At 68.8% G+C, this 49,658-nt stretch carries 38 protein-coding genes and 2 rRNA genes (2 of these 40 running past the window's edge); 15 read left to right on the forward strand and 25 right to left on the reverse strand.

Annotated elements, in window-relative coordinates; genetic code table 11:
- Nucleotides 1–813, reverse strand: the 5' portion of a protein-coding gene (locus OV208_RS08150; RefSeq protein ID WP_267573266.1) for a malectin domain-containing carbohydrate-binding protein. 954 nt of this gene lie to the left of the window's left edge; 813 of the gene's 1,767 nt are visible here — the first part of the coding sequence; the start codon lies at nucleotides 811–813; the stop codon falls past the left edge of the window.
- A gap of 98 nt (nucleotides 814–911) precedes the next feature.
- Between OV208_RS08150 and OV208_RS08155 the strand changes: the two genes are divergently transcribed.
- Entirely contained in the window at nucleotides 912–1,790 is an 879-nt protein-coding gene (locus OV208_RS08155; protein ID WP_267573436.1) for a LysR family transcriptional regulator, read from the forward strand.
- A gap of 139 nt (nucleotides 1,791–1,929) precedes the next feature.
- On the opposite strand, the gene OV208_RS08160 is transcribed toward OV208_RS08155, so the two are convergent.
- Complete coding sequence (locus OV208_RS08160; RefSeq protein WP_267573267.1) at nucleotides 1,930–3,345, reverse strand: cytochrome P450; 1,416 nt, start codon at nucleotides 3,343–3,345, stop codon at nucleotides 1,930–1,932.
- Nucleotides 3,346–3,365: 20 nt separating this feature from the next.
- Nucleotides 3,366–5,396 carry a lipoxygenase family protein gene (locus tag OV208_RS08165; protein ID WP_267573268.1) on the reverse strand — a complete coding sequence of 677 codons (2,031 nt, stop codon included), beginning with the start codon at nucleotides 5,394–5,396 and terminating at the stop codon, nucleotides 3,366–3,368.
- 165 nt (nucleotides 5,397–5,561) lie between these two features.
- Between OV208_RS08165 and OV208_RS08170 the strand changes: the two genes are divergently transcribed.
- A complete protein-coding gene (locus OV208_RS08170) occupies nucleotides 5,562–7,625 on the forward strand; it encodes a lipoxygenase family protein (RefSeq protein ID WP_267573269.1) in 2,064 nt (687 codons plus the stop codon).
- A gap of 88 nt (nucleotides 7,626–7,713) precedes the next feature.
- Here the strand turns inward: OV208_RS08170 and OV208_RS08175 are convergent, their stop codons facing one another.
- Entirely contained in the window at nucleotides 7,714–8,607 is an 894-nt protein-coding gene (locus OV208_RS08175) for a 1,4-dihydroxy-2-naphthoyl-CoA synthase (protein WP_267573270.1), read from the reverse strand.
- A gap of 88 nt (nucleotides 8,608–8,695) precedes the next feature.
- Here OV208_RS08175 and OV208_RS08180 point away from each other — a divergent pair, with 88 nt between their 5' ends.
- The 3 genes from OV208_RS08180 to nth are packed head-to-tail and all read left to right on the forward strand — an operon-like array spanning nucleotide 8,696 to nucleotide 10,833.
- Complete coding sequence (locus OV208_RS08180) at nucleotides 8,696–9,013, forward strand: putative quinol monooxygenase (protein WP_267573437.1); 318 nt, start codon at nucleotides 8,696–8,698, stop codon at nucleotides 9,011–9,013.
- A gap of 1 nt (nucleotide 9,014) precedes the next feature.
- The gene (locus OV208_RS08185; RefSeq protein WP_267573271.1) at nucleotides 9,015–10,181 is read left to right on the forward strand and encodes an iron-containing alcohol dehydrogenase; all 1,167 of its coding nucleotides are present in this window, start codon (nucleotides 9,015–9,017) and stop codon (nucleotides 10,179–10,181) included.
- Between the two features lie 10 nt (nucleotides 10,182–10,191).
- Complete coding sequence (nth, locus tag OV208_RS08190; RefSeq protein ID WP_267573272.1) at nucleotides 10,192–10,833, forward strand: endonuclease III; 642 nt, start codon at nucleotides 10,192–10,194, stop codon at nucleotides 10,831–10,833.
- A gap of 8 nt (nucleotides 10,834–10,841) precedes the next feature.
- On the opposite strand, the gene OV208_RS08195 is transcribed toward nth, so the two are convergent.
- The 4 genes from OV208_RS08195 to OV208_RS08210 all read right to left on the reverse strand — a co-directional run bounded on the left by OV208_RS08195 (nucleotide 10,842) and on the right by OV208_RS08210 (nucleotide 14,423).
- A complete protein-coding gene (locus OV208_RS08195) occupies nucleotides 10,842–11,621 on the reverse strand; it encodes a tetratricopeptide repeat protein (RefSeq protein WP_267573273.1) in 780 nt (259 codons plus the stop codon).
- A gap of 124 nt (nucleotides 11,622–11,745) precedes the next feature.
- The gene (locus OV208_RS08200) at nucleotides 11,746–12,096 is read right to left on the reverse strand and encodes a hypothetical protein (protein ID WP_267573274.1); all 351 of its coding nucleotides are present in this window, start codon (nucleotides 12,094–12,096) and stop codon (nucleotides 11,746–11,748) included.
- A 127-nt stretch (nucleotides 12,097–12,223) separates the two neighbouring features.
- Nucleotides 12,224–13,249, reverse strand: a complete 1,026-nt coding sequence (locus tag OV208_RS08205) for an AraC family transcriptional regulator (RefSeq protein ID WP_267573275.1) — start codon at nucleotides 13,247–13,249, stop codon at nucleotides 12,224–12,226.
- A 103-nt stretch (nucleotides 13,250–13,352) separates the two neighbouring features.
- Nucleotides 13,353–14,423, reverse strand: coding sequence for a hypothetical protein (locus OV208_RS08210; RefSeq protein ID WP_267573276.1), 1,071 nt, complete (start codon nucleotides 14,421–14,423; stop codon nucleotides 13,353–13,355).
- Between the two features lie 167 nt (nucleotides 14,424–14,590).
- On the opposite strand from OV208_RS08210, the gene OV208_RS08215 reads away from it, so the two are divergent.
- Both OV208_RS08215 and OV208_RS08220 read left to right on the forward strand, forming a co-directional pair.
- Nucleotides 14,591–16,255, forward strand: a complete 1,665-nt coding sequence (locus tag OV208_RS08215) for a M14 family metallopeptidase (protein WP_267573277.1) — start codon at nucleotides 14,591–14,593, stop codon at nucleotides 16,253–16,255.
- Nucleotides 16,256–16,439: 184 nt separating this feature from the next.
- Nucleotides 16,440–19,166, forward strand: a complete 2,727-nt coding sequence (locus tag OV208_RS08220) for a CHAT domain-containing protein (RefSeq protein ID WP_267573278.1) — start codon at nucleotides 16,440–16,442, stop codon at nucleotides 19,164–19,166.
- Nucleotides 19,167–19,200: 34 nt separating this feature from the next.
- Here OV208_RS08220 and OV208_RS08225 read toward each other — a convergent pair whose 3' ends face one another.
- The 5 genes from OV208_RS08225 to aspS all read right to left on the reverse strand — a co-directional run bounded on the left by OV208_RS08225 (nucleotide 19,201) and on the right by aspS (nucleotide 25,803).
- Complete coding sequence (locus tag OV208_RS08225; protein WP_267573279.1) at nucleotides 19,201–20,103, reverse strand: hypothetical protein; 903 nt, start codon at nucleotides 20,101–20,103, stop codon at nucleotides 19,201–19,203.
- Nucleotides 20,100–20,939: a cupin-like domain-containing protein gene (locus OV208_RS08230; protein ID WP_267573280.1), complete on the reverse strand. Its 840-nt coding sequence runs from the start codon at nucleotides 20,937–20,939 to the stop codon at nucleotides 20,100–20,102. The genes OV208_RS08225 and OV208_RS08230 overlap by 4 nt, the downstream gene beginning before the upstream one ends.
- A 471-nt stretch (nucleotides 20,940–21,410) precedes the next feature.
- Nucleotides 21,411–22,400 (reverse strand): cupin-like domain-containing protein, encoded by a 990-nt coding sequence (locus OV208_RS08235; protein ID WP_267573281.1) that lies wholly within the window; start codon nucleotides 22,398–22,400, stop codon nucleotides 21,411–21,413.
- Nucleotides 22,401–22,477: 77 nt separating this feature from the next.
- Nucleotides 22,478–23,731, reverse strand: a complete 1,254-nt coding sequence (locus tag OV208_RS08240) for a carbohydrate porin (protein WP_267573282.1) — start codon at nucleotides 23,729–23,731, stop codon at nucleotides 22,478–22,480.
- Nucleotides 23,732–23,985: 254 nt separating this feature from the next.
- A complete protein-coding gene (gene aspS / locus OV208_RS08245) occupies nucleotides 23,986–25,803 on the reverse strand; it encodes an aspartate--tRNA ligase (RefSeq protein WP_267573283.1) in 1,818 nt (605 codons plus the stop codon).
- A gap of 178 nt (nucleotides 25,804–25,981) precedes the next feature.
- Between aspS and OV208_RS08250 the strand changes: the two genes are divergently transcribed.
- The 4 genes from OV208_RS08250 to OV208_RS08265 all read left to right on the forward strand — a co-directional run bounded on the left by OV208_RS08250 (nucleotide 25,982) and on the right by OV208_RS08265 (nucleotide 29,643).
- Complete coding sequence (locus OV208_RS08250; RefSeq protein WP_267573284.1) at nucleotides 25,982–27,103, forward strand: hypothetical protein; 1,122 nt, start codon at nucleotides 25,982–25,984, stop codon at nucleotides 27,101–27,103.
- Between the two features lie 23 nt (nucleotides 27,104–27,126).
- Nucleotides 27,127–28,428 (forward strand): hypothetical protein, encoded by a 1,302-nt coding sequence (locus OV208_RS08255; protein ID WP_267573285.1) that lies wholly within the window; start codon nucleotides 27,127–27,129, stop codon nucleotides 28,426–28,428.
- An 11-nt stretch (nucleotides 28,429–28,439) separates the two neighbouring features.
- Nucleotides 28,440–29,207: a hypothetical protein gene (locus tag OV208_RS08260; RefSeq protein WP_267573286.1), complete on the forward strand. Its 768-nt coding sequence runs from the start codon at nucleotides 28,440–28,442 to the stop codon at nucleotides 29,205–29,207.
- A 190-nt stretch (nucleotides 29,208–29,397) separates the two neighbouring features.
- Nucleotides 29,398–29,643 carry a YHS domain-containing protein gene (locus tag OV208_RS08265; RefSeq protein ID WP_267573287.1) on the forward strand — a complete coding sequence of 82 codons (246 nt, stop codon included), beginning with the start codon at nucleotides 29,398–29,400 and terminating at the stop codon, nucleotides 29,641–29,643.
- 13 nt (nucleotides 29,644–29,656) lie between these two features.
- Here OV208_RS08265 and recJ read toward each other — a convergent pair whose 3' ends face one another.
- Nucleotides 29,657–31,372: a single-stranded-DNA-specific exonuclease RecJ gene (gene recJ, locus OV208_RS08270; RefSeq protein ID WP_267573288.1), complete on the reverse strand. Its 1,716-nt coding sequence runs from the start codon at nucleotides 31,370–31,372 to the stop codon at nucleotides 29,657–29,659.
- A 172-nt stretch (nucleotides 31,373–31,544) separates the two neighbouring features.
- Between recJ and OV208_RS08275 the strand changes: the two genes are divergently transcribed.
- A complete protein-coding gene (locus tag OV208_RS08275) occupies nucleotides 31,545–32,126 on the forward strand; it encodes an outer membrane beta-barrel protein (protein WP_267573289.1) in 582 nt (193 codons plus the stop codon).
- Nucleotides 32,127–32,200: 74 nt separating this feature from the next.
- Here the strand turns inward: OV208_RS08275 and secF are convergent, their stop codons facing one another.
- The 6 genes from secF to OV208_RS08305 all read right to left on the reverse strand — a co-directional run bounded on the left by secF (nucleotide 32,201) and on the right by OV208_RS08305 (nucleotide 39,116).
- On the reverse strand, nucleotides 32,201–33,364 hold the full coding sequence (gene secF, locus OV208_RS08280; protein WP_267573290.1) for a protein translocase subunit SecF: 1,164 nt from the start codon (nucleotides 33,362–33,364) through the stop codon (nucleotides 32,201–32,203).
- Nucleotides 33,365–33,391: 27 nt separating this feature from the next.
- Entirely contained in the window at nucleotides 33,392–35,164 is a 1,773-nt protein-coding gene (gene secD, locus OV208_RS08285; protein WP_267573291.1) for a protein translocase subunit SecD, read from the reverse strand.
- A complete protein-coding gene (gene yajC / locus OV208_RS08290; RefSeq protein WP_120543272.1) occupies nucleotides 35,165–35,515 on the reverse strand; it encodes a preprotein translocase subunit YajC in 351 nt (116 codons plus the stop codon). It lies immediately after the preceding gene.
- A 160-nt stretch (nucleotides 35,516–35,675) separates the two neighbouring features.
- The gene (gene tgt / locus OV208_RS08295) at nucleotides 35,676–36,809 is read right to left on the reverse strand and encodes a tRNA guanosine(34) transglycosylase Tgt (protein ID WP_420714998.1); all 1,134 of its coding nucleotides are present in this window, start codon (nucleotides 36,807–36,809) and stop codon (nucleotides 35,676–35,678) included.
- 56 nt (nucleotides 36,810–36,865) lie between these two features.
- Nucleotides 36,866–37,954, reverse strand: a complete 1,089-nt coding sequence (gene queA, locus OV208_RS08300; RefSeq protein ID WP_120543270.1) for a tRNA preQ1(34) S-adenosylmethionine ribosyltransferase-isomerase QueA — start codon at nucleotides 37,952–37,954, stop codon at nucleotides 36,866–36,868.
- A 55-nt stretch (nucleotides 37,955–38,009) separates the two neighbouring features.
- Nucleotides 38,010–39,116, reverse strand: a complete 1,107-nt coding sequence (locus OV208_RS08305; protein ID WP_267573293.1) for a SpoIID/LytB domain-containing protein — start codon at nucleotides 39,114–39,116, stop codon at nucleotides 38,010–38,012.
- Nucleotides 39,117–39,565: 449 nt separating this feature from the next.
- Between OV208_RS08305 and OV208_RS08310 the strand changes: the two genes are divergently transcribed.
- From OV208_RS08310 to OV208_RS08320, 3 genes are all read left to right on the forward strand, one after another.
- On the forward strand, nucleotides 39,566–40,114 hold the full coding sequence (locus tag OV208_RS08310) for a hypothetical protein (RefSeq protein ID WP_267573294.1): 549 nt from the start codon (nucleotides 39,566–39,568) through the stop codon (nucleotides 40,112–40,114).
- 577 nt (nucleotides 40,115–40,691) lie between these two features.
- Complete coding sequence (locus tag OV208_RS08315; protein WP_267573295.1) at nucleotides 40,692–41,027, forward strand: hypothetical protein; 336 nt, start codon at nucleotides 40,692–40,694, stop codon at nucleotides 41,025–41,027.
- Between the two features lie 96 nt (nucleotides 41,028–41,123).
- On the forward strand, nucleotides 41,124–41,708 hold the full coding sequence (locus tag OV208_RS08320) for a hypothetical protein (RefSeq protein WP_267573296.1): 585 nt from the start codon (nucleotides 41,124–41,126) through the stop codon (nucleotides 41,706–41,708).
- Between the two features lie 80 nt (nucleotides 41,709–41,788).
- Here OV208_RS08320 and OV208_RS08325 read toward each other — a convergent pair whose 3' ends face one another.
- The 5 genes from OV208_RS08325 to OV208_RS08345 all read right to left on the reverse strand — a co-directional run.
- Nucleotides 41,789–43,012, reverse strand: a complete 1,224-nt coding sequence (locus OV208_RS08325) for a KamA family radical SAM protein (protein ID WP_267573297.1) — start codon at nucleotides 43,010–43,012, stop codon at nucleotides 41,789–41,791.
- Nucleotides 43,012–44,382: a KamA family radical SAM protein gene (locus OV208_RS08330; RefSeq protein ID WP_267573298.1), complete on the reverse strand. Its 1,371-nt coding sequence runs from the start codon at nucleotides 44,380–44,382 to the stop codon at nucleotides 43,012–43,014. Before OV208_RS08330 ends, OV208_RS08325 begins: the two co-directional genes overlap by 1 nt.
- A 115-nt stretch (nucleotides 44,383–44,497) precedes the next feature.
- Entirely contained in the window at nucleotides 44,498–47,269 is a 2,772-nt protein-coding gene (locus OV208_RS08335; RefSeq protein ID WP_267573299.1) for a protein kinase domain-containing protein, read from the reverse strand.
- 559 nt (nucleotides 47,270–47,828) lie between these two features.
- Nucleotides 47,829–47,945, reverse strand: a 5S ribosomal RNA gene (gene rrf / locus OV208_RS08340).
- 178 nt (nucleotides 47,946–48,123) lie between these two features.
- A 23S ribosomal RNA gene (locus tag OV208_RS08345) occupies nucleotides 48,124–49,658 on the reverse strand; it runs 1,433 nt beyond the window's last position.

Below are 49,658 nucleotides of genomic sequence, written 5' to 3' on the forward strand. Positions count from 1 at the left end.
GCCCGGCACGTCCAACGCCGTCCAACTTCCAGTCCACGGAGACGTGGACAGGTCTCCGTCCCAGCGCTCCACCCGGAGGATGTTCTCGTTGCTGTAGAAGCCCGTCCGCTCCAGGTGGGCAGCATAGGGCCGCATCGTCGTGTCCATGGCCACCTGCGGCAGCGTCACGTCACCGCGGATGTAGAGGTCTCCCCGAGGATCGCCCAGAGGCTGCCAGGACACGGAGCTCACCTCGAAGGCGGACACGAGCGTCAGGCCCTGCAGCGGCAGGAACTCCATGGTGAGATTCCCCGAAGGCACTGGCACGTCGAAGACGGCCTGGTAGGCGGTCCGCGTGCCCACCTCCTTCGCGATGTCCACCTGGGGCAGGTAGACGTGCCCGTCCACCTTCACCTGGAAGACGCGCGCACCCGGGGACTCGGTGGGTTCGACCAGGAGCAGCTTCACCCGGTACACGCCCCGGTTGCCCCCCAGCCACACACTGTAGCGGGCCATGCCCTCCCGGGCGCTGTTGTAGAGCACATCCTCCGTCGTACCCTTCACGTCGCCGGTGAACTGGAGCGTGCGCCCCCCGACGAAGCCCAGGTCCGCGCTCCACGTGCGGCCCTGCGCGTCGGTCACCTCGGGGCCTCCGACGTTGACGCGAGCGAGCGACACCTCCGCCAGGGCCTCCTTCTGTTCGGCCAGCGCGGGCACGGCGGGGGATGGCGCGCCCCCCGGCGCGTCGGGAGGGGCACAGCCCGACGTCAGCGCAGTGACGCCCGCGAGCGTCGCGACGAGGGTACGGATGGCGAAGGGGAATGGGAACGGCATGGGTGCGTGCTCCGGTGGTGGGGTACGCGAACCAGCCTGCCCGCCCTGCCCTCCGGACCGCATGTCACAAATCGCGGGTCCATCTATAACGGTGGGTGATGATTCAAATCCAGCGGCTCGAGGGCTTCTATTGGGTGGCGCGCATGGGCGGCTACACGCGGGCGGTGCGCGCGTTCCCCTACCCCATCACCCAACCGGGCATCTATCAGCAGGTGAAGCGGCTCACGGAGGAGGTGGGCGTCGAGCTCTTCACCCGCGTGGGCAAGGACCGGATGGCGCTGACGCCCGCGGGGCGGGAGCTGTATGCCTTCGTGGCCCCGTTCCTGGAAGGGTTGCCCCAGGTGGCGCGCTCCCTGAAGACAGGCGAGCGCGGCGGGACGCTGCGCATCCATGCCTCCAACCTGGTGCTGCGGCATCTGCTGCCACCGTGGCTGGGCCGGCTGCGCGGCGAGCGTCCCGACATCCAGGTGCGGCTGTTCGAATCCGCGGCGCCCGAGCTGGCACGACTGCGATTGGGAGAGACGGACCTGCTGGTGGACCACCTGCCGGAGCTGCCGCACGACGTGGAATCGCGCGAGGTGGGCCGGGTGAAGGGCTTCATCGTGCTGCCTCGCGCCCACGCGCGGGCGCGCTCCAGGACCGTGCAGCTCAAGCAGTTGGAGGCGGAGCCCTTCATTGGCTACGGCTCCGACCATCACCTGCTGGACCTCCAACTGCGGGCCCTGGCCCTGCACGACGTCCATCCCCGGCAGGTGCATTCAGCGGACTCCGCGGAGAGCATCCTCGCCTTCGTGGCCGCGGGGCTGGGTTTCTCCCTGGTGCCGTCGTTCCAGCCCGAAGGGCCGCGCGCGGCCGGCGTGGTGGCCTGGCCACTGACGCGTCCGCGCGCGGAGTTTCCCATTCATGCCGTCTGGCTCAAGTCGCGCCAGCCCGCGCCCCTGGTGGCGGCGGCGATGGCGCTGGCCCCCGTGTCCTGACGAAGAAATCCGCCCGGGAGCCCCGGATGGAAGTGAAAGGTGTCGCAGATCGCGTCCGACACCTTCATGGACACCGGTCGCATCCCGTAGCGCTCACGGATGTCTGGCTTTCCGCTCGCCGGTCAGGGTCAGGGCGCCATCAAGCGGAGATGGCACCTACCGTCGGAGCGGCCCTTGCCTGGCGCGCGACGAGCTTCCCGGTGACGCCCTTGGGGAGCACCACGCCGAAGAAGAAGCCCTCCTCGAAGGGCTCCGTCGAATCGACCTGGGCCTTCGCGCGGGCGGCGATGGTCGCAATCGCCGTACGCAGGAACACCATCGCGAAGTCTCCGCCCACACACGCGCGCGGGCCCCGTCCGAACGGGAAGAAGTGGCCGCTGCCCAGCGGGTCGCGGGCCGCGCCACCGTCCAGCCAGCGCGCGGGGTTGTACGTGTCCGGCTCCGTCCAGTGGGCCGGGTCCCGGTGCAGGTGCTGGTTGGAGATCATGATCATCGCGCCCGCCGGCAGCGTGACGCCCGCGAGCTGCGCGTCCTTCGAAGGCGTGCGGGTGAAGACCCGGACCGCTGGCAGGAGGCGCAGGGATTCGAAGGCGCAGGCCTCCGCCCAGGGCGCCCGGCCCAGCTTCTCGAACGTCAGCGGCCCGTCCCCCAGCGAAGCGGCCTCCTCCGCGAGCCGCGCCTCGGCCTGGGGGTACTTCTGGAGCTGGTGGAACGCGCCCACCAACGTGACGCTGGCGGAGAAGGCGCCTCCGTAGAAGACGCCTCCCAGCAGGTGCGCCAACACCTGGTCATCAATCCCAGGCGTCTCGCGCAGCGTCCACGACATCACGTCCACGGCCTGGGGGTTCGGGTTCTTGCGCGCGGCGCGCACCCGGTCCGCGAACTGGCCATAGAAGCGCGCCTTCGCCTCTTCGAAGCCCTTGGGCGGAGAGACGAACTTCAACGGCATTTTCGCCTGGATCCGGGCATCCGCGCCCTTCGCCATCAGCATGAAGTCGTCGAACACGGAGGTCGGAAGCTTCTCCCCCACCGCCGCGACCGCGAAGGCGTCGAAGGTCAGCTTCCGCATCGCGGTGGTGTAGTCGATGGAGGGCTCCTTCAGCAGGGCCTCCACGGATTCGACGACGGACCGGTGCATCGGCTCCACCTGCGCGGCCAGCCACTTCGGAGACCACGGCTGCTCCATGGGCTCCAGCTTGCGCTTCTGGGCCCAGTCCCCGCTCAGCTTCGCGATGAAGACCGTGTCGTCCGTCACCGTGGGCCGGACCTGCTCGCTGATGTTTCCCTTCTCGAACTCCATCCGGCGGGGGGACTCCAGCACCTCCGCGATGACCGCGGGGTCGTTGAGCACCACGCCGGGGCTGGGCCCCATCCAGATGAGCGTGACACCGCCGTACTCGCGGCCATACCGCGCGCAGACATCCCAGGGCTGGGGCCCCAGGAAGTCGCCCGCGGTGCCGAGCACGCCGGGCTGCGGCCCGGGGAGTGAAGCGAAGGGCTTGCGCCTGGAACCGAAGAACAGGTTGAACAGGCCACGAGAAAGCAGGTTGGGCATGGGCATCTTCTCCAGACGTCTCAGACGGTGATGCCGCAGGGGATCCGGTCGGACTGCAGGACCGTGTAGGGCACTTCGCACTTCTCGTTGCGAGCCTTCACCGCGTCGCGCTGGGCGCGCAGTCGGGCGTGGAAGCGATCACGGAGGGCGAGCACCTCCGGCTCCTGGAAGTACTCCTCGTACCAGCCGCCCTCGTGGAGCAGGTACTCCTCGTCGTCACCGAAGCTGGAGAGCGCGCGACCGATGGAGACCTGCCAGAGCATCTGCGACTTGGAGGGAATCATCTCCACGATGTCATCCGGCCCGATGAGGCCCTTCTTCGTCGGGGGCGCCTTGCGCATGCACAGGGGCGCGTTCGGCACGAAGGCGTAGTGTTCGTACTGGAGGTAGTTCACCGCCGCGTGCTGGACGCTGACCGTGAAGAGGACGGTGGTGAGGATGTCCACCAGGTCCGCGACGCGCTTCAGCTCCGTGCAGGGCAGCTTCTCCACGGGCATGCCGTGCGAGATGAGGTCGGCCCACCAGCGCTGCATCTCGACGTCATTCACGAGGTCCGCGTCGGACTTGTAGAAGTGCCCGAGCACCCCGCCGATGTATTCCTCGAACGCGTCCCACAAGGGCAGCGCGTCGTCCCGGTAGGGGTAGTGCGGAAGCACCGCCGCGTCCAGCACCCCGCGGCGCTCGATGTCCTGGCGCGGCCTGTTGTCCGTCAGCTTCCAGCGCTGGTAGCCCTTCTTGCCCAGGAACACGTGGCCTTTGTCGGGGCCGCCGGTGGCGATGATGTCGTCGAACACGCCGCCCTCGGCGAGCAGGCCCTTCCGGGCGCCCTCGTTGATGGCGAGCGTGTAGCGGAAGTGGCGGCGCAGCAGCTTGTAGACGGGGTGCGGATCCGGGAGGTTGCGCATCGTCGCCATGACGAACGGCTCCGCGATGAAGTGCGTCCGCAGCGCGTGCCCCACCATCTGGTGCGTGTTGCCCTCGCTGCACCGGACGTAGATCTTCGCGGCCAGCCAGTCGTACTGACTGTCATTGGGTGTGAACACCGGATCCTTCTCCGGGTCGCGTCCCAGCTGGATGGCGATGGGACGCAGGTGCCGGGTGTCATCCAGGAACAGCAGGCAGCGGGACGCGGGCGACCAGCGCCGCTCCTCGACGCCCTTCTCGTCCACCTTCTTGAACATGGGCACGTCGTCCAGGATCTCGAAGTCGAGCAGGAACACGCGCTTCGCCGCCAGGGCCTGGGCCAGCGAGAGGCCCGGTGACAGCAGACCGTTGAGGTCGCCGTCCGCGAGCGGGAGGCCCTCGGGCAGCGCGGTGATGGACTGGATGTGGACGGGGGTGATGCCCTGGACCGCCTGCCGGGCGAACTCGTAGTCGTCCTTCCAGCGGTTGGCGAGCTGGGGAAGTTCGATGCCCTTGAAGAAGTCGAAGATGTCCACCAGGCCGTTCCAGGCCTTGTTCAGCAGGGGCATGTGCAGCTTGATGGCCGCCAGCGTCTTCGCGATGACGACCTCGTAGCTGCCATCCACGAGGCCCCGGTAGAGTTCGTCCTTCGGGAGCGGTCGCGTGTCGCTGATGTCGAGCGCGCCGGGCAACCCGGCCGTGGCTTCGGGCGCGCGCCAGCCGTACATCCGCTGACGGGCCTGGAGCTGCGCCGTGCGGGCGGACGCCGCGCGCTCGTGCGCCACCTGATGCGCCAGCCGCGCCGTGCCTTCGAGGACCTCCGCGGTCGACTTGCCCAGCACCCAGCGGTGGTGGGGGAAGAACCAGTGCTTCGCTCCGGCGGTGACGCGGACCGTGTCGAGGAGCCAGTCGCTCGCGACCCCGTTGCCGGTGTTCGAGAATCGGAGAAGGAGCAGCTCGCCCAGGTCACGGGTCTGGACCGTGTAGGAGTCCTCCGAGCCGGCCTCGAAGTCGTTGTGGAAGCGCTTGTCCAGCGGGTGTGAGTCGCTTTCACCCTGCGTTCCGACCAGCACGACGGAGATGTTGGCGTTGGTTCCCGCGCCGAGCCGCGAGTTCGTGCGAATCGTTAGCGTGTAATCGACAGTCATGGAATCCCCCACTAGCACGGATGGCTGACGGTAAGACGCAAAAGCGGACCGGACAAGCCGTGGTACCCTCTGGGGTGCGATGGCACCCGCCCCCAACAGCTTCTGTCACGAACCTGAATCCACGATGCCCTTCCGGGCAATGTCTTTCATTGAGGCCCGCCGCCCATGAGCACTGTCTGGCGCCGCCTCATCTCGTCCCTGGGTCTCAAGTCCCGAAGCGACGAAGCCGACCTCCTGGAGCCGGACGAGCTGGCCCGGTGGTACTCGGGGCTCGACCTGAAGCAGCGGCTGGCGGTGAGCCGGAACCTGGCTTCGCGCGTGCGCGCGCCTCGTGCGTCGAGGGATCCGGCCACCCTGCCCGCCGTCGCCACCGGACGCCTCGTCTTCGAGCAGGACGGTCCCCAGGGTCCCATCGCGCTGCACCATCTCAAGGTGGAGTTGTGGGACCGGGACTTCGGCACGCCGGACGACTTCCTGGGCGAGGGCTTCACGGATGCGACAGGGGCCTTCTCCCTCCGCTATGACCCCGCCGACGCGGGGGAAGGCGACCTGCCGGACCTGGAGCTTCGCTTCTTCGAACCCCAGCACACGTTCCGCAAGGACGGGCGCGTGGTGGAGACGTGGAGGCGCATCGGTTCGGAGCGAGGTCCGGATGACCACGGGGGGCTCCAGTATGACTTCGGCACGGTCCGGGTGCCCTACTGGGAATACGATCCTGCGACGCCCCTGGCGCGGTTGCTCGTCGTGGAGGAAGGCACGCCGCCCACGGCGTATGCGCCGGGGCGTTCGCTGGCGATGCTGAAGGCTGTCGCGCCCATTGAGCTCATCAAGCGGCAGCACCAGTTCCAGGGTCGGCTGGGGCAGGCTCCGAGTCTGGCGAAGATCCAGTCGGATTATCCGGAGTCGACGACAGCTCGGATGGAGCGGGAGTCGCCGGGCTCCACCCGGAGTGATGCGTATTTTGGCGAACGCCTGCTCAACGGAATGTTCTCCAGTGTCATGGACCGGGACCCGGAAGTCCCTGGGGATGCCCAGGCGTTCCGGCTGTATCTGCCGTGGAATGCCTATGAGCAGGACGGCCTCCACTGCCTGCCGGATGTCGACGTGCGGCTGCGGCTGGTGGAGGGCAGGCTGCTGCCCGTGCGCATCATCCTGGGGATGCGGGAGCCCGGAGCGACGGCGCCCGGTTCACCCGTGACACGGCGGACCTTCACGCCCGCGGACGGCGCGGACTGGGAGGCGGCCAAGCGGATGGCTCGGGTGAGCGCGACGCTGGACGTGGAGCTGGGCAATCACCTGGGGCAGTGCCACTTCAACGTGGAACAGTATGCCATTGCCGCGCACCGGAACCTGCGACGCAATCCCTTGCGCTGGCTGCTGATGCCCCACCTGCGGGAAGTGGTGTTGATCAACCACTCGGCCAACGGGTTCCTGGTGGGGTCGACTGGATACATCACGCGCTCCAGTGCCTTGACCGAGCGGGGTATCAACCAGCGGCTGGAACACCTGATGGGCAGCTATGACTGGAAGGGGTTCGCGCCCGCGACGCCTGTCTGTGAAGGACACCGGTATGCAAAGGCCGGACAGCTCTTCTGGCGACTGCTCGGGGAGCACGTCGACGCGTTCTTCGCGGAACACGGCACGGAACTGGAGGCGCAGTGGCACGAGGTGCGCCGGTTCTCGGACGACCTCGTGGCGCACTCGGTGCCTGCCTTCGTGTGTCGTTATCTAAGGGCGAAGGTGCCGGGGAAGGATGCGCCGTGGTTCGTGCGCTCGGAGCGCATGGACCTGGATGAGAAGGCCACAGAGCCACCTCCCAAGGCGGTCAGCGCGGTGACACGGACGGATGTTCCCCAGCCCGGCGAGGTGGAGGCGCTGAAGAACCTCTGCCGCTACGTCATCTTCTTCGCGACCTTCCGGCACGCCTGGGCGAACAACCTCCAGTGGGAGGATGCGGGCGAGGTGCTGTATTCGTGTCTGGGGCTCCGCTGGGGCAAGGGAGGCGCGCTGTCGACGGAGGCGGACCTGGACGTGGCGCCGAAGCCGGACGAGGCGACGGAGATGCTGTGGATCTCCTGGATGCTGTCCAAGACGAACTACGGGTTCATCCTCTCCAATGAAGAAGAGGACGTGCATCCCCGTCTGCTGGAGTTGCTGCGGGCCCACGCTGCGGAGTTCTCAGCGCTGGGTTTGGACGTCCGGACGGTCAGTTCCCGCATCAACATCTGAAGCGTCTGTCCATGAATGGCCCGTATGAGCCATTCATGGGGAAATGGGCGGCAAAGAGTCTCCAGCCCAATTCCCAGAACAACCGCCCTCAGTACGTCCAGGGGAAGCGCTTGAAGTCGCGCTTCCGCTTCTGGACAAACGCATCCCGTCCCTCCTGCGCCTCCTCCGTGCCGTAGCCCAGACGCGTGGCCTCTCCCGCGAAGAGCTGCTGGCCCACGAGCCCGTCGTCCGGCAGGTTGAAGGCATACTTCAGCATCTTGATGGCCGTGGGGCTCTTGGTATTGATTTCCGCCGCCCACTCCAGCGCGACCTTCTCCAGGTTCGCGTGCGGCACCGACGCGTTGATGGCATTCATCTGGAACGCCTCGTCCGCCGTGTAGGACTGTCCCAGGAAGAAGATCTCCCGCGCCCGCTTCTGCCCCACCTGCCGCGCCAGCAGCGCGGACCCGTAACCGGCGTCGAAGCTCGCCACGTCCGCGTCCGTCTGCTTGAACATGCCGTGCTCCTTGCTCGCGATGGTCATGTCACACACGACATGCAAGCTGTGCCCGCCTCCCGCCGTCCAGCCCGGCACCACCGCGATCACCACCTTGGGCAGGAAGCGGATCTGCCGCTGCACCTCCAGGATGTGCAACCGCCCCAGCCGCGCCGGATCCCCCGCATCCTCACCGGGCTCGTACTTGTAGCCGTCCTTGCCCCGGATGCGCTGGTCTCCCCCCGAGCAGAACGCCCACCCGCCGTCCTTCGGCGAGGGCCCGTTGCCCGTGAGCAGCACCACGCCCACGTCCGTCATGAACCGCGTGGCCTCCAGCGCCCGGGCCAGCTCGTCCACCGTCTTCGGACGGAACGCGTTGCGCACCTCCGGCCGGTTGAACGCGATGCGCACCGTGCCCTGATCCACCGCGCGGTGGAAGGTGATGTCCTTGAACTTGAAGCCTTCCACCGGCTGCCAGCGGGACGCGTCGAAGAGGTCCGAGACCATGCGCAGTCTTGCTCCAAAAATGAGGGAGTGAACGGGGCGGCACCCTACCAGTTTCCCGCTCGAAGACGCCCGCGCTACCGTGCGCGCCATGCCCACGAGCCTGCTCGTCGTCCATGTCCACGTGCACGTGCTGCCCCAGCACGTCGAAGCCTTCCTCCAGGCCACCCTCGCCAACGCCAGCGCCAGCGTGAAGGAGCCCGGCATCGCCCGCTTCGACGTGTGCCAGGACACCGAGGACCCCACCCGCTTCGTCCTCGTCGAGGCCTACCGCTCCCCCGACGCGCCCGCCGCCCACAAGGAGACCGCCCACTACCTCACGTGGCGCGACACCGTCACCCCCATGATGGCCGAGCCCCGCGCCGCCCGCCGCTACGCCAACCGATTCCCCGACGACGCGGGCTGGTGACATGCCCCCCGCAAGCTTCGAGTTCGCCACCGCTAACCGCGTCCTCTTCGGCCCCGGCCGCCTCGCCGAGGTCCCCGACCTGGTGCGCGCCCTGGGCGGACAGAAGGTCCTGCTCGTCACCGGCACCAACCCCGCCCGCGCCGAACCCGTCCGCGCCGCACTCGAACGCCTGGGCATCACCTCCGCCTCCTTCCGCGTCTCAGGCGAGCCCACCGTCGACACCGCACGCGAAGGCACCACCGTCGCCGTGGAGGCCCGCTGTGACGCCGTCGTCGCCCTCGGCGGTGGCAGCGCGCTCGACGCGGGCAAGGCCATCGCCGCGCTCGCCGCCAACGGGGGCGACCCGCTCGACTACCTGGAGGTCATCGGACGTGGACAGGCCCTGACGAAGCCGCCGCTTCCGTTCGTGGCCATTCCCACCACCGCGGGCACCGGCTCGGAAGTGACGCGCAACGCGGTGCTGGGCTCCAAGGAGGCCGGCGTGAAGGCCAGCCTCCGCAGCCCGCTGATGCTGCCCCGCGTGGCCCTGGTGGACCCCGACCTGCTGGAGCATGCCCCGTCGGACGTGCTCGCCGCGGGCGGCCTGGACGCGCTGTCCCAGCTCATCGAACCCTTCGTGTCCGTCCGTGCTCAGCCGCTCACGGATGCGCTCGCGCGGGAAGGGATGCAGCGCTCGGCGCGCTCGCTGCGCAAGGCGGTGCTCCACGGCCCCGGCCCCACGGAGCGCGAGGACCTGGCCATCGCCAGCCTCTTCGGCGGACTGTGCCTCGCCAACTCGGGCCTGGGCGCGGTGCATGGCTTCGCGGCGCCGCTGGGCGGGATGCTGGGCGCGGCCCATGGGGCGCTGTGCGCCGCGCTGCTCGGGGCCACGCTGGAGGTGAACCTGGACGCCCTGCGCGCACGGGCTCCGGAGCACCCCGCCCTGCCCCGCTTCCGTGAGCTGGCCGTGCTGCTCACCGGCCAGCCGGAAGCTCGCGCCGAGGACGGCATCGCCTGGGTGAAGGACCTGGTCCAGGCCCTGCGCATCCGGGGCCTGCGCTCCATGGGCCTTGACGATGCGGACGTGCCCGGACTCGTGTCCAAGGCCCGCGCCGCCAGCAGCATGAAGGGCAATCCGCTGCCACTCACCGATGCGGAGTTGACGACGCTCGTTGAACGGTCGATGTGAGGGACCTCCCATGAAAGCCGCTGAGAAGATCCCCGTGGTGCTCGAACGCCTGCGCGAGAAGTTCCCCGACGCGAAGTACGAGCTGAACTGGAACACGCCCTACGAGCTGCTCGTGGCCACCATCCTGGCCGCGCAGTGCACCGACGAGCGCGTCAACCGCGTCACCGCCACGCTGTTCCAGAAGTATCCCGGCGGCCCCCAGGACCTCGCGGACGCCGACACCGCGGAGCTGGAGGAGGACCTCAAGCCCACCGGCTTCTACAAGCAGAAGACCAAGACGGTGCAGGCCATGAGCCGCGCGCTGCTCGACGACTTCAAGGGCCAGGTGCCCTCCCGCATGGAGGACCTGGTGAAGCTGCCCGGCGTCGCGCGCAAGACGGCCAACGTGGTGCTCAACACCGCCTTCCAGCAGGCCTCCGGCATCATCGTGGACACCCACGTGGCCCGCGTCAGCCAGCGGCTGGGCCTGACGAAGCAGGAGAAGCCAGAGGCCATCGAGGGCGACCTCATGAAGCTCGTGCCCAGGGACGACTGGACCTTCTTCGGCCCCGCCGTGGTGCTGCACGGCCGCTACACCTGCATCGCCCGCAAGCCGAAGTGCGACGAGTGCCTGCTCAACGACGTGTGCCCGAAGCTGGGCGTGGCCGCATAAGGCCCGCGTCACATGTGCGCGAGCACCATCAGCGCCACGATCCAATCCATCCCGACCTGGAGGACCGTGTACGTGGAGCCGTCGAACGACGTGCCCAGGCCCGCGGCGAAGTGACCGATGGACCCCGCGAAGACCTTGAAACCCACCTCCGCGCCCAGGTTGAGGGGGGCGCCATGGCGCTCAAGGTTGGGGCCCACCAGCACCCGGGCGTAGGGCGCTGCCCAGTTCGTCAGGAAGTGCTGGTAGCCCACGGTGGCGTTCAGCGACGACTCCGAACCGAAGGAGATGTTGGCCCCCAGGGTCAGCCGTCGCGCGCCCAGCCCCATGGGCTGCACGTTCACATCCAGCGAGCCGCCCAGGCCTCCCTGCCACGGGATGCGCCAGCCGAGCGCGAACTCCACCGTCGACTTGTCGAGCCCGAGCGCCTCCCAGCGCAGCCGCGACGCCCCCGCGACATCGCCGCGCGCTTCCCGGAGATCCGCGAGCGCCAGCGCGCCCTCCTCCGAGTTCTCCTCGTAGACCTTGCGCAGCGGCGGCTCCGCGCCTTCCAGGTCGCCCTGAGCCATCCGGGACTTGCCCTGGGTCATGCACGCGGACGTCGACCCCATCGCGCACGCCAGCCCGAAGGCCCGGTCCGCCTCCTCCATCCGGTGGTCCACCGTGAGCTGCTGTCCCCACGTCTCGCACGCCGACGCGCTTCCGCCGTTGCACCGCTCTTCCAGCGTGGGGATGTGCGTGTTCCCGCCGCCCCCCGTCGTCACGCACGCCACCGTCAACAGGCACGGCAACAGGCACAGCCAGCGACCAGGGGACGCAAGGGGACCACGGGGGGCTGAAGCCACGTCCATGGTCGACATTCAAACACAACGCGGAGACACCGTGGGTGTCGACACAGCGCGTCTCGCGCGTGTTTCAGCGCTCTTCGAGCGGGCCCTCCCCGTCGTTGATGACGCCCGGGTGGCGACCGATGTCCGGTCCATCCCCGCTGCGCTCGTCGGCCTTCTGCTCCTCGGAGGCCGTGTCCCCCGAACCGCCCACACCCTCGCGGAAGCCTTGGGCGGCCTCACGGCTGGACTCGCGGAGGCTCTCCGCGGCCTTGCCCGCGCCGTGCTTGACGTCCTTCGCGGCCTCGCCCACCTCCTGTCCCACCTGACGGGCGTTCTCGTTGACGGATTGCTGCTGGCGCTCATTGCAGCCCGCCGCGAACCCCACCGTTCCGATAACTCCCAGCACGACGAGCCCATTGAACCGGCGTGTCCACATGGTGGTCTCCTTGGAAGGGGCCCCGGGTCCATGGCGGGCCCTGCCCTCAGGCGCAAACGTAGGCACGGCCGCTTCCAGGCGGAGTCCCGATTCCCGCCCCTCGGGGACCCGGGCCGACGCCTGCCTGTCAGCCCCCTGAGGCCCTGGCCCTGCGGAAGGCTTCCGGAGACGTGCGCCACCAGCGCTTGAAGGCGCGGTGGAAGGCCGCAGGATCCGCGTACCCCAGGAGGAAGGACACCTCCGCGATGGACATGCGCCGCTGCAGGTAGCCCTGGGACAGCTCGCGGCGCAGGGACTCCACGATGCCCGCGTACGTGTAGCCCTCCGTCGCCAGCTGGCGCTGCAACGTCCGGGGCGGCATGCGCAGGGCCCGGGCCACGGCGACGAAGGAGAAGTCGCCTCCCGCCAGCGTCCGGCGCACCTGCTCACGCACCCGTCCGACCAGGGTGTCCACCCCGGGCAGCCGCTCCACGACGCGGCGGGCCTGGTGTTCGAACACGGCGTGGAGCAGCGCGTCCGCGTGGACGAAGGGCCGGTCCGCGTCCTCGTGGGAGAACTCCAGGTCGCTGGCCGGCGCGTTGAACTCCAGCGCACAGCCGAAGAGGGCTTCGTGTTCGCCCACGTTCCCGGGGGGCGCGTGGGAGAAGCGCGCTCGCAGCGGGCGGACATCCGCGCCAGTGAAGATGCGCACGCCCTGGGCCAGTTGCGCCAGCGCCACCTCCGTGAGGTGCCGGTGCGCGGGACGCCAGGACGGGCCCACCGGGGTGAAGCGCATGCGCACGCCCCGGGAGGTGTCCTCCACGAGGAAGCGCTCGCCGTCGCCCCACACGCGCTGGTAGCGACAGCCGCGCTCCATGGCCTCGCGCAGGTGGGCGCTGGTGAGGATGACGAGCGACGCGGGATCATCCGCGTCCATCACGTCCATGCCCGCCATGTGCAGCCCCAGGTTGTCATCCCCGGTGAGGGCCACCGCCCGCTCCAGCAGGTCGTCCAGGAGGGCGTAGGGGATGCGAGATTCGGGGTCGTCCAGGTCCGCCCACCGCAGCCCCACGTCCAGGCAGAGCTGTTCGGCGGGCACGCCCCGCTTCACCGCCGCGAGCAGTCCCTGCCGGGCCAGGCGGGCGGAGAGCGAAGGGGGAGCGGAGGGCGCCACGGCCGGGACGCTAGCGACGCGGTGGCGCGGGCGGCAAGCCGTTCTGTCGCGCACGGACAGTGCACCGAACACGTTCGGGCGGCACCTTGCCTTTGAAGGTCCGTCAGTGGCCGGTGTCTTCCGGCGAGTCCGAATAGGGCTCATCCCCGCCGTGGTCATCCACGGGGTCCTGGGGCTCGTCCGGGACATCGACCACCGCGTCGTTGTTGTCCGGATCCAGCTCCACCTCCCCGTCCGCGTCGACCGCTTCCGCGGGCCCCTGGATTCCTTCGGGCTTGTCGAACTTGAAGCCAGGGTTCACTTCGTCCACGTCATCCGCGCAACCGGACTCGCTCAGGGCCAGCCGCAACACCTTCACCTGATTCCAGTGCTGATCCTTGTTGAAGAGGATGGTGTCCGTCACGGTCTCCGACCCTCCTGGCGGCAGGCTGAAGTCCCCCACGGACGACTCCTCCAGGTGGCAGGAGCACCCGTCATCCGCATAGGCCCGAAGGCACGCCATCCCCGACGCACGCCGGCCACCGAGGTTCTTCACCGTGTAGGTGATGAGGTAGTCGCCCGCGGCCACATCGTGGCGCAACCGGACGTTGGACACCTCGAAGTCCGCGGGCTGCGACGTCTCCAGATCGCGGGGCCTGGGGAAGACCTCCGGAACGGGCCGACCGGTGGGCAGGAGGTGCGCCAGCTCGCTGCTCGCCTCGGGTGAGCGCTGCTGGCAGTACTTGTTCGTCGTGAACAGCCGCACCGACCGGGTTTGCTTCCAGAACGCGGCCGTCACGAGCGCGCGGTCCTCGAACGTGTCGAACGTGCCGCCCTTCACGCTGATGGCCCCCAGCCGCAGCGCCTCGATGACCGCGCCCCTGTCATCGTGCAGCCACAGGCATGCATCGCCGCGCCCCTGCACCGTGCCCGGGTTGGTGAGCGTGTAGGTCACCGACACGCGCTCGCCGTCGTGCGCGAGCTTCACGTCCGAGAATCGCAGCGGCCGGCTCACCTTCGCGACCACCCCTTCGGCTCCAGCGTCGGGCACGGCCGCGGCCGCCACCACGCCCGCGTCGACAACGACCGCGGGGGCCACGGCCTCTTCCTTCTTGCAGCCCGTCCCCCACACCGCCGCGCACGCCAACGCGAGCACCGCCAGGGTCGGTCCGCGTCGCTTGTCACTCCGAATCATGAAGACCCCCTCGCAAAGCCGTCCGGCCGGTCTCATACGGGACACCGCCACGACGCGGCAAGCCAGCCCCCTGGCGCGGGCACTCCGGACGCGAATGCCGGTTCCTCCGCACCCGCGCACGCGCGTGCTTGACGCCGCATGCGGGGGGCGCTCGGATGCGCGCACCTATGCCCATCCCCCAGCTGCGTACCCGCGCGGAAGCCACCGACTACCAGGAAACCTCCCGCAGCGCCGACGTGGTCGCCTTCATCGACACGCTCGTCGGCCAGACGAAGCTCGCGAAGCGCGTGGACTTCGGCCAGAGCGGCGAGGGCCAGCCGCTCATCTCCCTGGTCATCAGCGACCGCAACTGCTTCACGCCGGAGCTGGCGCAGAAGCAGAAGAAGATCATCGTGATGGTGGAGGCCAACATCCACGCCGGTGAGGTGGAGGGCAAGGAGACGCTGCTGGGGCTCGCGCGCGACCTCACCCTCACGCCGCTGGGCAAGAAGCTGCTCGACAAGCTCTGCCTCGTCTTCGTCCCCAACTTCAACCCGGACGGCAATGATCGCATCAGCCCGGGAAACCGCGCGCTCGACCTGAAGAACCTGGAGGGCCAGGTGAACCCGCCGGGCGGCGTGGGCACGCGCTACACGGGCGAGGGCTGGAACCTCAACCGCGACAACATGAAGCAGGAGGCCCCGGAGACGCGCTCGCTCGCGAAGCTGTACCAGGCGTGGTGGCCGCACCTCTTCGTGGACTGCCACACCACCGACGGCAGCATCCACGCGTTCGACCTGACCTTCGACATCCCGCACGGCAACGCGGAGCTCTTCCACCTGTCGCGCGACTACAACCGCGAGCTGGCCGAGCGCGTGTCCGCCGCGGTGAAGAAGAAGCACGGCTTCGACAGCTTCTGGTACGGCAACTTCCTCAAGGAAGGCGACCCGCGCTCCGGCTGGCACACCTACCCCGCGCTGCCCCGCTTCGGCAGCCACTACCGGGGCCTGCTGGGCCGGCTGGACGTGCTGCTGGAGACGTACAGCTACATCGACTTCCCGCGCCGCTGCGCCGTCATCCGCGCGTGGGTGCTGGAGCTCATCCGTGACGCCGCCCGCTACGCCAAGGACTACCGCACCGCCACCTCCTTCGAGGAGTCGGCCATCATCGCGCGCGGCAAGTCGCCCGACGTGAAGGACCTGGTCGGCATCAACTACGGCGTCCCGCACCGCAACGCGGAAGGCGCGCTGGTGTTCGACTACCCGGCCTACGTGCTGGGCAAGGACATCGCCACCATCAACTCCTTCGACGAGGCCAGCATCGAGGGCCGCCGCTACCCGGGCAAGCGCCGCAAGGCCTACAAGTCGCCGCACTACCGCACCTTCGTGCCCACCCACGCGGTGAGCACCCCGTCCGCGTACCTGGTGCCCGCGTCGCTCGCGGCCCGGCTGGAAGGCCACGGCATCCACTTCGAGAAGCTCGCCACCGCGCAGCGCTTCCAGGTGGACAGCTACCGCATCGCCCGCCGCGAGCAGACCTTCAGCCCGGACGTGGCCGCCAACGTGCCCGCGCCGGGAGAGAACGAGGTCCCGCTCAGCCAGAAGCCCAAGCCCGTGCGCTTCGAAACCATCCTCACCGTGGCCGCCGAGCGCTCCGAGCGCGAGTTCCCCGCCGGCACCCTCAAGGTCCCCACCGACCAGCGCACCGGAACGCTCGCCACCTACCTGCTGGAGCCGCACTCGGACGACGGCTTCTGCCGCTGGCAGTTCCTCGATGACAGCCTCACGGTGGGCGAGCTGTACCCCATCCACCGGGTCGTGGAGGCCACGCGCGCACCCCTGAAGGTGGAGTAACCCGTCCGGGCACAAACGAACGGCCGTTCTGTCGTTTATCCCCCGGGTCTGTCGGGCCCGGGGGTATTGGCCGTAGACTGTCTGTCGTTTGGACCCGCGGAGACAGGCGGGGGCACGCGGGAGGCCCCGGATGACTGGCATGCAGCAGACGCCCCAAGGCACACGCCGTTCGGGGGGCACAGGCGTGAAGCGCGCGGCCTTCGCGGTGGGCCTTGTGCTCAGCGGTGCCCTGGGTTTCGCGGGCGTGCGCGCCTGGAAGCAGCACGCACCGGCGCTGGACTCCCAGGCCCTGTGGCGGTCGAAGCTGCCCACCCGCCCCCTGGAAGTCCGGCTGACCCTGCCCGCGGCGGACCGGCACCGCCCCTATGCGCCACCGCGCACGCCGGACACCCTGGCCCGTCCGGTGCCGCTGGGGCCGCTGTCCGGGTTGGAGGAGCGTGGCGACGCGCACGGGGTCGCGGTCAGCTACCTGCTGCATGGCGACACGGAGCAGGCGCTCGCGCACCTCTCGCGCACCCCGCCCTCGCAGGATCGGGACAGTGATCAGGCCGCCGCCCTCTTCCTGCGCGGCCGGCACGACGAAGCCCTGACGCTGATGGACGCCACGCTCGAAGCGGCGCCCGACCACCCGCAGGCGCGTTGGAACCGCGCGGTGCTGACGCGCGATCTGGGCCTGCCCCTCGTCGCCGCCGCCACCTTCGAACAGGTGGCCGCGAAGCAGGAGGCCGGCTGGAGCGACGAGGCTCGCGAGCAGGCCCGGAGCCTGCGCGCCCGGCTCCAGGCGCGGGCCGACGCCTGGCGGGCCACCCGCGAGGCCTTCCTCACCCGGCTGCGCACGCCCGACGCGCCCCTGCCGGTGGACGCCGCGGGCCGCTTCCCGGGCCTCGCGCGCGAGCAGTTCTACGACCTGCTGATGTCCGCGGAGGACACAGCGCACGTGATGGCGCTGCTGCCGCTCGCGAAGGTGTTGGACCATGCGTCCGGAGACACCTCGCTGGAGGCGACCGTGCAGCGGGTGTCCGCGCTGGACTTCACGCGCCGGGCGCCCTTCGCGCGCGAGTACGCGCGGCTGGTGCAGGAAGAACACCCCGCCCCCGCGGACCTCATCGGGCGCCTGCGCCAGGACGACACGGCCCGCGACCTGCTCCTGGGCGCGCTCCTGCGCACGCCGGGCGTCGCGCGCACGCAGGAGGAGTTGCAGGCCCTGACGCGCGGTGTGAGGGACCCGTGGATCCTCTCGCGCGTGGCGCAGGAGGGGGCGCGCCTGGATGACCTCGCGGGACAGGGGGCCCAGGCCGGAGACCGGCTGCGCGCGGCGCTGGCAGAGTGCCGCGCGCGCAAGCTACCCCTGCGCTGCGTGGACCTGCTCACGCGCCTGAGCCAGCGCGCGACCGCGTCCAACCGGCTGGTGGAGGGAGAGGAGGCCGCGCGCGCCGCATGGCAGGAGGCCGCCGCGCTGGGCGAATGGGAGCGCGAAGGCGCGGCGCTGGTGATGCTGGCCAACGCGACGCGCTTCCAGGTGCGCATCGCGCTGTCGCGCGCCTACCTGTTCGAATCCCTGGCCCGGCAGCCGGAGGACTGCGGGGTGCGCACGCAGACGCACCGCAACCTGGCCTCGCTGGCGCTGATGCGCTTCCGCCCGCGGGAGGCCCGGCAGGAGCTGGAGGAATCCCTGGCGTGCGGACAGACGCCCGGGCTGCAGGGGGCGTGGATCCTCGCGGACCTCGCGCGGTTGGATCCCCGGCCGTCCGACGAAGCGCGCCTCCGGGCGGAGCTGGCGCGGGTGACGCCGTTGCAGGAGAACGCGGGCCGGCGCGTGCTGGCCACGCTCATCGCGGGGCGCTTCGCGGTGGACCGCGACTGGCGCGCCGGACAGAAGGAGCTGCGCCGCGCCATCACGGAAGCGGAGCCGCTCTTGCGCATCAACGCGGACGCGAAGGACGCCCGGGTGGTGGCCTACCGGACGCTGGCGGTGAGCGCGGGTCACGCGGGCGCCTTCCCCGAGGCCCTGGACGTGGTGGCCGAAAGCCTCCAGGTGCCCGTGCCGGAGGGCTGCGTGCTGGCCGCCGCGGTGGAGGACGAGCGCACGGTGACGGTGGTCCGGGGGCTCCAGGGCCAGATTCGGGGCCACTACGACGCCACGCGCACGCGGCCCCTGCGCGACGACCTGACGGGGCTGGTGCCCGGGGAGCTGGTGGACCTGCTGCGCGACTGTCCCCGCGTGTCGGTGCTGGCCGCGCCGCCGCTGGACAGCCGCTCCGGCATCCTTCCGCCGGACCTCGCCTGGAGCTACCGCGTGGGCACGGGCGCCCATGGACCGCCTCCGGCGAAGCCCCCGATGCATGTCGTGGTGTCGGACGTGGAGCCGCCGGCCTCGTTGCGGCTGGCGCGCCTGCCGTCCGCGGCGGAAGTGGACCTGGAGGGAGCGCAGCGCCTGCTGCGCCTCAAGGGCACGCAGGCCACGCCCGAGCGCGTGCTGGAAGCGATGGAGCAGGCCACCGACATCGACATCCACGCGCACGGCGTGGTGGACCGCGCGCTGTCGGACGCCACGATCATCGCGCTGTCGCCGCAGCAGGACGGCCACTACGCGCTCACCGCGGAGGAGCTGCGCCGCCGGCACTTCCATGGCGCGCCGCTGGTGGTGCTGGGAGCGTGCAGCGCGGCCCGCCTCTCGCCGCTCCTGCACCAGACGTCCTCGCTGCCCCAGGCCTTCGTCGCCTCGGGCGCGAGGGCCGTCTTCGCGGCCACGGCGGACATCCCCAACGACGCGGGCGCGTTCTTCCGCGCGGTGCGCGAGCGCATCCAGGCGGGCACGGAGCCCTCACAGGCCCTGCGCGCCGAACGGCTCGACTGGCATCAGCAGCAGCCCGGCATGCGCTGGGTGGACAAGGTGCTGCTGTACCAGTAGCGCCGCGGCGCACGAGGCTCCGCGAGCCGTCCGCTCAGTCCCGGGGCGGCAGCGCAGAAGGCAGCGGCTCCGCGTCGGAATCCCACGTCACGTTCGGCTCCGGCAGCGCGAACGCCTCGAACGAGACGGCGACCCCGCCCTCCGCGGCCTTGAAGCCGTACCACCACCCCACCGGCAGCAGCAGCAGCTCCCCGGGCGACAGCTCCACGTCCAGGCGCAGCGGCGTGTCCGCGCCCTCCGATGACGACGCCACGCGCCGCAACTCGAAGGCTGGGATGAGCTGGAGCTGGCGCACCCCCTGCACCTGGGCCAGCAACACATTGCGCCGCGACGCCCGCAGCGGAACCTCCGTCCCCACGGGCTCCCACCACAGGCGGGGTTCGCACGCGCGCACGTCCTCCGCCGCGAGTCCCCGGGGCGTGGACAGCCCCCGCGCCAGCGACTCCAGCCGTGCATCCTCGAACAGCGGCACGCAGCACGCGTGCCGGGCCTCCCGTTCGCCCAACCGCTCCGCCACAGGGGCCGCAGTCCACTCGCGCGAGGACAGCGAGGCCGCCCAGCCATCGCGCAGCACCACGGGCAGGTTCTGGAAGTAGTAGCGCTCGAAGAACGCGGCGGGCGTCAGCGCGTCATGCCGGTCCACCCGGGGCGGCCCGCCCGTCTGCTGGAACAGCTCCGCGTACACATCCAGCAGGCCCTCCAGCTTGCGCTGCATCCCCACCGCGCGAAGGGCCCCCGCGACGAAGGGCTCCTGCTGCTCCGCCTCCACCGCGCGACGCGCCTGCTCCGCTGGCACCCCTGCCTTCTCCAACGCCGTCACCAGCTCGCTCGCCGACGTGCCGCGCAGCAGGTTCTCCACCAGCCACCGCCGCCACTCGGGCGCCAGCGGCGAGCCGCCCTCCACTTCCACTCCGCGCGCCGGACTCACGGGACTCATCGGTGTTCCTCCTGGGGCGTGGCCCCCAGCCAGCCCTCACGCCAGCAGGTGTTGAGGCCGGGGGTCTGCTCGAAGCTCACGAACGTCACGGACAGGCTCGCGTCCAGCGCGCGCAGCGCATGCCACCAGCCCACGGGAATGAAGAGCGTGTCCCCGGGCCCCACCTCCACCGTGTGCAGGGCCACGCGGGCGAAGTCCGGGAAGCGCGCGGTGTCTGGCGCGAGCACGTCCACCGCGCTGTAGAAGCCGCGCTCGTTCGCCATCCACGGCGTCTCCCACGACGGAGCCAGCCACACCTGCTTGCGGCCCCACACCTGACAGAAGAGGACGTTGAGGTGATCATGGTGCAGGTTGGACAGCGTCCCCGCGGGCCCCAGCCACAGGTGCACGCGGTCGGGCCCCACCAGGTCCGGTTGGATGTACCCCTCCGGCGCACGCAGGTCCTCCAGCAGCGGTCGGAAGGCTTCGCGCAAGAGCAGGCTGTTGCGCGCCACCAGATACATGTCGTTCGTGGGCGCACCCTCGAAGCGTGCCAGCAATTCGCGCAAAGGCACGTCACGGCGCAGGCGCTCCGCATGGAAGTCAGGCATTGCCTGTGATTCACGTCCCGCCATCACCTCCACCGTTTCATCACCGAAGCGCTCCGCCATCCACGCGGGCGTCCACCGCTTCATCGCGGGCCAGTCCTCCAACAGCCCTTCAATGACGACCGGCCGGTTGCGCCGGTAGTAATCGGTGAAGAACTCCGCTGGAGACAGACGCTGGCGCCGCTCCACCTGGAGGTCCTTGCGCGCTTGTCGTTGCAGCGCCGACCGCGCCGCGAGCAGTGATTCCAAGGCATTCAAACGCGTCGCGTGGGTCCGACCTCCGACCACCGCGGGATGTGTCTCGGCTTCGCGAAGCGTTTCCCAGACAACTTCTGGCGCCATTCCAGACGCCTCCAACACGGCCCCGAGCCTCGCGGAAGAAACCCCACGCACAAGGTTCTGCGCGAGCCACGTATTCACTACAGGGGGGACAATTGATTTCACAGTCGGCCCCCCCGTGTCGGGCTGAACCTGTTGGGTTGTCCACATCCACCTAGAGCGGACTCCATGACCCCTCCTTCGTTCTCTCACAAGATCGTCCCGAATCCCCCGCCGCCCCTCCCGCCCCACGACTTGAAGAAGGGAGATCCGGTCCCGCGCGCGAACTCCGTGCCGCCCGCGCCCACGCCGCCGCCGTCCACGCCGCCGCTGCCTGAAACAGAAACGCAGTCGGGCTGAAATCTCAACGCGACGCTTTGCGCGCGCGGGCGGCATGCCTCCTCAACCGGAGGTGTGCCACCGCGCGTTGCCGCCCGGAATGTCCAGCGACTGGAACGTCACCGAAACACTCACATCCAGCGAATGCACCTGGTGCCACCAGCCCACCGGGATGAACAGCATTTCGCCGGGCCCCACCACCACCTCGTGCACGTGCGCCGTGCCGAAGGCGGGGAAGCGCGCCAGGTCCGGGGCGGACGCGTCCACCGAACTCCACACGTGAGCGTGGTTGTATACGCGCGCCGTCTCGAACGAGGGAATCAGCCAGAAGCGCTTGCGCCCATGGACCTGGCCGAACAGCACCGAGTCCACGTCATGGTGCAACGCCGTGCGCGTGCCCGCCGGACCTACCCACAGCTTGATGCCGCCGGGCTCCGGCCGGGGGTGCAGGAAGCCGGGCGGAAACCGCACGTCGTCCAACAGCCCGCGCAGCTCCGAACGCTCCAGCGCGAAGTTGCGAGCGGTGAGGTACAGGTCGTTGGTGGGCCCGCCGTGCTCCAGCCGGTGGAGGAACTCCGACAGCCGCATCACCGTGCGGCACGCATCCGGCGCCATGTCGTAGTCCGCGCGGGCCTCGCGGCCCGTCATGACCTCCACCTCCACATGGCCGTATGTCCGCGCGAGCGCCTCCGGCGTCCAGTGCTCCAAGAGCGGCCAGCCCTCCAGGAAGTCCTCCAGGATGACGGGCCGGTGCGCGCGGTAGTAGCGGTCGCGGAACTCGTCGGCGGACACGCCCCGCCGCCGCTCCACCCCCGCTCCCGCCTGCGCATGCAGCGCGGCGCGCACGTCCAGGAGCGACGCCACCTCCGCGCCCAGCGCCACGTGCCGGGCCCCCACCTCCACCGCCGGGTGCCGGGCCGCGCGCTCCACCTCCGAGCGCGCATCGTCCGGGGTCACCCCTTCGGCGACCAGTACCCGGGCCAGCGCATCCGCCGCCACGCCGCGCAGCAGGTTCTCCGACAGCCATGCATGCCACGAGGGTGACAGGGCCATGGGGCCAGTCTAGGCCACCCGCGAAGCGGCACGGCAAGGGGCGCATCCCCCCACATGCGCCGTGCCACCGGAATCTTTCAGAGGCTCAGGGCGCCCTTGAGGCCCAGCACGATGACGTTGCGCGCATCCTCGTTGGCGCCCGGGCGGATGAACTGGAAGTTGGGCCGCAGCACCAGCCACGGCGTCGCATGGAGGCTGTAGAACAGCTCGCCCAGGTACTCCGTGCGAGGCACCAGCGTGGTGGGATCCTGCAGCTGCTTCAGCCGCTGGGACGTGACGTACCGGCCATTGGAGTGCGTGCGGCCCAGCGCGAAGCCCACGTCGTCATCCGCCCGTCCGAAGACGCCCGTGTACTCCAGGCCCGCGGTGTACTGGCTGTCCACCGTGGAGGTCTCCCGGTCCGTGTGCGTCAGCCGCAGGAAGACGTTGAGCCCCTGCGCCTTGTTCGCGGCACCGGGCACGTGCGTGAGCTGCTGGCGCACCACGAAGTAGGCGCCATAGCGCCCGCCGCGCTCCACGTCGTCCAGCAGCACGTCGCTCGCGTTGGACGTGTCGTACCAGGCGCCCAGCTTGTAGAGCCCCTCCAGCGTCCCCTCGCGGAACTTCGGGTTCCACGCCAGCTCCAGCGGCAGCATCACGCCCGTCGCTCCGGAGAAGCGCCCCAGGTAGAAGGCCGGATCCAGGTTGCGAGGGTTCATCTCGTACGCGGCCAGTTGCACGTAGGCCACCTTCGCCACGTCCAGCCGCAGCCGCGTGCCCCACTGGCTCACCGGCCAGTTGAACCAGTAGTTGCCCACGATGTTGCCGGGCTGCGCGCCGCAGAATGAGAGGTTCTGGAAGTCGCAGGGGAAGTCCGCCGTGTCCTCGCCCACCGTGACGCGGCCCAGCTTCCAGTGCACGCGCTCCCCCCAGAAGAGCTGCTCGTACCAGAGCTGCGTGAGGCGCCCCACGTTGCCGCGTCCATACACCTCCTGCACCAGTTGGAGGTTGCCCAGCTCCATGTCCGCGCCCAGGTTGTTGCCATTGCGGTGCGTGAACGTGAACTGGAAGGTGCCGCCCTTGAGCCCCGCCAGCTTCTCCAGGTCCACGCCCAGCCCCACGTCGAACTGGCCCGCCTGCCGGAGCGCATGCCCCTTGCCGCCGCGCGCGTTGTAGGCGAGCTCCGTCGCGTAGCGGACCTGGAGCGCCACGCCCAATTCGAAGAGCAGCCCGCGAACGCCCCCCCAGTCTCCGGTGAGGCCTGGGGGCATCTTCGTCTCGGCCGCGAGCACCGGGCCCGAACACAGCAGGGCCCACGCCAACATCCCGCCCGCCCAGGTCTGTTTCCGCATCGCCGTCCGGACCTCCCCCGCACACGCCACCGGTCCTCGATGGCCATGGTCCGGAGGATGTCCAGCGGCCCCCCGGTGTCGTCCGTCGCCTTCCCGCCACTGCCCCCGGCCTCCCGAAGGAGCGCAGGGTGCGACGAAGGACGGAGGGCCCGCCAGGGGTGTCCACCACCGGGCGTCATGGCCCCGGCGTCACGGGCAGGCCCCGCACCGTCCCGCGCCTGAGCGCGGGACGGGGGGCCACGACTTCGAACCGCCTACTTCTGGGGCAGCGGCACGGAGCGCACGTGCAGCTCGCGCAGCTGCTTCTCATCCACGTCGCCGGGCGCGCCCGTCATCGTGTCGGTGCCCGTCTTCGTCTTGGGGAACGGAATCACGTCGCGCAGGGACTCCGCGCCGGTCAGCAGCATCACCAGACGGTCCATGCCCAGCGCGATGCCACCGTGCGGGGGCGCGCCGAACTTGAGCGCGTCCAGCAGGAAGCCGAACTTGGTGCGCGCCTCCTCCTCGTGGATGCCCAGCGCCTGGAACACCTCCGACTGCACCTTCGGATCATGCAGGCGGATGGAGCCGCCTCCGATTTCAAAGCCGTTGAGCACCACGTCGTAGCGGTGGCACTTCACGCGGCCCGGATCCGTCAGAAGGAACGGCACGTCCTCGTCGTGCGGACGGGTGAAGGCGTGGTGCGCCGCCGCCCACGTGTTCGTCTCGTCGTCGTACTCGAAGAGGGGCGGGTTCACGACCCAGAGGAACTTCCACTGGCCGCCGCTGCCGTACTCGGGGATGAGGCCCAGCTTCTTCGCCACGTGCACGCGCAGGTTCGCCATCACCGTGTGCACCAGCGACTCGCGGCCGAACTGGAACAGCAGCAGGTCGCCCGTCTTCGCGTTGCACGCCTGGTTGATGGCCAGCCGCAGCGCGGGCGTAATCGTCTTGGACAGCGGGGACTGGGTCCACTCGCCGCCCTCGCCCACCTTCGCACGCGCCAGACCCTTGGCGCCTGCCTGCTTCGCGAACTCCTCCAGCTTGTCGCTCTCCGCGCGGGACAGCGCCTTCTCCGCCGGGACGACCATCGCCTTGACGATGCCCTTCTCCTGCACCGCGTCCCACATCATGGGCACGCCACCCGCGGCGCCGTGCTCACGGATGAGGTCGGTGAGCACGATGTGCTCCAACCCGAAGCGCAGGTCCGGCTTGTCGTTGCCGTACTTCGCCATGGACTCGTAGAAGTCCATCCGCTGGAACGGCGTGGGGATGTCCAGGCCCAGCACCTCGCCCCACAGCTTCTTCAGCAGGCCTTCGATGATGGTGAAGATGTCGTCCTGCGTGACGAAGCTCATCTCCACGTCGATCTGCGTGAACTCCGGCTGCCGGTCCACGCGCAGGTCCTCGTCGCGGAAGCACTTCACGATCTGGAAGTACCGGTCGAAGCCCGCGACCATGAACAGCTGCTTGTACAACTGGGGGCTCTCCGCCAGCGCGTAGAACTTGCCCGGGTTGAGCCGGCTGGGCACCAGGAAGTTGCGCGCGCCGCCCGGCGTGTACTTGCCCATGAAGGGCGTCTCCAGCTCCAGGAAGTTGTTCCCGTTCATGTACTGACGGGTGAGCGCGTTCATCTTCGAGCGCGTCATGAGCGTGCGCTGCAGGGGCCCCCGGCGCAGGTCCAGATAGCGGTGCGCCAGCCGCTTCTCCTCGGACGTGTCCACGTTGTCCTCGATGAGGAACGGCGTGGGCTCCGAGCGGTTGAAGATGGTCAGGTCCGAGGCCTTCACCTCGATCTCCCCCGTCTTCATCTTCGGGTTCACGTTCTTGCCGCGCGACAGCACCTTGCCCTTGATGCCGACGCAGAACTCCAGACGCAGGGTGCCCGCGATGTCGTGGGCCTCCTTGCTGTCCGGCTCGAACACCACCTGCGTCAAACCCTCGCGGTCCCGCAGGTCGATGAACACCGCGCCGCCGTGGTCGCGGCGGTTGTGCACCCAGCCGAAGAGGACGACCTCTTCGCCGATATTCGCGGCCGTGAGTTGACCGCAGGTATGGGTACGCTTGACCTCGGAGATGAACGGAACCGCCATGGAGACCGCCTGCGCTTTGTTCGGGAAGAAAGGCCGGGCACCATAGCGGATCGTGGAAACAGCGCGTCAAGGAATCCGTGGCTCCCGCCCCCACCGTCCTCCCTCGGAAGATGGGGGTCGGAGCGGGCAGGATGAAGCCCTCCCGCAACCACGAACGGTCTCCGGGGTTGGAGATGACATGCAGGGGGACAAGGCCACCTGTCGTCAGCCCGTGGGGAGGCCCGCGCGAGCCTCCGCGTGCTTGAAGGCGGGGGGGGTGCTGTGCGCCCTGCTCGGCCTGTTGGGCGCGTGCCCCGCCCGGGCGGAAGGCGCGGACAGCTCCCTCACCCTTGAGGCCAGCGCCGGCCGGGGCTACGGCCTCTGGAGCCTGCTGGGTGACGTGGGCGTGGGCGAGGCGACGTTCCTCACGCTCGGCTACACCGGCGTGCGCCCCGAAGCCGGCACCGCCGCCACCCATCAGGTCTCCGTGGGCGTGGACCACCTGGCAGGCGAGCACTGGCTGCTGTCCGGCGTCGTCAGCCTGGGCCTGAACAAGGGCTCCAACACCGCGCTCACCCAGGAGTTGCCCCGGCTGAACGTCCCCGGCCTCACCGCCCGGACGGGCTACGGCAGCCAGGGCGTCCAGTTGGCGGCGGGCTACGACTCGGCGGGCTTCGCCAGGGTGGAGTACGGCCTGGACGCGGGCATGGGCCTCCACCGCTACCCCCTGCGCCGGCAGCTGCTCACCGTCTCCGACGGCGCCACGACCGTGAGGTACGCCCAGGAGGACATCCTCTGGGTGGCCCGGCCCACGCTGGGCGCGCGCCTCATCTGGGACGGCCGCTGGGAGCTGGGCCTGAGGGGCGGCTTCTCCCTCTACAGCGAGGACCCGCTCTCCGCCGGCCAGTTCACCGAGGCCGAGTGGACCGCCCTGGAGTCCCAGTTGGAGGGCCGCGCCGCCGCCCGGAAGGCCCTGGCCGGCCTGCGCAAGCGCCAGCTTCGCGACCTGGGGGCGGCCGTGACGCGGCGCATGGCGGACGTCAACGCCGGCACCGGCTTCCCCTCCGCCCCGGCCCGCTTCGACCTGAAGCCCTCCCTCACCTGGAGGCTGAACCCCACCGTGCGGGGTCAGCTGTCCTACGCCTTCACCCGGTACGTGCCCACCCAGGGCGTGGCCCACGTGCTGGCCTCCCGCTGGACGGTGCGCCTGGGGGACCCGGTGAGGCTGTGGGCGTCGGTGGCCCTCCAGCGGGACGTGCCGCAGGACCTGCCGTCGGAGGTCTCCGGCCTGCTCACACTCGGAGGGGAATACACGTTCTGAGCGGTCCGGAGTAAAACGGCGCCATGCTCCGAACAGTCATCACCGCCGCCATCGGGCTGGGACTGCTGGCCACCGGCTGCGCGCCGGACAGCGAGGCGCCCGTCAAGGTCTCCGTCCTCTCCCTCTCCAGCAATGGCAAATACGTCCCCACCCAGGTCGAACTCACCACCATCGAGGACATCGTCGGGCTCAAGGGCACCGTCGGCGACCTGCAAGGCGGTGCGCGCATCGTCATCGACGTGAACGATCCGGCGCTCAACAACGCGACGGAAGAGACCATCGGGGAGGTGCTGCTCAAGAAGGCCGGCCACGACGTGAAGGCCAGCTACATCAGCCAGAAGGACCCCGCCACGGGCGAGGACATCCTCTGGCCGGCGGACTTCCACTCCTGGAACATGGTGACGTCGTATTACAACCTGGAGCGCGCCAACGAGTACTTCCGCACCGTTGGCAACATGAAGTCGATCGACTTCGAGCCGGTCCCCACGCTCTATTACTTCCCTGAATTCGTCATCGCGCAGAACAGCAAGGATCCGGCGCGCGACAACGCCATCTTCTATCCCATCCTCCAGTCGTTCCTGGTGCTCCCCTTCGAGGAGATCCAGCGCGCGCCCCTGCCGCTCAACGCGGGCGTGATGACGCACGAGTACTCGCACCTGGTCTTCAACCGCCTGGCGTACGCCTCCCAGTCGTTCCCCCTGTCGCTGATCACCTGGTCGCAGGAGAGCCCCAGCCAGGGCGCCAACGTGCTCAAGTCCTTCGACGAAGGGCTCGCGGACTACCACGCCTATGGGGCCACCTGCCGCAGCCCCCACGGGTGTGATCCGGCCTTCCTCTCCAGCTCCTTCGACAACGGTCCCTTCTCCGCCGTCACGGCCGAACGGGACATCTCGAAGGGCGACCGCTGCATGAGCCAGCAGCTCTGGAACAACTTGGTGGGCCAGGACGTGAACACCTTCTCGGGCGGAGGCAACGAGTACAAGGTCGGCACCATCCTGGCGTCCGCGCTCTTCCAGGCGGGCCGCGCCCAGAACCAGGAGGCGGTGCTCCAGCGCGCCGTCGTCGCCGCGTACTACGACACGAGCCCCACCAACCCCGGCATCTTCCAGCTCACCGAGCGGTTCCTGAACAACCAGTTGGGCTTCACCCTGGCCCTGCCCGCGCTGGCCATCATCGGCCACGTCAGTGACCTGGAGCTGCGCAAGGCCGTGTGCAACGAGTTCGTGGACCACCTGCGGATCCCGCGCGAGTGGCTCATCGGCGACAACTACTGCCCGGCCAGCACGTCGGCGGGCGCCACCTGCCCCAGCATCGTCATCGAATGAGGCCCGCTCCCTTGAACTCACTGCTCAAGGCCTGCCTCGCTGGCGGCCTGCTCCTCACCGCTCCCGCGCTCGCGCAGTCCGACGAGGACGACCCGTACGCTTATCCGGACGACGAGGCCGCCCGCGCCTCGGACAAGGCCCGGAAGGACGATGACGACGCCTACGAGCGACGTCGCAAGCTGGTGGACGAAACCGACGAGTTCCGCGAAGCCGCCGAGCGCGAGAACGACGACGGCTTCGACAAGCTCTCCCGCCTGGACGACCCCAACCTGGGCGTCGCGTTCGAACTGGGCGCCGGCATGCTGCTGGTGGACAGTGCCCGGGGCGACTTCTCCGACAACCGGCCCGCGATGGGTGTGCGCGCCACCTGGGAGTTCGGTCGCTCGCTCGAAAACGAGCCCCTGCGCGAAGCCCTCTTCGCCGACCTGCGCTGGCTCTACGGCAGCCTCAGTGACGGCACGAATTTCATCAAGGGGGACACGCGGCTTCACTACTTCACCCTCGCGCCCGCCTACCTGTTGCGCTTCGGTCAGTCCGCCTTCGGCATCTACGCGCAGGCAGGCGGCGGCATCGCCTACCAGAACACCGGCATCACCGTGGGCGACGACGAGACGAAGGTGAACGGCCTCAAGCCCGTCATCCAGTACGGCATCGGTCTGCGCGGGCGGCCCGCCCTCTCACGCACCCTGCACCTCACCTTGCGCATCGAGGCCATGGGCCTGCGCCGGGGCTACGCCAACGACTTCTTCTTCGGTGGCAGCGCCGGCATCGGCTTCTGAGCTGGATTTCCCCAGGCCCCCGCCCCGCTTCCCATCAGGAGGCGGAAGGCGGGGGCTGAACTTTCTTCCCGCCCCGCCTCCCCCCCGCGCCCCCCTTGATTGGCATTCCAAGGACCTGGGCCGCTGGCATGCACCCTGCACACATCCGCGCCGGGTGGGGGAGTCAGGGGCGCTGGGCCGGAGGTGGAAGATGAAGGGCGTTCAGGAACAGGGGCAGGCGCAGGCACAGGGCAAGCACTGGGATCCGGTGTGCGGCAGGCAGTTGGAGGCCCCGGAGGGCCATCCGTCGTCGGAGTACAAGAAGCGCCGGTATTTCTTCTGCTCGGAGGGCTGCCGCACCGCCTTCGAGCGTCAGGCGGAGCGCTTCCGTCTCAACGAGCTGGCGCGGGCCGGCGCGCTGATGTCACCGGGCCGCGTGCGCTGGGGGCTTGCGTAGATGCTCGGCGGCGTCACGCCGCCTGACGCAGGTCCTTGAGGCGCAGGGACAGCTTGCGCTGGCCCCGGAAGGTGTCGAAGCCGGCCTGGAAGGCCAGGTCCACCGGCCCCTCCACCATGGACACGCGGTCCGCCATGCCAAAGCCGATGGCGTCCAATTCCGGCGCGTCCAGCAGCGCGAGCTTGAGGTGCCCGGCGCCACTGACGCCGGACTTCGCGGGCAGCACGCGCGGGCGCGCCGTCTGGCCCCGCAGCACCAGCACCGGCTCCGGGTTGCCCTGACCGAAGGGCCCCAGCCGCTGGAGCGACTCCACCGCGGAAGCGTCCAGGTCGCTGGGGTTCACCACCGCGTCCACGCGGCAGCGGGGAATCAGATCCTCGGGCGTCAGGCGCTGGAGGGCGATCTTCTCGAAGGCCGCGCGGAAGGCGGGCAGGTTGCCTGCGTCCACGGTGAGGCCGGCGGCGTGCTTGTGGCCTCCGTAGCGCGTGAGCAGGTCCGAACAGCCGGTGAGCGCGTCGTACAGGTGGAACGCCTCGATGCTGCGGGCTGACCCCTTCCCCACCCCGTCCTTCACGCCCACCATCACCGTCGGCCGGTGGTAGCGCTCCACCACGCGCGACGCGACGATGCCGATGACGCCCGGGTGCCAGCCCTCGTCGTAGAGCACGAACCCGCGCGCGTCCTTGTGCTCCTCCGCCTGCGCCAGCGCCTGCGTGAGGATGCTGCTCTCGATGCCCTGGCGCTCCGCGTTCGCGCGGTCCAACACCTGCGCCAGCGAGCGCGCCGTCTCCAGGGAGTCCGCGCACAGCAACTGGAGGCCCAGCGACGCGTCGTGCAGCCGTCCCGCGGCGTTGATGCGGGGCCCCAGGCGGAAGCCCACCTGCCCCGCGGTGACGGTGGCGTCCGGCTCCAGCCCGGCCACCTCCTTCAGCGCGCGGATGCCGGGGCGGCGGCCCTGGGACAGCTCCTGGAGGCCATGCGCCACGAGGATGCGGTTGGCGCCGGTGAGCGGCACCACATCCGCCACGGTGGCCAGCGCCACCAGGTCCATCAAAGCCTTGAGGTTGGGCTCCTTGCGCGTGGCGAAGAAGCCGTCATCGCGCAGGCGCTTGCGCAGGCCCATGCAGAGGTTGAAGGCCACGCCCGCCGCGCACAGCACCTTGGTGGGGTACTCGCAGCCGGGCTGGTGCGGGTTGAGCACGGCCACCGCGGGCGGCAGCGTGGGCGGCACGGTGTGGTGGTCCACCACGACGACGTCCAGGCCCAGCTCCCGAGCGCGGGCAATCTCCGCCACGGACGTGATGCCGCAGTCCAGCGTCACCAGCAGACGCGTGCCGTCCTGCGCGATGCGCTCCACCGCGCCCAGGTTGAGGCCGTAGCCCTCGTCCAGGCGGTGCGGGATGTACGTGGCGGGGGCCGGGCCCAGCTCCTTGAGGAACAGGTACATGAGCGACGTGGAGCTGACGCCGTCCACGTCGTAGTCCCCGTAGAGCGTCACCTTCTCCTTGTTGCGCAGCGCGCGGAGGATGCGCTCCACCGCGCCCGTCATGCCCTTCATCCGGAACGGGTCCGGCAGGTCCGCCAGACGGTCCGACAGGAACGCCGACGCGGCCTCCGGCGTGCGGTAGCCGCGATGCAGCAACACCCTCGCCGCCAACGGGTGCAGCGAGAGCTCTCCCGCCAGCAACCCGACCTCCTGCTCAACGACGTCTGGAAGCAACCACCGCATGGTGAAGGACAGTACCTCAGACGTCCGACCATGGCAGGCCAACCCGTCCTCCCACCTCTCCCTCCTGTACGGCCGTTCAGACGTGCGCTCGGTCGCCTTGCTGCTCCCAACCTGCACGGCAGGTGCGCGGTGCCCAGCTTGGAAGCACACCACCGAACAGATGAGGTTGCGCATGCTTCGAAGAAGCCTCCAGGCCAGCGCCCTGCTCGTCACCGTGCTGTGCGCGGGCAGCGCGCTCGCGCAGAAGAAGCAGGGCGACGTGAACGTGTTCCTGCGCGGCGGCGTGGGCGACTACACGGGTGACCTGGGAGAGCTGTCCAGCACGGGCCCCATGTGGGGCCTGACGCTCAACGTCCAGCCCACCACCTTCCTGGGCCTGGAGGTCGGCTACGAGGGCTCCCACAACAAGGTGAGCGACACGCGCCTCTTCGACGGGCCCTCGCTCGTGCGCAACGGAGGCAGCGCGCTCATCAAGGTGTCGCCGCCCTTCCTCACCGCGGTGCGCCCCTTCGCGGGCGTGGGCCTGGGCCTGTCGTACGTGGACGTGCGCGGCGCGGGCGCGGGGCTCTACGACTCGGATTTGATGGAGGAGGTGCCCCTGGCGGTGGGCCTGGAGTTCAACACCGGGGGCCTCACCGCCGGCGTGCGCGGCACGTACCGCGTCCTCATCGACCAGGACTTCGCGGACGTCGCGTCCAACGACAACGGCGGCGGGCTGATGGACGCGTCGCTCACGCTGGGCGCGCGCTTCTAGCGTCAAAAGCGAAGGGCCCTGCCTTCCACGAAGGAAGCAGGGCCCTCTCTACATCCAGGCTGCGGAAGGACGGCTCAGGCCGCCTTCGGCTCCTGCTTGGAGCCTTCGTGCGGCTGCCGGTGCGCCGCGCGCTCGTCCAGCCAGATGACGACCGGGCTGGCGATATACACGGACGAGTACGTCCCCACGATGATGCCCACCAGCATGGCCATGGCGAAGTCGAAGATTTCGCCCACGCCGAAGATGAGCAGACCGATGAGCGACAGCGCCGTCACGCCGGAGGTGAGGATGGTGCGGCCCAGCGTGTCGTTGACGGCGATGTTGATGATCTCCGGCAGCGCCTTGCCCTTGTACTTCACCATGTCCTCACGGATGCGGTCGTAGATGACGATGGTGTCGTTCACCGAGTAGCCCACGATGGTGAGCAGCGCGGCGATGGACGTGAGGTTGAACTCCCGCTGACTCACCAGGTAGTAGCCCGCGACCATGATGACGTCATGGAGCATGGCGAGCAGCGCGCCCGGGCCGAACTTGAAGTCGAACCGGAACGCCACGTAGATGAGGATGGCGACCATGGAGTACACGAGCGCCATGACGCCGCGGTTGCGCAGCTGCTTGCCCACCTGCGGGCCCACGTAGTCCACGCGGCGCTGCTCGAAGTTGGGCTTCTCCATGCCGGCGCCCAGCGCGGCGAACACCTTGTCCGCCATGCCGCTCGCGACGACCTGATAGTCGTAGCCGGTGCCGCCCTGGTTCGCGCCCAGGTCACGCACCTCCTGCACGCCGATGCCAGCGCCCTCCACGGCCTTCTTCACCGCTTCGGGGGACATGGGCTGCGCGGAGCGGAAGTTGACGATGCCGTTCGCCATGTCCGCGTACACGCTGCGCGTCTCGCCCAGGCCCTGGATGGCGGCCTTGGCCTGCTCGGCGTTCGTCTCGGTGAGCTGCGTGACGCCGCCCATGCGCAGCAGGAAGGAGTTCTCCTCGGCCGCGCCCACGCCCTGCACGCTGACGTCGTGCAGACCGCCGGCCTGCGCGCGCTCGCGCACCTGCTGCGCCGTGGTGGGCGTGTTGTACTTCAGCTCCACCACCGTGCCGCCGGCGAAGTCCACGCCGAAGTTGAACCCCACCGTGGCGATGCCCACGATGATGGCCAGGTTGATGATCGTGGAGATGAAGAGCGCCGGCTTGCGCTTGCTGATGAAGTCGAAGTTCGTCTTGTGCTTGAGAATCTGCATGGCGGGTTCCCGTGGCGCCTGAGCCGGTTAGACCGACACCGACTGCGCATTACGGCCGTGGACGAAGTAGGTCGTGATGACGCGCGTCACGACGATGGACGTGAACAGCGACGCCAGGAGACCCACGATGAGCGTGGTGGCGAAGCCGCGGACGGGCCCGGTTCCGGTGAAGAACAGGATGAAGCCCGCGATGAGCGTCGTCACGTGCGCGTCGAAGATGGTCCAGAAGGCGCGGTCGTAGCCCTGGTCCACCGCCGCGCGCGCGGTCTTGCCGTTGGACAGCTCCTCGCGGATGCGCTCGTTGATGAGCACGTTCGCATCCACCGCGATGCCCAGCGTCAGCACGAACCCCGCGATGCCCGGCAGGGTCAGCGTGGCGTTGAAGAACGCCAGACCCGCCAGGATGAGCAGACCGTTGAGCAGGAGCGCCACGTCCGCGATGAGGCCCGACTTGCGGTAGTAGACGGCCATGAAGACGATGACGAGCGCCAGGCCCACCAGCGCGGCCAGGCTGCCCTTCTTGATGAGCTCGTCGCCCAGCGTCGCGCCCACCTGACGGATTTCGCCCACCGTCACCGGCGCGGGCAGCGCGCCCGCCTTGAGCACCAGCGCCAGCGTCTGCGCCTCGCCCAGCCACTCATCGAAGCCGCGAGAGCCCGCGCGGCCCATGGTGATGCGCGCGCGACCGCCGCCAATCTTCTCGTTGATGTTCGGGGCGGTGTGGACGTTGTCGTCCAGCACGATGGCCATGCGCCGGCCCACGCCCGCCTCGGTGAGCTTCTCGAACTCGCGAGCGCCCGCCGGGTCGAAGGCGATGTTCACCTCCGGCTCGTTCATCTGGCTGACGGACGCGTCCGCGCCCGACAGGCTCTCACCCGTGAGCGGCACGTGCTTGTCCACGAGGAAGCTGCGGTACGCGATGCAGTCGTTCTTCTTCACCGGGTTGGCCACGCACTGGGTCAGCACGTCGCGGCCTTCGGGCGCCTTGTCCTTCGCGTACGCCAGCAGCGCCTCGCGGTTGGGCGAGGACAACTGCGGGAAGCCTTCATCCTGCGCCAGGGTGATGTTGCTCTCCGCCGGCGGCGGGCTCTGGGTGAACATCTGCGCGAAGACCTGGGGGTTGGTGTCGTCCACCATCCGGAACTCCAGCTGCGCGGTGGTGCCCACCAGCTCCTTGGCCTGCTCCGGGTTGCTGCGGCCCGGCAGGGAGATCTGGATGGAGTCGGTGCCCAGCTTGCGCACGTCCACTTCCGCCACGCCCCACTTGTCGATGCGGCGGCGGATGACGAGCATCGCCTGGTCCACGGCCTCGTCACGGAAGCGGTTCACCTGGCCCTCGTCCGGCTTGAGCACCAGCGTGCCGCCGTTGCGAGACTCCAGGGAGAAGTCGGTGAAGGTGGCCAGCACCTCCTTCTGGATGGCGTCCATCGTCGCCGGATCCTTGGCCGTCAGCACGAGCTGCAGCCGCTCCGGATCCGTGTCCGCCGTCACTTCGCCCAGCTTCTTGTCGTTGACGTACGTGGCGATCTGCTGCCCGCGGCGCTCGGTGCGCTTCTGCAGGGCCGTCTTGGTGTCCACGCGCATGACCATGTGGATGCCGCCCTGCAGGTCCAGCCCCAGGTTGAGGCGGTACCTGGCGGGAGGCGCCCACGCGGGCAGCCGCTTCTCCAGCACGGCGATGTTGTTGCGCTCGGCGCGATCCAACACCACCAGCGAGTAGTACGTGGGGACGAGGAACCAGAGCGTTCCCAGCGTCACCGCGACAATCATTCCGAACTTCCAATACCAGCCGCGGTCCATTTACTTGTCCTCCTTCTTCTCGGTGGAGGTCGCCGTCGGGGCCGCAGCCACCGGAACGGTTCCCTTCGCACTCACAGCCGTCTTCAGCACGCGCACGCGCACGCCGCTGGCGATCTCCACGGTCACGGTGCTGTCATCCACCTGGTGGATGCGCCCGAGGATGCCGCCGGACGTCACGACGTCATCCCCCTTCTTCAGCCCCGCCAGCAGCGCGCGGTGCTCCTTGAGCTGCTTCTGCTGGGGGCGGATCATCACGAAGTACATGATGGCCACCAGCACGGCGAGGAAGCCGAAGGTCCCCAGGGGAGAACCCGCCCCGGCCTGCGCGAGAATCAGGAAACTGTCAGCCACTCACTGCCTCGTGGTTTGAAGGGAGGATTCGGAAGAAATCCGTGTGTGCCCCGTCCCCGGCGTACGGGTGGGGGCAAAAACATCCGAAAGGGTGGCCTCTTAGCAAGGGCGCCCCATGTGAGCAAGTGAACGCCGGAAGCACGGCAATCCCGTTGGTCGCTCACCGACCACGGGTCCGCTCGGCCTCCTGGGCGTGGGCACGGGCCCGGAAGTCCTTCGCGAACGAAGCGAACCGGTTCTCGGTGATGGCACGGCGTACATCGGCCATCAGGGTGAGGAAGTAGTGCAGGTTGTGCAGTGTGTTGAGGCGCATCGCGAGGATTTCCCCCGCCGCGAACAGGTGGCGCAGGTAGGCCCGGCTGAAGGTCCGGCAGGTGTAGCAGGAGCACGCCGGGTCCACCGGCCGGGGGTCCCTGGCGTAGGCGGCGTTGCGGATGACGAGCTTGCCCTCGGACGTGAAGAGCAGGCCGTTCCGGGCGCACCGGGTGGGCAGCACGCAGTCGAACATGTCCACGCCCTGCTCCACGCACGTCACCAGGTCCAGCGGCGTCCCCACGCCCATCAGGTACCGGGGCTTGTCGCGGGGCAAGAGCGGCGCGGAGTAGGCCACGCCCGCGTGCATCGCCTCCGGGGCCTCGCCCACGGAGTAGCCGCCCAGCGCGTACCCGGGCAGGTCCACCGCGCAGATCTCCTCCGCGTGGCGCTTGCGCAGGTCCTCGTGGAGGCCGCCCTGGACGATGCCGAAGAGCGACGAGCGCTCGCGGCTCCAGGCATTCACGCACCGGTGCAGCCAGCGCGTGGTGCGGGCCAGGGACTTCTCCAGGTAGGGGCGGTCCTCGGTGGACGGGGGGCACTCGTCGAACGCCATGATGATGTCCGCGCCCAGCGTCTCCTGGATGGAGATGGAGCGCTCCGGCGACAGCGAGTGACGCGAGCCGTCCAGGTGCGACTGGAACGCGGCGCCCTCCTCGGTGATTTTGCGCTTCTCCGACAGGCTGAACACCTGGAAGCCGCCGCTGTCGGTGAGCATGGGCCGGTCCCAGGAGATGAAGCGGTGCAGGCCTCCCATCTCCTGGATGAGCGGCTCTCCGGGGCGGAGCATCAGGTGGTAGGTGTTGCCCAGGATGATCTGCGCATCCAGGTTGACGAGGTCGTCGGGGCCCACGCCCTTGACGCTGCCCACGGTGCCCACGGGCATGAAGATGGGCGTCTCGATGGGGCCATGGGGCGTGTGCAGCCGCCCGCGGCGGGCCTTGGTGCCGGTGTCCTCGTGCAACAGCTCGAAGCGCACCAGTCCCGGGGGCACGCGGGTATCGCCCTTTTCCTTGCGCTGCTCGTCGACCACGGCACTCACTCCTTCACCAACATGGCATCGCCGTAACTGAAGAACCGGTAGCCCGCGCGCACGGCCTCCTGGTACGCGGCGAGCGTGCGCTCACGGCCCAGGAGCGCGCTCACCAGCATCACCAGCGTGGAGCGCGGGAGGTGGAAGTTCGTGAGGAGCACATCCACCTGACGGAAGACATAGCCGGGGCGGATGAACATCGCCGTCTCGCCGGGCCCGGAGCGCAGCCGGCCCGTCTGGGGGTCGGTGGCGGACTCCAGGGTGCGCACCACGGTGGTGCCCACGGCGACCACGCGGCGCCCCTCCGCCTTCGCGGCGTTCACGGCGGCGGCGGTGGCCTCCGGCACGGTGAAGCGCTCCGGGTGCATGTGGTGCTTGTCCAGCACCTCCTCGCGCACGGGGAGGAAGGTGCCGGGCCCCACGTCGAGCGTCACCTCCACGCGCGAGATACCCCGCGCCGCGAGGCTCGCGAACACGGCGTCGGTGAAGTGCAGGCCGGCGGTGGGAGCGGCCACGGCGCCAGAAGCGCGCGCGTAGACGGTCTGGTAGCGCTCGGCGTCGGCGGCTTCCGGCTCCCGCGTGATGTAGGGCGGCAGGGGCAGCCGGCCGGCGGCGTCCAGGAGCGAGGCCAGGGAGGCGCCCGGAACGGCGTGGAAGCGAACGCGGTACTCCCCTCCCCCCAGGGCCTCCAGGACCTCGGCGGACAGGCCTCCGGCGAAGGTGAGGGACTGGCCGGGCTTGAGGCCCTTGGACGCCTGTCCCAGGCAGACCCACTCGAGCGATTCGGGAGCCCCGCCCAGCGCGGCGGAGGTCAGCGTGGAGGTGGCGGCGGGCCGGACCACCAGGAGCTCGACGCGGCCGCCGGTGCCGGACTTCTGCCCCAGCAGGCGGGCGGGGATGACGCGCGCGTCGTTGAGGACGAGCAGGTCGCCGTCGCGCAGCAGGTCCCCCAGGTCGGTGAAGCGCTGGTGGCTCCACGCGCCGGTGGCACGGCTGACGACCATCAGGCGCGAAGCGTCCCGGTGGGGCAGCGGCGCCTGGGCGATCTGCGCCTCGGGAAGTTCGAAATCGTAGTCGGAGAGGAGGGACGACACGGGGGCAGCGCTTGTAGCAGTCCCCGCGCCCACGCGGAACCCCGAGGGGCGGGGGTCAGTAGAGCTGCTGGAACTCGGCGCCCGGGTAGTAGTGGGAGAGGATTTCCTGGTACCCCTTCCCCTTGTCGGCGAGCGCCTTGGCGCCCCACTGGCAGAGGCCCGCGCCATGGCCGAAGCCGCGCCCGGTGAAGACGTAGCCCTTGCCGGTGGCCTCCACGTCGAAGTCCAGGCTCTTGAGCCGCATGTAGCCCAGCTTGCGCCGGAACTGCACCCCGTCTACGGAGGAGCCATCCGCGAGCGTCACGCGGGTCACCCGGTGCGTGGCGGTGCGCGCGGTGACGCGCATGCCGTCCGGAGAGGACTTCAGGGCCTTGCGCAGCTCGCCTTCGGACAGGGTCGCGGACCAGCGACTGGCCGGCAGCTTGCCGCAGGGGCAGTCGACAGGCTTCAGGTAGGGCAGGTTCCGCCCGAGCGCATCCTGACCGGACTCGGTGCGGCCCCCGCACGTGGCGTGGAAGTACGCCTCGATGGGGGCCAGGTCGTACGTCAGCACCTCGCCGCGAGTGGCCTCGACCGCGGCGCGCGTCTTCGCGTCCTCGCGATTGACGCCGCCGTACACCTGATGGAGCACGCTGCTGCCCATGTGGAAGGCGGCACCGTAGGAATCCAGCTTCTTCTGCAGCGCGTAGGTGCGCGCGGCGACAGCCTGGGCCTTGAGGGCCTCCAGCGGGAAGGACACCGGCATCTCGCTGCCGAGCACCGCCGCCAGGTAGTCCTCCAGGGGGATGACGTTGATGAGCTGGAGGCTGTCGCGGTAGACGCGCACGACGACGTCGCCGCGCACCTGCGAGTTGCCGGCCTTGAGGGGCTCGTTGCCGGGCCCGCCCGCGTCCAGGGACTCCAGTCCGCCGCGAAAGCGGACGGCATCGCCCACGACCGGAGCGCCGTTGACCTCCAGGCGTCCGCTGCGACGGCGCACGGTGGCCTGTCCCGCGCTGATGGCCACGAAGGAGCCGTCCTCGGCATCGGGTCCGAAGCCAAGGCCGCGACCGCTCACGCGGACCTCGTCCCCGGGGTCATCCATGGCAATGCGCATCGTCTCCACGGCGAACGCCCGCGACGAGGCGAGCAGGAGCAGCAGCAGTGCCACACGTTGCAACATGGTCGAACACTCTAGGGGCGTGGCGATCCGCCTCAAGAAATCGACCGAAGGACTGGGCACGCGGAGGCCGCCACGGACCCACCAAGCCCAACGAAGGACGTCGAAGGCAGGGGTATCCGCCGGATGGGGCAGCCTGATCCCATCTCCCCGCGAGCCACGCAGCCAACGGCCAACTCCGGCCACCTCAGCTGCCGAGCAGTGCCCCCAGTCCACGAGCTTGTGTAGCGCGAGGGATTCGCGCCTGTCCCGGCATGCGCACGAAGCCGCGGAAGAAGAGAGCGTGTCCGACACACCGCAGGGGCCTGGGCGTCCCCTGGCCCGTGATGGGCGCGGGAAGGCAGGGAGTCGAAACAGGGGGCCGTCAACCCGTCCAGTGCCATGCGGCAGCCAGTCAAGGGACCGATGTGGCCCGCGAAAATGCCCGGCGGATGCCGCAGAATGGAATCCGCGTGACTGCCTCCGTACCTGAAGTCTCCCACCTGTCCACCGAAGCCCTCGGCGCGGCCCTTCGCGAGTTGGAGCCGCGCACGGCCGCCGTGTTGCTTCGCCGCCTCGTTGAACGCCGCACGCTCGTGGAGTGCGCGAGCTGGTACGGGATCTCCAGTGACGCCTTCTCGGTGTTGCTGTTGCGCTCCGCCGTGGCGCTGGCCCGACAGGCGGGACAGCCCGCGAGGGAACCGGACGGAGTGGAGGAAGCCGCCGCCTGGGAGCGCATGTTGGCCGCGGCCGTGGAGAAGGACACCGCACCCGTACCCGTGGCGCTGACCCCGGTGGTCCAGGTGTGCAGACGCATGCATGAACTGGGGCCCGAAATGGAAACCGCGCTGGCGAAGGCCGCGCAGGCGGAAGCGGATTCACCCGGACGGGCCCGGGAAGAATGGCTGCGGAGGCTGGCCGTGGCCGCGCTCCTCGCCCTGACGGGCTGGCTGTACTGGACCCGGCCCCCAGAACCCGAACCCAGGCCCGAGCGACGCATGCGCTCCCCGGAGCGCCGCTGATCAGCCCCGGTATTCAAGCGCCGCGTGCCACCTGAACGCCTTTGCACTCCGAACCGTTTGTCCGGCCCGGTGCGCGCATCAGGGGATCGACGAAGCCACGAGCGGAGGCCGCCACGCCACGGCACGCGGAACCGTTGGTGGGCCCGGTGCTCGAATCAGGGTGGATCGACGGAGCCACGAGCGGACGGCCACCACGCCACGGCATGTTGAACCCTTGGCGGCCTGCCCTTCTACTGCGCGGCAGCGAGACCGAACGAGGCTCGGTGCGGACCTCACAGGCGCACCCGAACTGTTGGAAGGCCCCCGCCCGGCCCGGCAAGAGAAGCGAACGAGGCCGCGAGCAGACATCTCCAGGCACTCTCAAACCATTGGAGGCCCCGACCAGGCTCGGCGAGAGGAACGGACGAGGCTGGGTGCGGACATCCGCGCTTCCGCACCACCGAGGCCCCTACCCGGCGCATCAGGAGGATCGAACGAGGCCGGAGACGGACGCCAGACATGCCCCGCCCCGTCGAGGGCCCATTCCCATGGTCAGGGTGACTGGACGCAGCCGGGAGCGGACGCATATGGGTAGGGCATGCGAGCAACCGGGTCGTGGCTGGCAATCCTCGTCGTGGGCATCGGGCTGGCGGGCTGCGCGAAGCACGTGGACACCCGGGTGGCCGGGGACGACGACGCGGCCATCGACGGGGCCACGGCGCGCCTGGAAGAGCTCCGGGCCCGAGAGCAGGAGGACGATCTGGACTGCGCGGAGCAGTGCGACCTCTCCGCGAAGACCTGTGCCACGGCGGAGCAACTGTGCGGGCTGGTGGAGCGGAACCCCGACCGCGACGACCTGCCGCCGCGCTGCGCGAACGCACGCGAGCAGTGTGCGGGCGCGGGCGATGGCTGCGCGCGGTGCCAGGCCGGCTGAAAAGCCTGGCGTGAGGGAACCGCCCACCGGGAGACGCTCGCCCATGCGTCCCCCGTGGCTCCATGCCTATGATGGGTCCGACTCAGGAGCCTCGACATGACCACGCGCCTTCCGCTGTTCCTCGCTGCCTCGTCGCTCCTGCTGGCGACGCCCGTCCTCGCGGAGGACGAAGGTCTGTCGCCCGAGAAGGTGGCAGCCATCCGCCGTGACGAAGCCGCCGCCCAGACGAAGGTGGGGGCGTCCTACGGCAACCGGAAGTCGTCGGAGATGAGCAACGCGGAGCGCGGCCAGGCCATCCGCGATCAGCAGGCGGAAGCCGCCAAGGTCATGGAGAAGCACGGCATCTCAGCGAAGGAGTACGCCGGCTACACGGCGAGGATGACGCCCGACGACAACGCGCGCGCCGCCAACGAGGCCAAGCGGCTCGAGGACAAGGCCAAGGCCGACAAGGAAGCCGAGGAGAAGAAGCGCGCCGCCGGCGACCAGGAGGTCCACATCCAGCAGGGCTTCAGCGACGCGGAGCCCGTGGAGCTGGAATCCGCGGAGGGAGCGGAGGTGTCCGTCGATGTCGACGGGAGCCTGGAGTCCGGACCGCCCGTGGACATCGCGAAGATGGTGGATGAAACCCCGGCCCCGACTGGCCGGAAAGCGTCGAAGTCGAACTCCCGTCGCGGCCGGTAGCACTCCGCCGCGCGCATGCGGCGAGACCCTTCACGCCCCCCCGCGCCCGAGCGAACGAAGCACGCGGGAGGCCCGGACCGTCAGCGGCCCATTTCCCGGGAACGGGCCTGCCACACCTCATCGTACGGGCAGGAGCAGTCGGTCTCCTCGGGTTCAGGGTAGGCGTACGTCTCGCCCTTGTAGTTGCGGAACAGGGTCTCCCGCTCCCCACGCTCGATGACGTAGTCGGGCTGGAGGGTGACCTTCCCGCCGCCCCCCGGAAGATCCACCGCGAGGTGCGGCACGGCGAGCCCGGTGGTGTGTCCGCGAAGCTGCTGGAGGATCTCCAGCCCCTTGGAGATGGGCGTGCGCAGGTGTTCGCACCCTTCGGCGACATCCATCTGGTGCAGGTAGTACGGCCGCACGCGGCTGCGCAGCAGCTTGTGGGACAGCTCCTTGATGATCCGCGCGTCCGAATTGAGCTGCCGCATCAGCACGGCCTGGTTCTCCACGGGCACACCATGATCCACCAGCCGCTCACACGCCTCCCGCGCCTCCGGGGTCACTTCCTTCGGGTGGTTGAAGTGGGTGATGACGTAGACGGGCGCGTACCGGCGAAGCAGCTGCGCGAGCGAATCCGTCACCCGCATGGGCAGCACCACCGGCACCCGCGTTCCAATGCGGATCATCTCCACATGCGGAATCTCGCTCAGCGGCGCGAGCAGCGACTCCAGCCGCTCCTCGCCCAGCAGGAACGGGTCTCCGCCGGAGATGAGCACGTCGCGGACCTCCGGGTGGTTGCGCACGTACTCGATGCCCCGGCGCATCTGGTCCCTGGTGAGCTCCGCCTCCCCGCCCTTGGTGATGCGGCGCCGGGTGCAGTGGCGGCAGTAGACCGAGCACGTATCGATGGCCAGGAACAGCACCCGGTCCGGATACTTGTGCACGATGCACTCCTCCGGGCGCGTCTTGTCCTCGCCGAGCGGATCCTCCAGCTCACCGGGCCGCACGCGGGCCTCGGCCCGCACGGGGATGGACTGCATGCGCACCGGACACGACGCGTGGTCGGGGTCGATGAGCGACAGGTAGTAGGGGCTGATGCCCACCCGGAACAGCGAGGACGTCTCCTGCACCCCGGCGCGCTCGTCGGGGGTCAGACGGACGTAGCGCTCCAACTGCTCCAGATTGCGCACCGCATGCCGCTGCTGCCAGCGCCAGTCCGCCCACTCGGCATCAGAGGCGGAAGGAAACAAGCGGGCCCGCCCCTCGGCACTGACCGAGGGGCGCGCGACCACGGGCGCGGACGAGACTGCGGAGGAATCCATCACGCGGCCTTCGGCTGCTCCCGCCACCACGCCTGACCGGACTCCGGCAGCGTGTCGATGGGATCGAAGTACTCGTACTTGCGATCAAGTGCCTCGGGGTCGTTCGCCTCGACACTCGTGCGGTAGTTCTTGGTCCAGTAGGAGATGCCGCGCTCGCGGTCGTACTCCGCCACCTGATGGATCCACCGCTTGCCCACGAACGGCACGTCACAGACGATGCGCGGCGTGGCGAAGCCCGGCATGTAGCCCATGATGTCGTGCTGGAGCTTCTGCGCCTGCGCCACCGACAGCCGCCAATGCTCGCTGTTGGGGATCATGTCGCACATGTAGAAGTAGTACGGCAGGATCTTCGCGTGGTCGAGCAGCGTGAAGCACAGGTCCAGCAGCGCCTTGGAGCTGTCATTCACGCCCCGCAGCAGCACGCCCTGGTTGCGCACGTCGCGGAAGCCCATGTCGAGCAGCTTGCGAACCGCCTTGCCCACCAGCGGCGTGAGCTGCTGCGCGTGGTTGACGTGCGTGTGCAGCGCCAGGTCCACGCCGCGATCCACGGCCTTCTTCGCCAGCCGGTCCAGCCCCTGCAGGACGCTGTCCTGGAGGAAGTGCTGCGGCAGGGCCATCAGCCCCTTGCTGGCGAGCCGGATGTCCCGAATGTTCGGGATGTCCATCAGCGCGCTGACGAACGGCTCCAGCGCCTGGATGGGCAGGTTCGCGATGTCGCCGCCGGACACCACCACGTCGCGCACGGTGGGCGTGCGGCGCAGGTAGTCCAGCATCTGCTCGTAGCGTTCCTTCTGGCCCGTCGCGAACTTGTGCTTGGACACCTGGGGCACGTCATTGCCCACCAGGTCCATGCGGGTGCAGTGGCCGCAGTACTGCGGGCAGGTGGGCAGCATCTCCGCCAGCACCTTGGTCGGATAGCGGTGCGTCAGGCCCTCGACGACCCACATGTCAGCCTCGTGGAGGCTGTCACGGCTGGCGCGAGGGTGGTTCGCCCAGTCGGTGCGGCGGTCCGCGAGCGCCGGCAGCATGTACCGGCGGACGGGGTCCTGCCACAGGTCCTCCAGGTTCATGGTGTTGAGCATCTGGGGCGGGACGAGGATGGACATCGTCGCCCGCTCCTTCTGGTCCAGCTCCATGCCCATGGCCAGATCGTCGGGCAGCAGCGTCCCGAGCGTCGCCTTCAGCTCCCGCAGGTTCTTCACGGTGTGCTTGCGCTGCCAGACGGAGCTCTCCCACTCCGCTTGCGTGACGTCCTTGAAGCCCGGGATGCGCCGCCAGTCGGGCTCCACGAACTCCTTGCGGAGCGGATAGGTGAACGGCTGCTGCGCGGGGCCAGCGTCGGGCTTGCCTCGATTGGACGTCGTGCTCATGGACACATCACCTCAACGAATGGAGCGTCTGCGGCGAGGCGTCTTAGCCCGCCCCCCAACATCCCTGCTCAACAATCGCAGAGGGCACAAGATGCCCTCTGGTCGGCCGTCTCCGTCAGTTCACCGGGACGTTGATCAGCTTGGCGACACCACCCTCTTCGATGATGACGACCTGCGGCTTGGTCGACTTGCCGTTGAGCTTGAAGACAACCTTGCGCTTGCCCACGGGCAGGCTGAGCGGGTTGCCCAGCGGGACGGGACTGACCCGCCCCGTGTTCTTCCCATCTACCCAGATCTGAGCACCCGCCGGGGAGGTGCTGCAGGCGAACTTGCCCACCGCGTTGCTCGGCGCCGGCTTCGGAGGCTTCGGCTGTGTCGGCGTGGCGACAGGCGTGGGCTTGGGCGGCTTGGGCTTCGGCGGAGTGGGCGGCTCAGGGGTCGGCGTCGGCTCGGGCACCGCCTCCAGCGTGAAGGCGACCTTCACCTCGGCGTCACCGGAAGACGTGAACTCACCCGTGAAGGGTTTGAAGCCTTCGCGCTTCGCCGTGAAGCTGTACGTCTTGCCAATCTCCAGATCGGCAAGCTTCGCCCCGGGGACCTTCCCAAGGGACTTGCCCCCCACCACGATCTCCGCGCCGTCCTGGCCCTCGAACGAGGCCGTGAACGTCTTCGGAGCCGGAGGCTCCACAGGCTTGTCCGGGGGCGTCTCGGGGGGGGTCGGCGGAGGATTGTTCGCGACCACCGGGGGCGGCGTCACCGGAGGCGGCGTCGCGGGCGGCGGATCCTTGGGAGGCGTCGCGGCTTTGGCCTTCAGGACCAGGGGGACGACGGTCGCCTCCTGTCCCGCCACGACCTCGACCTGCTGGGCTGTGGGCTGGTAGTCCGGAGCCGACGCGCTGATCTGGTGCACGCCAGCGGAGAGTTCCACCACCTCGTTGGCCTTCACGGGCTGCCCATCCACCAGGACCGTGGCGCCGATGGGCCTCACGACGAAGTTGACGTACCCCGTGGAGGAGCCACGCACCGCGAACACCAGCCCACCGATGAGGAGCAGGGCCACCGCCGCAGCCGCGCCGATGATGGCGGGCTTGGGAATCGGCTTCTTCTGTCCAGCCGCCTGAGGCTTCGGTTTGGCGGGCTTGGCCGCGGCCTTGACGGGAGGAGCCCCCTTCGCGCCGCCCTTCGGGGCCTTCTGGGGGATGGTGGCCGGTCCATCCTCCTCGTCGTCGTAGCGCGGGTCGTCGGAGTCTTGCGCCCCGTTGTCGTAGTCGTCCTGCCCCTCACCGCCGTACTCGTCCGCCGGGTCGTCGTAGGCATCATCCGCCTCAGCGGCCTGGGCCTGGGGACGCAGCCCGTTGTGGCGAGAGCCCACCGGAAGGGTGATGTTGCCCGTGGTCTCCTCTTCCTCCGGGTCCAGCACGGGCGCGGCGGAGCCACCACGTCCTCGGGACGGAGGCGCGGTCGGAGCCGGACCGATCATCGTGGCGCCGCCATAGGCTTCGCCCCCCTCGTCCCCGATGATGACCTGGGACTTGGGGCCACTCTTGTTCTTGCCGCGGGGCCCGTCTTCCCGCCCGAAGGGAGAAGCGCTGGTGTGATGTCCGGCCCGGTCGATGGGGTTCTCCGACCGACCCGTGATGCTGTCGTCCACCACCACGCTGCTGTCGGCGATCCGGGTCTCCGGAGGCCGAAGCGTGTGCGTCGAATCGACGATCTGCGTCTTGTCGGCGGCGCCATCCATCTCCGCCAGTTCCTCGACGGAGGGCGGAGGAATGTAGCCAGGCGCGGGCTGCGCTGGCGCCGTCGAAGCGCGCCCCGCAGGAGACCCGGGCGCCGCAGGAGATCGCTTCTGCGAGGTTGGGCGGGCCGCAGGAGGAGGAGGAACCGTCACGCCAGACTGTTCAATCTGGTCCGGACGTTCGACGGAGGCATATCGCTCCATCTTCTCCGCCTCGCGCAGCATGTCCTCGGCGAAGGCCTCCTTCATGAAGGTGGACAGGTGCTTCGACGAATAGATGGCATCCCCCGCCAGGAGGAAGCGCATCAGATCCTCCTGCAGGTCCGACGCCCACTGGTAGCGATCCTCGGGCTCACGCGCGAGCGCCTTGAGGACGACCTTCTCCAGTCCCGCGGAGATGTTCGGGTTGAACTCGCGAGGCAGCGGGATGTCCGCGTTGCGCACCTTCTCCAGGGTGGAGAAGTCCGACTCGCCCACGAAGAGCTTCTCGCCCGTGAGCATTTCGTACAGCAGGACGCCGACGGCGAAGATGTCGCTGCGCCGATCGATAGGCATGCCCCGGACCTGCTCCGGGCTCATGTAGCCGAACTTCCCCTTGAGGATGCCGGCTTGCGTCTTCTGCGAACGGTTGGCCGCCTTGGCGATGCCAAAGTCGATGATCTTCGTCTCTCCCTCGTAGGACACGAGGATGTTCTGGGGAGAGACGTCGCGGTGGATGATGCCCAGGTCCTGGCCACGCGCGTCCTTCTTGCGGTGGGCGTAGTCCAGGCCCTCACACATCTTGGAGACGATGAACACCGCCTGGGCGGTGGGCATGATCTCCTTGCGACGGCGATAGCGCTCCAGGAGCGTGCGGACATCGCGGCCGGCCACGTACTCCATGGCGATGAAGTACGTGTCCTCGTGCTTTCCGAGTTCATGGATGTGGACGATGTTGGCGTGGTTCAGCTGAACGCTGATCCGCGCCTCATCGATGAACATCGTGATGAACTCGTCATCCTCGGCCATCGTCGGGAGGATCTTCTTGATGGCCAGGATGCGCTCAAAGCCCTCGACGCCAAAGGCCTTCGCAATGAAGACCTCGGCCATACCGCCGACGTTGACGCGCTCAAGGAGCAGGTACTTCCCAAAGAAGGTCGGCTTCTTCATCTCGCGGGGCTGCCCGGCGCCGGCGAGTACGGACCGCGGCAGGCGGTGCGCAGACCGGGGGGAGAAGAGACTCTAGATCCTGCGGCATCGGCGGTCAAACATCCACGATGACGCGATTCCCCAAGGAATCCGAGAACTTGGCGACCAAGCGCCCCCAAAGCGGCCCACCCCGCTTCCCAGGCGCTCCTGGGCGCCGCTGAACCGGGGGCGAACAGGACCAGGCTCGCCACCCGAATACAGCCCGATTCGGGCCCGCCAGGGCGCTCCAAACGGGCGAATGACGCAGACATGGAGGAGGAAGCAGGAACGTCGATCCAGCACAGGAGCCCAGCTCGGGGCTCCCGATCACACCGGCCGACCTGCGCCACGGAAAGGACGCCCCGGTTGGGCGCGCCCCGGAGGCCATGCGCCAACGTGCCGCGAGAAAGACCCCGCTCGGCGTCCGTTGACTCCAAACACAGGCAGCGTGCACCAGGGTCCGTCGCACGCGAGCCAAACCCAAAGCCCGCAAAGACAAAAGCCCCCGGCGCCTTGCGGCACCAGGGGCTCTTCAAAAAGAATCCGGCAGCGACCTACTCTCCCACGCGGTTTCCCGCGGAGTACCATCGGCTCTGGAGGGCTTAACTTCCGTGTTCGGGATGGGAACGGGTGTGACCCCTCCGACATTGCCACCGGAAAAGCGAATGACGGTGCATACGAAGGGTAAGTTGCAAGCTTCTGCTTGAATGAAGCCTCTTCATTGAAGAAGAGTGAAATAGCTATTGTCTTCCGGGCAGACGCCTTGCTTCGCGTCCTGGCCTCGGCCTTAGCCCCGAATCCCTTACTCCCCGGTTGGGGGCATGCAAGAGAAGGGGGAAAGTAAGCCGCTCGACTTATTAGTACTGGTTAGCTTAACGCGTTACCGCGCTTACACACCCAGCCTATCAACGTGGTAGTCTTCCACGAGTCTTCAGGGGCTTGCGCCCGGGATACCTGGTCTTGAGGTCGGTTTCCCGCTTAGATGCTTTCAGCGGTTATCCAATCGGCACATGGCTACCCAGCGATGCCTCTGGCGAGACAACTGGTACACCAGCGGTGCCTCCAACCCGGTCCTCTCGTACTAAGGTCAGAGCCTCTCAAGTATCCTACGCCCACAGCAGATAGGGACCAAACTGTCTCACGACGTTTTGAACCCAGCTCGCGTACCGCTTTAATTGGCGAACAGCCAAACCCTTGGGACCTGCTCCAGCCCCAGGATGCGATGAGCCGACATCGAGGTGCCAAACCTCCCCGTCGATGTGAACTCTTGGGGGAGATAAGCCTGTTATCCCCGGAGTACCTTTTATCCGTTGAGCGATGGCCCTTCCATTCAGGACCACCGGATCACTATGACCTGCTTTCGCACCTGCTCGACCTGTCGGTCTCGCAGTCAAGCTCCCTTATGCCATTGCACTCGACGCCCGGTTTCCAATCGGGCTGAGGGAACCATCGCGCGCCTCCGTTACTTTTTGGGAGGCGACCGCCCCAGTCAAACTACCCACCAGACAGTGTCCCAGTCCCGGCTGACGAGACATGGTTAGACACCAGAAATCAACAGGGTGGTATTTCACCGTTGCCTCCACCGAACCTAGCGGCCCGGCTTCAAAGGCTCCCACCTATCCTACACAGTCAATCCCTAGTGTCACTGTCAAGTTGTAGTAAAGGTTCACGGGGTCTTTCCGTCTTGCTGCGGGTAAACTGCATCGGCACAGCTATTTCAATTTCGCTGAGTCCCTCTCCGAGACAGTGCGGAAGTCGTTACTCCATTCGTGCAGGTCGGAACTTACCCGACAAGGAATTTCGCTACCTTAGGACCGTTATAGTTACGGCCGCCGTTTACTGGGGCTTCGGATCATCGCTTCGCCTTGCGGCTGACGAATCCCCTTAACCTTCCAGCACCGGGCAGGAGTCAGACCCTATACGTCGGCTTGTCGCCTTCGCAGAGTCCTGTGTTTTTGGTAAACAGTCGCTACCGCCATTTCTCTGCAACCTCTCTCGGCTTCGGCTGTACGCCTACACCTACCAGAGGCCCACCTTCTTCCGAAGTTACGGTGGAAATTTGCCTAGTTCCTTGGAGGAGAGTTCTCTCAAGCGCCTTAGGATTTTCTCCTCACCCACCTGTGTCGGTTTGCGGTACGGACACCCTGCAGACTCCCTGCGGGACTTTTCTTGGAAGCAGAGCATCAGCGACTTACCCCTTGCGGGGCGCCATGGGATCTCGGGGATAGCTGCCGCGCCTTTATTCGTACGCGACACCCCTACGTCTTTAGACTGACACAACCACCCGTCAGCTCGCCTAGCTTTCTCCGTCCTCCCTCAGTTCAACGTCTGCAAGATGGCGCAGGAATATTAACCTGCTTGCCATCACCTA

The organism is Corallococcus sp. bb12-1 (genome assembly GCF_026626765.1).
GTDB classification, from domain to species: domain Bacteria; phylum Myxococcota; class Myxococcia; order Myxococcales; family Myxococcaceae; genus Corallococcus; species Corallococcus terminator.

Coding starts and splice junctions, on each gene's coding strand:
- OV208_RS08225 (WP_267573279.1), bottom strand. CDS start 20,103: ATGAGTCCCGTGAGTCCGGCGCGCGGAGTGGAAGTGGAGGGCGGCTCG.
- recJ (WP_267573288.1), bottom strand. CDS start 31,372: ATGCGGTGGTTGCTTCCAGACGTCGTTGAGCAGGAGGTCGGGTTGCTG.
- aspS (WP_267573283.1), bottom strand. CDS start 25,803: ATGGCGGTTCCGTTCATCTCCGAGGTCAAGCGTACCCATACCTGCGGT.
- OV208_RS08275 (WP_267573289.1), top strand. CDS start 31,545: ATGCTTCGAAGAAGCCTCCAGGCCAGCGCCCTGCTCGTCACCGTGCTG.
- nth (WP_267573272.1), top strand. CDS start 10,192: ATGAAAGCCGCTGAGAAGATCCCCGTGGTGCTCGAACGCCTGCGCGAG.
- OV208_RS08155 (WP_267573436.1), top strand. CDS start 912: ATGATTCAAATCCAGCGGCTCGAGGGCTTCTATTGGGTGGCGCGCATG.
- OV208_RS08170 (WP_267573269.1), top strand. CDS start 5,562: ATGAGCACTGTCTGGCGCCGCCTCATCTCGTCCCTGGGTCTCAAGTCC.
- secF (WP_267573290.1), bottom strand. CDS start 33,364: ATGCAGATTCTCAAGCACAAGACGAACTTCGACTTCATCAGCAAGCGC.
- OV208_RS08215 (WP_267573277.1), top strand. CDS start 14,591: ATGCCCATCCCCCAGCTGCGTACCCGCGCGGAAGCCACCGACTACCAG.
- OV208_RS08330 (WP_267573298.1), bottom strand. CDS start 44,382: ATGAGCACGACGTCCAATCGAGGCAAGCCCGACGCTGGCCCCGCGCAG.
- OV208_RS08335 (WP_267573299.1), bottom strand. CDS start 47,269: ATGAAGAAGCCGACCTTCTTTGGGAAGTACCTGCTCCTTGAGCGCGTC.
- OV208_RS08255 (WP_267573285.1), top strand. CDS start 27,127: ATGCTCCGAACAGTCATCACCGCCGCCATCGGGCTGGGACTGCTGGCC.
- OV208_RS08305 (WP_267573293.1), bottom strand. CDS start 39,116: ATGTTGCAACGTGTGGCACTGCTGCTGCTCCTGCTCGCCTCGTCGCGG.
- OV208_RS08250 (WP_267573284.1), top strand. CDS start 25,982: ATGCAGGGGGACAAGGCCACCTGTCGTCAGCCCGTGGGGAGGCCCGCG.
- OV208_RS08210 (WP_267573276.1), bottom strand. CDS start 14,423: ATGATTCGGAGTGACAAGCGACGCGGACCGACCCTGGCGGTGCTCGCG.
- OV208_RS08165 (WP_267573268.1), bottom strand. CDS start 5,396: ATGACTGTCGATTACACGCTAACGATTCGCACGAACTCGCGGCTCGGC.
- OV208_RS08180 (WP_267573437.1), top strand. CDS start 8,696: ATGCCCACGAGCCTGCTCGTCGTCCATGTCCACGTGCACGTGCTGCCC.
- OV208_RS08200 (WP_267573274.1), bottom strand. CDS start 12,096: ATGTGGACACGCCGGTTCAATGGGCTCGTCGTGCTGGGAGTTATCGGA.
- OV208_RS08325 (WP_267573297.1), bottom strand. CDS start 43,012: ATGGATTCCTCCGCAGTCTCGTCCGCGCCCGTGGTCGCGCGCCCCTCG.
- OV208_RS08315 (WP_267573295.1), top strand. CDS start 40,692: ATGCGAGCAACCGGGTCGTGGCTGGCAATCCTCGTCGTGGGCATCGGG.
- OV208_RS08185 (WP_267573271.1), top strand. CDS start 9,015: ATGCCCCCCGCAAGCTTCGAGTTCGCCACCGCTAACCGCGTCCTCTTC.
- OV208_RS08240 (WP_267573282.1), bottom strand. CDS start 23,731: ATGCGGAAACAGACCTGGGCGGGCGGGATGTTGGCGTGGGCCCTGCTG.
- OV208_RS08235 (WP_267573281.1), bottom strand. CDS start 22,400: ATGGCCCTGTCACCCTCGTGGCATGCATGGCTGTCGGAGAACCTGCTG.
- OV208_RS08320 (WP_267573296.1), top strand. CDS start 41,124: ATGACCACGCGCCTTCCGCTGTTCCTCGCTGCCTCGTCGCTCCTGCTG.
- secD (WP_267573291.1), bottom strand. CDS start 35,164: ATGGACCGCGGCTGGTATTGGAAGTTCGGAATGATTGTCGCGGTGACG.
- OV208_RS08160 (WP_267573267.1), bottom strand. CDS start 3,345: ATGCCCAACCTGCTTTCTCGTGGCCTGTTCAACCTGTTCTTCGGTTCC.
- OV208_RS08175 (WP_267573270.1), bottom strand. CDS start 8,607: ATGGTCTCGGACCTCTTCGACGCGTCCCGCTGGCAGCCGGTGGAAGGC.
- OV208_RS08265 (WP_267573287.1), top strand. CDS start 29,398: ATGAAGGGCGTTCAGGAACAGGGGCAGGCGCAGGCACAGGGCAAGCAC.